A 56402-nucleotide genomic window follows, 5' to 3' on the forward strand; every position below is an offset into this window, starting at 1 on the left:
CCGCCGTTGTTGTGTGTGGCGGCTGCGCCAGCCAGCGTCGGTGATGTCATCGCGCGTCCTCAGCGCTGGGCCTGCCAGGGGCAGTAGCAGCCCACGGCAAGCAGTCCTTTCGGGCGCACGGTTTCCCCGCGCACCAGTTTGTCCAGCAACGGTTCGACGAAGCTGTTGGCCGAATTGCAGACCATGCCGATGCTGTAAGGGCCGGCATAGGCCAGGTGGCCCTGGCGGTCCCAGATCGCCACCGCCGGGCTGGCCGGAATGTTCCCGATGCCGTCGATGGTCGGCAGGGTGATCACCTTGCTGCGCAGCGGCTCAGGCAGTTCACCCTGGGTGCCGGGGCGGCGGATGGCATAGAAGTCGATGCCGGCGCGGCGATACATGCTGATCAGGTAGCTCAGGTGCGCACCGGTTTCGCGGTTGCACACGCTGCAGGCCGGGTCCCAGAAATGCACCACGCGGATGCGGCCGGTGTCGCCGGCCAGTTCCGCCGGCAACCGCAGCTGCGAGTCATCGAAGACGATGGCCTGTTCGGCGAACGTGGACTGCTCGCCATAGCCGAAGTACTGCCACAGTGCCGCCCCCACGCCGGCCATGAACAGGCAGGCGAGGGCGATCATCACCGGCAGCATCGAACGGCGTGGGCGCGGCGCGGCTGCGCCCATCAGGAGCCGTCCGCGCCGAACTTGTGCACGTACTGCTTGCGCATCTCGCGGCAGGAGTCGGCCTGGGCGCGGCGTTGAATCTCGCTGCGCGCCGCGTCCTCGCTGCGTTGCAGGCACTGTTCAATGGCGTGGCGCTCGGCGGCCTGCACATCCACGGTCTGTGGTTGCAGGCACACCCAGGCCAGGGCGGCCAGCATCAGCACGACGAACCCGCCGCAGCCGGCCATCACCAGGTGGAACTTCAGTTTGTCGGCGGCCATCTGCGGCACATCCTCCGTCCATACATTGCATACAAGATATCATCTTGTATGGGTATGGCTCACGGGATGGCTCAGACGATCGCCGAATGCCGCGCGTCGGGCGCCTCGGACAGGATCTCGTTCAGCTTGGCCAGCGCGCCGGCCAGTGCCTCCTGGTCCACCGCACCGCCCAGCGACAGGCGGATGGCGTTGCCCGGTGGCGGTTCCTCCACGCTGAAGGCGTCGGAGCTGGCAATGCCCAGGCCCTGTTCCTGTGCCGCCTGGATCAGCCGGTACTGGTCCAGCCGCGGCGGCAACGGCAGCCACACATGCAGGCCGGCCGGGTGGGCCTGGCGGCGGGCGGGCAGGTAGCGGGCAGCAATGGCCTGGCGCTCGCGCAGTTCCTGCTGGAAGCGCTGCACCATCGCCTGCGCCTGGCCGGTGCGGATCCAGTGCGAGGCCACGGCCACCATCGACTGGGTGGGCATCAGCGCGATCGCACGCAGGGCGTCCAGCACCGGCTCCATCGGCTCGCCGCCCGGCACTACCAGGTAGGCCGTGCGCAGGCCGGGGGCCAGGCACTTGGACAGGGTGGAGATGTAGTAGACCGGGCAGCCACCGTCGGCCAGCGCGGCCAGCGGCGGGGCGGCATCGCCGGCCAGCAGCCAGTAGGGATCGTCCTCGACCACGGTCAGTTCGTGCCGCCGTGCCACCGCCAGCAGGGCCTGCCGGCGCTGCGCCGACATCGTCGCCGTGGTCGGGTTCTGGATGGTCGGCACCAGATACAGCAGGCGCGGCCGGCGCTGCTGGCAGGCTTCGTCCAGGGCATCGGGCAGCATGCCCTCGGCGTCCATCGCCACCGGCACCACGCCCCGCTGCAGCACGCGCGCAGCGGCCAGCAGGCCCGGATAGGTCAGTTGCTCGGCGGCGATCAGTTCGCCCGGCTGGGTGCGGGCCAGGATCAGTGCGCACAGCGCAGTCTGCGCGCCGGGGCAGATCACCACCCGCTCGGCGCCCACCGGGCCGAGCACCGGCGCCAGCCATTGCACGGCCGCAGCGCGGTCGTCGCGGCTGCCGGCACCGACGTGGTAGCTCATCAGCTCGCCCTGGCCCAGCTGCTGGCCCAAGTGTTGGAAACCGGCCTCCATGCCCTGTGCGAACGGCGCGCTGCCCAGCAGCGGCGGGATGTTCATGCTCAGGTCGACCGAGGTGCTGCGGTTGCCGGCGGACATCGCAATGAAGGTGCCGCCCGCGCCCTGCGCGTCCAGCAGGCCGGCCTGGCGCAGTTCGGCGAAGGCGCGGGTGACCGTGGTCAGGTCCACCCCCACCTGCTGGGCCAGGTCGCGCTGCGGCGGCAGGCGATCGCCCGGGCGCAGCACGCCATCGTCCACCGCCTCACGCACCTGCTGGGCGATCTGCAGGTACAGCGGTCCTGCGCCCTCACGGAACGGGCGGACCCAGGTCCGGTTGGGGTGTTTCAGGCGGCGGCCGGCAGCAGGAGGCGTCATCGGTCGGATTTTTCCATACGTACAGATGCACAAGTCCATACAATGCTGTATCTTGTATGGGCTTGATTGGAGTGGCTCGCCTGTTTGTAGGCGACCTCGTACCCACAGTGTAGCCGCTCCACGCCCGGGCGCTGCGCGCAGGCGAGCCGGTCAAGCGCGCATCTTCAACAGGGTTGACCACCAATGAATATCTGCTGGAACCGCATCCGCCTGGCGCTGGTCGCCCTGGCCTGCATCGCCCTGACGGGCTGCGATTGGGTGCTGCTGGATTCGAAGGGCATGGTCGGGATCGCACAGCGCGACCTGATCCTGATCTGCATCGGCCTGATGCTGATCGTCGTCGTGCCGGCCATCGTGCTGACCTTCGTGTTCGCCTGGCGCTTCCGCGCCGGCAATACCAAGGCGAAGTACACGCCGGACTGGTCGCACTCCACGAAGGTGGAAGTGGTGGTCTGGGGCGTGCCGTTGCTGATCATCGCGGTGCTGGCGGTGATCGTGTGGAAGTCCACCCACGAGCTCGATCCGTACAAGCCGTTGGACGTGGCCGGCGAACCGCTGCACGTGGACGTGATCGCCACCGACTGGAAGTGGGTGTTCGTGTACCCGGACCTGGGGATCGCCACCGTCAACCAGCTCAACTTCCCGGCCAACCGCGCGCTGGCGTTCAACATCACCTCCAACTCGACGATGAACACCTTCTTCATCCCGCAGCTGGGTGGACAGATCTACGCGATGGCCGGCATGCGCACGCAGCTGCACCTGATCGCCAACGAGCCCGGCCAGTTCCGTGGCATGTCCGGAAACTACAGCGGCCATGGCTTCTCGAACATGAAGTTCATCGCCACCGCCAGCAGCAACGAAGACTTCGATCGCTGGGTGGCCGAGGTGCGCAGCGCGCCGGATGCGCTCAGCTTCGAGCAGTTCAAGGCGCTGGCCGCACCGTCGAAGAACGCGCCGGTGCAGCACTTCTCCAGCGTCGAACCGCTGCTGTTCAAGAAGGTCATCGACCAGTTCATCGGCGTCGGTGAGAACACCGCTGCTGCAACCCCGGCGGGCGCTGCCGGCGGTGCCCAGGTTTCCCAGGAGTAACGAACATGTTGGGTAAATTGACGTGGGAGGCCGTGCCGCTGCACGAGCCGATCGTCGTGGTCACGTTGGCGGCCATGGTGCTGGGCGGCCTCGCGCTGCTCGGCGCGGTGAGCTATTTCAAGCTGTGGGGCGTGCTCTGGCGCGACTGGTTCACCACGGTGGACCACAAGAAGATCGGCATCATGTACGTGGTCGTCGCGCTGGTCATGCTGGTGCGCGGCTTCGCCGATGCACTGATGATGCGCGCACAGCTGGCGGCGGCCGGGCCGGGCAGCGATGGCTTCCTGCCACCGGAACACTACGACCAGATCTTCACCGCGCACGGCGTGATCATGATCTTCTTCGTGGCCACCCCGTTCGTGGTCGGCCTGATGAACATCATCGTGCCGCTGCAGATCGGTGCGCGCGACATGGCGTTCCCGTTCCTCAACGCTTTCAGCTTCTGGATCTTCGTGGTCGGCGCTGCGCTGATGATGATCTCGCTGGGTGTAGGCGAATTCGCGATGACCGGCTGGGTCGCCTATCCGCCGCTGTCGGGCATCGAGTTCAGTCCCGGGGTCGGTGTCGATTACTACATCTGGGCGTTGCAGGCCTCCGGCATCGGTACCCTGCTGACCGGCGTCAACCTGTTCATCACCATCCTGCGCATGCGTGCGCCGGGCATGACCCTGATGAAGATGCCGGTGTTCACCTGGACCGTGCTGGTCACCAGCGTGATCATCATCGCCGCCTTCCCGATCCTGACCGTAGCCCTGGGTGCGCTCACCCTGGACCGCTACCTGGACTTCAACTTCTACACCAACACGTTGGGTGGCAACCCGATGATGTACGTGAACCTGGTGTGGGCCTGGGGCCACCCGGAGGTGTACATCCTGGTGCTGCCGGCGTTCGGCATCTTCTCTGAAGTGACCGCCACCTTCTCGCGCAAGAAGCTGTTCGGCTACAAGTCGATGGTCGGCGCCACCCTCGCGATCGGCATCCTGTCCTTCATCGTCTGGCTGCACCACTTCTTCACCATGGGCTCCGGTGCCAGCGTCAATGCCTTCTTCGGCATCATGACGATGATCATCGCCATCCCCACCGGCGTGAAGATCTTCACCTGGCTGTTCACCATGTACGGCGGCCGCGTGGAGTTCAGCGTGCCGATGCTGTGGACCATCGCCTTCCTGGTCACCTTCACCATCGGTGGCATGACCGGCGTGCTGCTGGCCATCCCGGGCGCGGACTTCCTGCTGCACAACAGCCTGTTCCTGGTCGCGCACTTCCACAACACCATCATCGGCGGTGCGCTGTTCGGCTACCTGGCCGGCTTCGTCTACTGGTTCCCGAAGGTGTTCGGCTTCACCCTCAACGAGCGCCTGGGCAAGTGGTCCTTCGCCTGCTGGGTGATCGGCTTCTACCTGGCCTTCATGCCGCTGTACATGCTGGGCTTCATGGGCATGACCCGGCGCATGAACCAGTACGACAACCCGGCGTGGACGCCGTACCTGATCGCCGCCTTCATCGGTGCGCTGTTCGTGTTCGCGGGCATCATCCTGATGCTGGTGCAGATCTACGTCAGCGTGCGCGACCGCAAGCGCAACCTCGACCTCACCGGCGACCCGTGGAATGCACGCACGCTGGAATGGGCCACGCCATCGCCGCCGCCGTTCTACAACTTCGCCGTGGTGCCCAAGGCCGATGAGCTGGACGCCTTCCACGAAGCGAAGAAGCGTGGCCTGCCGCCGCCGCCGAAGAAGTACGCGCCGATCCACATGCCGAAGAACACCGGTGTGCCGCTGATCCTCAACGTCTGGATCCTGGTGCTGTGCTTCGCCCTGGTGTGGCACATCTGGTGGATGGCCGGTGCCAGCTTCATCGCGATGATCGCCACCCTGATCGCGCGCTCCTACAACGAGGACGTGGATTACTACGTCAGCTCCGAAGAGGTGGCGCGTACCGAAGCGGCCAACCACGCCAAGCTGCAGGAGGCAGGCGCATGAATCTGTTGACCCGTCCGCAACTGGACAGCGATGCGCTGGTCCACGACGACCATCACGAGCACGATCACGCCCACGAACAGGGCGGCATGAAGGTGTTCGGCATGTGGGTATACCTCATGTCCGACCTGGTGCTGTTCGGCTCGCTGTTCGCCTCGTACGCGGTGCTCAGCACCGCCTACGCCGGCGGCCCGACCGGCAAGGAACTGTTCTCGCTGCCGTTCGTGATGGCCGAGACCTTCATCCTGCTGGTGTCCAGCATCACCTATGGCCAGGCCGTGCTGGCCATGCACCGCCTGGACAAGGCGGCGGTGCTGCGCTGGCTGGGCGTGACCTTCGTGCTCGGCGCCTCGTTCATCGGCATGGAGCTGTACGAGTTCTCGCACCTCATCCATGAAGGTGCCGGCCCCAGCACCAGTGCCTACCTGTCGGCGTTCTTCGCCCTGGTTGCCACCCACGGCCTGCACGTGGCCAGCGGCCTGATCTGGATGGCGGTGGTAATGCACCAGGTGTATCGCCGCGGCCTCACCCCGACCAACATCACCCGCGTGTCCTGCCTGAGCCTGTTCTGGCACTTCCTGGACCTGGTGTGGATCTGCGTCTTCACCTTCGTCTACCTGATCGGAGCCTTCTGACATGGCCCACGTCGAAACCTCGCGCGCCGGCAATGCGCACGGTTCCACCAAGTCCTACCTGATCGGCTTCGTGCTGTGCGCGCTGCTGACGGTGGTGCCGTTCGCGCTGGTGATGAACCCGGTGCTGTCACGGCCGGTCACGCTGTTCCTGCTGGTCGGCTTCGCGGTCGCGCAGATCCTGGTGCAGCTGGTGTACTTCCTGCACATGGACCGCAAGTCCGAAGGTGGCTGGAACCTCGCCAGCTTCGTGTTCACCCTGGTGATCCTGTTCATCGTGGTCGCGTTGTCGATCTGGATCATCTGGAGCATGCACTACCACATGATGATCAACTGACCGTGGCCGGGGCGATCGGCAAGGAGTGCGCGATCGCCCTGGCACCTCAGCCCTCTCTTCGCCCAGGGCAGGCCTGACCGAGACCGCGCCCACCTCGTGTTGGTGGTACCCGTGATGCGTGTTGCTTCCGTTGTTCGTTCCCTGCGCCTGCCGCTGCTTGCCGCAGGCCTCGCACTCGGCCTGCTGGCCGGCTGCAGCGCGCAGTCGCGCATGGATTTCTATTCCAAGGACATCGCCTGCGAGGAACTGGGCCAGCACTGGACCATGCCTGACAGCGCCGGCACCCTGCGTGGCCCGAAGGACCTGCAGGGGCAGGTGACCTACCTGTTCTTCGGCTTCACCAGCTGCCCGGACGTGTGCCCGACCACCATGGTCGAACTGAGCCAGGTCAAGCACCTGATGGGCAAGGATGCCGACCAGCTGCAGGTGGTGTTTGTCAGCGTCGATCCGGCGCGCGATACCCCCGAAGCCGCGCACACCTATGTGCACGCGTTCGACCCGAAGGCGATGGCACTGGTCGGTGACGAGGCACAGCTCTCGGCGATGGCCAGCGACTTCAAGGCGTTCTACGAGAAGGAGCCCGGGCAGCTGCCGGACACCTACACGATGAGCCATATCGCCGGCGGCTACGTGTTCGACCGCCAAGGTCGCTTGCGCCTGTTCGCGCCCTACGGCATGCCGGTGGAGCAGCTGTTCTCGGACGTACAGCGGTTGCTGCTGGAGCCGGAACATCCGGCCGCGGGCAGTGAAGCGTTGGCGGCGTGCAAGCTGCCGCACAGCGCGAGCGTCGCCGCACGCTGAACGACGCATCGCCCTGGTAGGTGTCGACCTTGGTCGACACGCGATGAATGAATCTGGCGGGTGCCGACATCCTGATTCTGGCGGGTGCCGACATTGGGAACCTGGTGCATGCCGACCATTGGGAATCTGGTGGATGCCATTGGATTGTGGTGGGTGCCATTGGATTGTGGTGGGTGCCGACCGTTGGTCGGCACGCCCTCCCGCTCGCCAATCCCCCGGCCGGCCAGGAGAGCCAACCGGCCGGGGGCACCACGCAACGCCCTAGATCACTTCTTCTCTTCCCACTGCACCACGTCCGGCTCGGCCGCGCGCACGCCCGCAGTCGACAGCAGCCGGGTGCTCGCATCCAGCGCCGCGTTCACCGACGGGTATTCCACGATGGCCAGACCGGCAGCCCTGGACACCTTCACCACGGTGCCGCCCGTGGCCTTTGCCGCGCGCTGTGCAGATGCCGCATCGGTAAAGAACACCTTCACCCGCGAGGTCGCCACCACTGGCGCACCATCGTTGGACACCGCAGCGGCGAACTTGCCGGCGCCGGCATCAGCGCCGGCTGCTGCCGCGCCATCCAGCGAACGCTTGCTGCGCGAACTGGTGGTGGCAGCTGCCTGCGGCGTGATCCGGAACTGGCCGCCCGCAGCCTGCTGCACCGTGGTCGACGGGGACAGCTGGAAACGCGTGCCGCCCACGTCGAACGAACGGCCGGTGGCCGAAGCTTTCAGTTCCTGTGCATCCACGGTGGACAGGCTCCGTGCCGGTGGGGTCTGCCCCGAGCTCTGTGCCCAGGCAGGGGAGGTCATCGCCGCGAAGGCGAGCGTGCTCAACAGAATGGTCGTTTTCATCATCAGTGCCCCAGAACGCGGATCTTGAAGAATTCGAGGTTGCCGCGCGATGCAGCATTCGCGGCCTGCCCCATGTCGGTCACTTCCAGCGTCCAGGTGCCGGTGGCACTTTCATCCAGGAAGGCATTGCTGGACAGCAGATCCCAGTTGGTGAAGTTGCGCTGCACGCCATTGGTACCGGAACCGATGGCGGTGAAGGCCGGCTGCACCACGCTGCGCGTACCACTGGGCGAAACAAGCACGAACTGCAGCTGGCGGGTATTGCTGTGGTTCACCCGGAAGCCCAGCTGCACCGACTCGATGTTGCGTGCGCCATTGGCCAGCTGGAAGGTCAACCGCGCGGCGGCGGCGGAGGTGTTGCCGATGGCCACCGTGCGCGTGGTGGTGCGCCAGCCCGTATCCAGCAGCGGGCCCAGCGACTGGAAGTTCTCGGCGACCTGCACGGCGCGCGCCGCGTTGACCACACCGAAGCCGTACCAGTTGCTGTAAGCGCGGTTGGCTGCATTCACCGTCCAACCCGGCACCAGCGTGCGGCCGTCGGCCAGCGTCACCGCCGGCTGGTTCGGATGGTTGCGGGTGGCCGTGGTGGCGAGGATGTACTTTACATCGCGGTAGGACAGGTTCGGGTTGGCCTCCAGCACCAGCGCCGCCACGCCCGACACCATCGGCGCCGACGCCGACGTACCGTTCATCTTCGCGGTGTAGTTGCAGGTGCTGTCGATCGCCGACAGGTTGCTGTCCAGCGTGTTCTGGCGGTTGGTGTTCTTGTTGCTGCCCTGCGTGCAGCCGGTCACGTCGGTGGTGACGATGGCCGGATCGTACGCACGTGCCACCAGGTTCGGGGCGTACTGCGCCTGCAGGCCGTACTCGCCACCAAAGGCCGACACCCACAGTGCCGAACCGGTGGACGAGTACGACGAACGCACGCCATCGGCGCGCACTGCACCCACGGTGATCACGTTGAACAGGTTGTTGCGGGGATCGCGGCCGGCCGGCACACAGCCGGTGTTGCGGTTCTTGGTATCGGTGGTGCAGACGTCCTGGGTCTGGCTGATCGAGGCGTTGTTGAAGTTGTTGCCGGCCGACTTCACGTAGATGCCGCCGCGGCCACCGCGCGTGCCCGACAGTGCCTGCTCGTACGAACTCACCGTGTTCTGGCTGTAGGCCACGGGCAGGTTGGGGTTGCCCGGGCCAGCGCCCCAGCTGTTGTTGAACACCTGCACATCGGCCGACTCGGCGCCATCCCACCAGGCGTATTCGATGTTGCTCTGCTGGTTGCCCTGCGCATTGGAGGCCAGCACGTTGAAGCCCTTCAGCGTTGCCGCCGGGGCCACGCCACGCACGCCCAGGTTGTTGGCGCCCACCGCACCGGCGATGCCGCCCACCATCGTGCCGTGGCTGTCAGCATCGGGATTGGACGGCGTGGGATTGTTGGAGCCGTTGGCGAAGTTCTTGCCCGCTACCGCCGCCACGTTCGCGGCCAGGTCCGGGTGGGCGATCTGCAGGCCGTCATCGACGATGCCGATCACCACGCCCTGGCCACGGATGCCATTGCGGAACAGGCCATCGACGTTGAGATCGTTGCCGGCCACCGGCAGCGTATCGGCCGGCACCGTCTGCCCGGTATTGAGCAGATGCCACTGGATACCCGCCAGTGGGTCGGCCTGTTGCGCCTGGGCGGTAACGGCCAGGCTGCCCAGTACCAGGGCAGTGGCCAGGGCCAGGCGCGCAGAGCGCGGTGGCGCGGAGCGTTGCGTGTGTCGCTTCATACACGAATCCTTCTGTTGTGAATCGGCATGGCAGGACGGCGGGGCGGATCTGCCCCATCGCAACGAGCCAAACGCGACACAACGAACAACCCCCTACCTCTTCACGCAGTCGATGTGCGGATGTGCCAAATACGTCACAAACACTTATGCCGCCTTGTAATGACGACTGCGCCGCTCTGGTCGGTGCCCCGGTAGGTGCCAACCTTGGTTGGCACAATCCACCCGCACCGGAACCCCACCGCCATGCCACCATGCCCAGGCTCCCCGGAGGACACCGGATGAAACGCCCCAATGCCCGCGCCCGCGCCGATCTGGCCCCACTCACCGTGGCCACCATCCGCAAGGTGGTGCTGTCGATGTATCACCATCGCCACGATTACTGGACCGATGCCGACATCGCCGAGCTGCTGCCGGAGCTCAGCGCCTTCAACATCACCACGGTGAAGCAGCTGCGCCTGCTGATGAAACGGCACCGCCGCGCGCTGCTGCGGGAGGAAAGCACAAAGATGCCCCGGGCGCAGACGCTGGATCTGCTGGCAGGGGGCGGTTGGCATGGCATCGATGTGCACGCCAATACCAGCTGGTTCGCCATTGGCGGCCTGGTCCGCATCAGCATGGAACACGAATTCGGCTTCGAAACCATGCTGCCATTCCATGAGATACGGGACGCTGCCATGGAGCTGGATGCGGAGGCGCAGACGTGAAGAACCTGGCGTGGCTGTTGGCGATGGCGGCCGTGTTTTACGTGGGGGGATGCTCGGCTACTTCCATCCTGGCCGAGCGCGGCATCGCTTCCCTGCAGCCCGGGGACCGTCGAGAGGCCGTCATCGATGCGCTGGGCGCACCCGATGTCACAGAGCCGCGTGGACAACGGTTTTCCCGCTATGCCAGCACCCCATGCAGTGGCACCTGCGTGGAACGGCTGTGGTACGAAAATCCATTCCTGCCCCATATCGAGGCGTGGTCGGTGGAGCTGGATGGCACTGGCCACGTCGTGCGGACTTCGCATTGGGCATCGCCATAGCGTCGAGGCCATCCGATGCCCAGATCATCGCACCCCCTCCCGCCCCCCTGTGCTACTACAGCCCGTGCACCCCTTCCCCGAACGGAGCACGACCATGGTCAACCCCGTCGCCCAGGCCCATCGCGGCCTCGGCACAACACTCTTCAGCCTGTTGAATCCGATACCGTTCGGCTTCTTCGTGGCCGGCCTCATTTTCGACATCCTCTACCTCAACACCGCTGAAGTGATGTGGGGCAAGTCGGCGGCGTGGCTGATCACCTTCGGCCTGCTGATCGCCATCCTGCCGCGGCTGATCAACCTGTTCGCGGTCTGGCGCCGCAACGGCACCGCCACCGGCACCGACCGCCTCGATTTCCTGCTCAACCTGGTCGCCATCGTGCTGGCCGTCTGGAACGCCTTCGTGCACAGCCGCGACGCCTATGCGGCGGCCGTGCCGGGCACCATCCTCTCCGCGCTGACGGTGGCACTGATCGCGCTCGGCTTCATCGTGCTTTCGCTGCAGCAGCCGGTGCTGCAAGGAGCCCGTCATGGCTAAGCGCATCCTGCCCGCCGTGGGCGTGCTCTCGTTGTCCCTGGCGTTGGTCGCCTGTGCCGGCAAGGCCGAATACCACCCGGCCGACCAGTCCGGCGCGCAACCGCCGTTGCCCAAACCCGAGAACTACCTGTTGCCGCCGATGCAGGTGCCCAAGGGCGTGGGCTGGGCCGAGGGCCAGGCACCGTCGGTGGCCGACGGCCTGAAGATCGAACGCATCGCTGCCAACCTGCAGCACCCGCGCCGGCTGCTGTCGCTGCCCAATGGTGATGTGCTGGTAGTGGAAGGCAACGGTCCCGGCGAAGAGCCGGTCACCACGCCCAAGCAGTGGATCGCCGGCAAGGTGAAGGCGCGCTCGGGCAAGGCCGGCAAGGGCGGCAACCGGGTCACGTTGCTGCGGCGCGCGCCGGGCACCGGCACCTGGACCCAGCACGTGTACATCGAAAACCTGCACTCGCCGTTCGGCATCCAGCTGATCGGTGACACGCTGTATGTGGCCAACACCGGCAACATCATGAAATACCACTACGTGCCGGGCGAAACCCGCATGTCCGACAAGGGCAGCGAGTTCACCGACCTGCCCAGCACCATCAACCACCACTGGACCAAGGAACTGCTGGCCAGCCGCGATGGCAGCAAGCTGTACGTGGGCGTGGGCTCCAACAGCAACATCACCGAGAACGGCCTGGCCGTCGAGTACCGCCGCGCGGTGGTGCTGGAAGTGGACGTGGCCACCAGCGGCAGCCGCATCTACGCCTCGGGCCTGCGCAACCCCACCGGCCTGGACTGGGAGCCGAGCACCGGCAAGCTGTGGGCGGTGGTGAACGAACGCGACGAGATCGGCGCCGACCTGGTGCCCGATTACCTCACCTCGGTGCAGGAGCACGGCTTCTACGGCTGGCCCTACAGCTACTACGGCCAGCATGTGGACGAGCGCGTGCAGCCGCAGCGGCCGGACCTGGTGGCCAAGGCAATCCGCCCGGACTTCGCCATCGGCTCGCACGTGGCACCGCTGGGCCTGTTGTTCTACACCGGCCAGGCACTGCCGGCGAAGTACCACGGCGGTGCCTTCATCGGCGAGCACGGCAGCTGGGACCGCTCGCCACTGAGCGGCTACGAAGTGGTGTACGTGCCGTTCAAGGACGGCAAGCCGGCCGGCCGCCCGGAAGCGGTGGTGAGCGGGTTCGCGTCCAAGGACGAGAAGACGCTGATGGGCGCGCCGGTGGGCATGGCCATCGATGCGGAGGGCGCGCTGCTGGTCGCCGATGATGTGGGCGACGTGGTGTGGCGGGTGTCGGCACGATGAAGGCCGCTGGCTGGCACCGGATGACCCGATGCCGGTCATTTCGTTACGATGCTCCCCATCGATAGGGAGCATCGTATGAAGTTGAATCATGAAACGTCCAATGTGGCCGCGTTCAGCCGGAACCTGGAACGCGAACTGGAGAACTTGGGGCATAGTGCCTACATAGCGCCAACCGACCATCAGGATGTTCGGCTGGGTGCGGACGTGCTTGCCTCAGATGGCCGGAACTTCTCGCTGATAGAGTTCAAGAATGAGAAGCGCGATGCAGCCACTGAAGCAAGAAAGCCGCGCAGGAAGAAGCTGTGCCGCCTGTTGAATGGGTGGTCTGACATCCATGCAAGCTGCCATCTGATCGGCTGGCGATTGACCGAGGGTGCCAGTATCGAGTTCCCCGTGAGGAGCTACGGTGCCTGTGTATGTATTCCACAGATCATCAAACTTCCTCAGGCTGATATCACCTTCAGCAGCTCCATCTCCATCCAGTGCGACACGGTTCAGGAGTTTGCAAAGGCGCTGGCGTCGCAGAAGGTCGGCGTCGAATTTCAGGACTTCAGGGACTACGTGCGGTGGCTGCTGTCACTGGAGGATGACACCGACGATAAAGGCGAAAGTGACGATGCCAACGACGTCGAACTGCTGATGTGCTGTGTCGTCGACAGTAAGCTGTACACCATGGAGTTCGCAAACCTCGCCGAACTCAAGCTCTGGATCGACAACGCGCCCGGCCCCAGCCCGCGTAGAACCCCTGGGATGTGACCTGCGTCCGCGTCCACTGCGTCGCGGACTTTCCCGTATGCCAGACCCTGCAGCCGAGTATCAGATTGCTTTGCCACGCAGCCCACTGAACACCGATTCGGCCGCAAAGCCCACGCCGCCCAGCAGCACACCGAAGTACACCACCGACGCCACTACGAAGCCGTAGCCGGCTGCCACCGCCGCGCCATCGCGCTGGATGAAGCCGATCGCAAAGGACATCAGCGCCAGCGCCGGCAGCGTGTTGCTGAAGGGAATCGGCCCGGCCGGCAGCATCAGCAGGATCGTGGCGAACACCAGCGCCAGGTTGTTCAAGCGCATCATCTTCTTCGAGCGCACCATCGCTGCCAGCCGCATCGGCCGGGACAACCGCTCCATGCGGTGCACCCATTTCAGGGCACGGCCCAGGTTGGCTTTCAGCTTGTCGGTGGCGATCTGCTTGTCGGCCAATCGCTGCGGCACCCACAACGGACGGTCGCGTACGCGGCTCAGGCCGATCAGCAGGATGGACGCACCGAACACCGTGCTCAGCCCGGGAATCGATACCGGAATCAGGAAGATCGCCGACAGCAGGATCACCACCAGCATCAGGCCTTCGTCGCCCAGCGCATGCAGCAGCGTGCCGACGCGGATATGGTCGCCGGGCAGGCCGTCGATCAGGTCTTCAATCTGCTGGGCGAGAGGGGCGGTGTCAGTGGCGTCGGGCGCTTGGTAGGTCATGCGTCGAAAGAGTGTCCAGGGAAGGGCGGTCGATAGGGCCGTCCTGCGGTGGGGGACGCACAGGCCCCACGAGTATCCCCGGCCAGCGCCCCGCAGAGGTGAACGATGCATGAGGCCGGCGTTGCCAGGCGGCCTGGCCTAAAATGGGCGTCCCCCGCACTGGTTGAAGATGATGGACATGGGTCGCAGGCAATCGACCATCGAACTGGTCGCCATCGATATGGATGGCACCCTGCTGGACCCCGCCCACAAGCTCACCGCGCGCGTGAAGCAGGCCATCGCCCAGGCGCGCGCGCTGGGCGTGCACATCGTGCTGACCAGCGGCCGCCCGGTTCCAGGGTTGGCGCCGTTCCTGCATGAGCTTGGCATCGATGGCGACGATGACTACTGCATCGCCTGCAACGGCGGCCTGGTGCAGCGCATCGGCCCGCGCGAAACCGTGGTCGAGTATCCGCTCAGCTTCGACGATTTCGTGTACTGCGAACAGGTCGCCCGCGAGATCGGCGTGCACTTCCAGGCACTGGATGCGCAGCGCATGTACACGCCCAACCAGGACATCAGCATCTACACCGTGGCCGACTCGCATCTTTCGCGCATGCCACTGTCGTACCGCCGCGTGGCCGACATGGACCCTGGCATGTCCTTCATCAAGCTGATGATGATCGACGAACCGGACGTGCTGGATGCCGCCATCGCGCGCCTGCCGGCCGCGCTGACCGAGCGTTTCGCGGTGCTGAAGAGCGCGCCGTTCTTCCTGGAAGTGTTCGACCACCGCGCCGGCAAGGGGCCCAGCCTGCAGAAGCTGGCCGAGCACCTGGGCATCGACCGCGCCAACGTGATGGCCATCGGCGACCAGGAGAACGACCTCACCATGCTGCAGTACGCCGGCACCAGCGTGGCGATGGGCAATGCCATCGATGCGGTGAAGGCCGTGGCGCGCTTCGAGACCGCCACCAACGCCGATGAAGGCGTGGCCAGGGCGATCGAGCGCTTCGTGCTGCAGTAAGAAGCCGGCAATACGAAGAAGGACGCCGCCACGCACGGTGGCGGCGTCCCACCAACGGTTTTACTGGCAGACGTACTCGTTGCCCGACTGGACACTCTCTACATCGAGCTCATGGTTCTGGATCTCGATCGTTTCCATGCGGGTCGAAACAACCACCGCACGGGCACCGACGTTGCAGCTGGCAGGCAGGCCGCCAGCGTAGACCTGCCCATTGATCGCATACGCCAGGCCGTAGCAGGCCGAGCCGAGCTTCTGCGAGTCGAAGTGGCAGGCATTGAGCTGGTTGTTGGCCGATGCGCTGGCGGCATTGTAGTTGGTCGTCCAGCCGCTGAACGGATCGTTGGCGCAGGTGCCCGGGAAGTCCTGGATCGGCGTGCCGCCGGTCGTGCAGGTGTGTTCCCATGCGCTGGAGAAGGGGCTTTGCTTGAAGTACGCAGTGCGGCCGCTGTCGACCCATTGCGCAGCGGCGGCATTTTCGGCGAAGGCAGACAGGCCGAGCAGGCAAAGTGCAGTTGCGGCGAGCGGTTTCAATCCATTCAACATGACGTTCGTCCTTTGAAGTGTCGAGTTAACGCGTCGGAGCCTTGCATGGCAGTGCGTGCGGAAGGCATCGCAGATATCCGCGCGGCCGCCGTCGACATGATCATTCAGCATCCAGGGCGGCGCAAGTCGAGCCAGGCACGAGTGGTCGAAAGGCTGACCGAGCGCACAGACATCACGCTGCAACGTGCAGATGATAGCGCGGCATCGAAAGCGATACCTGCGTATAGCCGCGCTTTCCCACGGTGCAATGGCGGATGTGGCGGTCCGATGCAACACTTCCGCACGTCGAAATCACGCCATCGAATCGTTCGGCAGCTGATCGTCTTCGTCTGCCGCTGACCGGCGCGCGCTGCGCCGTTCCCGCCTTCAACGCAATCGCGTCACCAGCCACTACATCGCCATCCGGCGCTGCATCGCGCTGGGCGTGCGCCTGCGTCCTCTTCTCCCTGCACCTTGGATCTGGCCATGAACACTCCACCTACGCTTCTTGCCCTGGCAATCGGCACCGCCCTCGTTGCACCGCTGCACGCTGCCGAATCCACCGACGCCGCGCACGACACCCCCACCACCTTGAACGCGCTGCAGGTCATCGCCACCCCACGCGGTGCTGCTGTCGCCCCTACCCAGGTGGTGGGCCCGAACCGCTACGTCATCAATGCCACCGACCTGGATGCGATGGTCTCGGGCAACAACGGCCTGTCGATGCTGAAGAACGTGCCGGGTGCCAGCTACACCGCCACCGACGGGCTGGGGCTGGATATTTCCGCCACCAGCCTGTTCGTGCGCGGTTTCCGCATGAATGAAATGGGCATCACCTTCGAAGGCGTGCCGCTGAACGACAACGGCTTCCTCTCGCTTACCGGCACCAGCGTGGTCAACGTCGGTGTGCCCGATGGCATCGGTTCGATCACGGTCAGCCCGGGCGGTGCACCGGTCAGTGTGTTCTCCAGCAGCGTCAATGGCGGCAGCCTCGAGTACCGCCTGCGCGACCTGCAGGACACCCCCAGCCTGCGCATCAAGCAGGGCGTGGGCAGCAACAACACGCGGGTCACCACGGTCTCGGGCCAGAGCGGCCAGCTGGGCGAGCACGGCCCGAAGCTGCTGGTCGACCTGCAGCGTGTGTCGGCCGACAAGTACCAGGGCGCCGGCACCCAGAAGTTCCTGCGCGGTGACCTGAAGGCCCAACAGGATGTCGCGTGGGGTGACTTCACCGTGTTCCTGTCCGACAGCAAGGCCGCAGTGTGGGGCTACAACAACATCTCCTTTGACATGATCCGCAAGCTGGGCTGGAAGGCCGACAGCTTCTATCCGGACTATGCGTGGGCGTACTACGTGGCCTCGCCGGAGAACGCCGACACGTCCTGCGGCGCCTACACCTGCGGCGAGCTGTCCGAGCTGATTCCCTACGACACCGGCCAGGTGACCCGCGACCGCGTCGCGTCGATCAACCATCGCTTCCAGATCACGCCCGCGCTCAGCGGCAACGTGCAGCTGTACAACGCCAACAGCCACACCCAGGCCACGTTGACCGACCCGACCGTGCCCTCGCCCAACGGCGCGCCTTTCTCCGAACAGGTACAGACGCCGCACCTCAATCGCCTCGGTGGCATGTTCAACCTGCAGTTCGAGACCGGTGCGCACACCCTCACCACCGGTTTCTGGCAGGAGAAGAGCAAGGCGGCCGCGAAGACCGAGTGGTACCAGCAGCCGCTGCTGGGGCAGGGCAAACCACTGAAGGCGACCGGGCCGTTCGATGTGTATGGGCCGGCGTTCCAGACCGACAACGCATCCAGCTGGGTGACCCGCTCGCGGCAGTTCTACCTGCATGACAATTACGCCGTCACCGACACGCTGGTGCTGGGGCTGGGCTTCAAGGCCGTGGACTTCACCACCACCGGTGGCGGCATCGGCGAAGCAGCGGAGCGGCCGGTGTCCGGCACGCTGCGCGCCAAGAGCAACTTCCTGCCGCACGTGTCGCTGTATTGGAGCCCGACCGAGCGGACCGATGCCTTCATCGACCTGGTCAACACCATGAACGGCTATCGCGTGGCCCAGCGCGGCAACATCGGCTACACCGCGTCGGCCTGGACCATCAGTGACCAGAAAGAGTTCGACCGCGTGGCCGGCACCCTGCGCCCAGAGAAGAACTGGAACCTGACCGTGGGGGCCAGCCACCGCTTCGACCGCCTGACCGTGACCGGTGATGTGTTCTACAACGACATCCGCAACCGCCTGCTGTCGGCGGCCATCGGCACACAATTCGCGCAGATCAACACGGTGCGCTTGATGCCGAAGATGCACGTGATCGGCGCCGATCTCGGCATCACCGCCGACCTGACCGACTACCTGCAGTTCTACCAGGGCATCGCGCTGGCGCGCTCGTACTACGACAGCGATTTCGTGGTGGGCGATACCGTGTACCCGATCAAGGGCAACGCGCAGCCGGGCTACCCGCAGCTGTCGCTGGTCAGCGACCTGTCCGCGCACTTCGGCGACTGGCGTTTCGGTGCCACCAGCACCTCATACCTGCGCCAGCCCTTCACCTATGAAAACGACATCCGCGTGCCGACGTTCTGGCAGGTCAACGCGTACACGGCCTACACCCTGGGCCCGGACAGCCTGCTGCCGGGGCTGGAGCTGCGGCTGGACGTGAGCAACCTGTTCAACCGCAACAACATCGGCACCGCCACCATCGCCGGCTCGTCGTTCTCGGGCGACTACCAGACCCTGCAGCGCAGCGCCCCCCGGCAGGTGATGTTCAGCACCTCGATAACCTTCTAAGTAGATCCACGCCATGCGTGGATGCACTTCGCGGCAGGCTGGGTAGCGCCGGGCCATGCCCGGCGAAATCCCTCCGGCGCCGACGCGCCTTGCCAACCAAGGTTGGCATCTACCCAAGCGGGCCCCCTCGCCGCACGCAATCTGGTAGCGCCGGGCTATGCCCGGCGGAATCGCTCCACCCAAACGGGCCATCCGCCGCACTTTGCACAATCAGCACTGATATTCCGGCACCAACGCAAGGTTCCCACAATGTTGCTGGGTCATCCTGTAGGCATGGCACAGCACAACCCCCGTTTCCCTCCGGTTCGCAGGCGCGCCCATGGACGTGCGCGTCCGGTGCCGTTCGCAGCACCGGCGGTCGACCTGCAGGCCGAATACCAGTTCTGGCAGGTCTATGACCGCGTAGTCCGCCCCCTGCCCGGAGGCAAGTTCCGCCTGGCCTGGCTGGTGCTGCAGGCCGTGTACCGGGCGCGGGCGCGCTATCCCGCCGACACCCACAAGGCGGCGCTGTCGCGGGTACTGTTCGGTACCAACATGACCGACGCGCGCGCGGCCGAACTGGAAGAACTCTACGGGCTGGTCAGCCGCAGGCTGGCGGCGGTGGCCGTGCGCACGCTGGCACCCGGCAGCACTGCCTAGCCCGCCTTGCAGGGCATGCAGATCCGTCCCACCCCGCCGGCACCGGCGCGCAGGTCAGGGTCGAAGAACTCTTCCTGGCTGCGGATCTGCCCACAGCGGCTGCAGACTTTCTTCTCCTTCGATTCCAGCCCCTGCACCTGCTCGATCACCTGATCGACCGCTGCCGAGCGGATCTCCGTGCCGGCCACTTCAATCAGGCGATAGAGGCGGTCGGACAGCGTCTGCACCGGGTCGCTGCCGAGGTTGAACCGGTTGATGCGCAGGAAGCGGTAGCCGTAGCTTTCCAGGGTCAGCTGGCGCTCGACATCAGCCTCCACCAGATAGCGCTCGTGGTTGCCCACATGCACCGGCTTGTCGCGGCGGAAATGGAATTCGAAGCCGTCGTACTCGATCACGATCTGCAGCGCGCCGCGCACGGTCTGCACGGTCACCAGGAAGTCCACCCGCCACGCCGGGTGCTGATAGGTCGGGTCGAGCTGGCGCAGGTAGTCACCCACCGGGAACTGCGGAATGATCTCGACCGCATCGCCATGGGCAAGCACGAACGGCGTCTGCTGCAGCCACTGCAGCACCTTCGATTCCATCGGGCTGCGCGCATCGGTCTGTGCGGCGTCGGGCGCGGGGCGGTCCAGCTGGCTGGCGTAGTAACGCAGCGCATGGCCAATCGCGCCGCGGAACGCATCCACCGGCATCGAATGGACGAACCAGATCGCCTCCTGCGCACGGGAGAAGCCGACATTCAGGCGCTGCACTTTCAGCTTGTCTTCCACCGCATCCACCGCGCCGCTCAGGCTGACCGGGAAGATGTAGTTCAGCGCATCCTGGCCGGCGGTCGCCACCATCGAATAGAAGATCAGCCCGCGTTCCTCACCCTGGCAGGAGTCGACCGTCATCACCTTCAGGCGAAGCCGCTCTTCGAACTCGCGGCCGCGCGGATGGTTGAACAGCGTCTTGGACAACAGCGTCTGCTGCTCGCGGAACGGCGTGATGATGCCGACCGTGGGCGGCGCGTCCGTATCCAGCAGTTCCACCAGGCGCTCGGCAATGAAGGCCGCTTCGGCGTCGTTGGTGCTGCGGCTGGTGCGGTGCCCGCTGGCATCGACCTGGCTGAAGCGGATCACCTCCTGCAGCGGCCGGCTGCGGATCTTCAGTGCCTGCAGCTGGTGGTTGTAGAAGGTGGAGGACGAGAACCCGATCAGTTCCGCATAGCTGCGGAAATGCTTGCGCAGCATCACCGAGTACGAGGCCGAGAGCGAGCAGAACTCCAGCACCGAGCGCTTCACATCGAACATGGCCAACCGTTCCAGCACGTCGGCCTGCTGGCTGACGTTGGTGCGGAAATAGTTGACCAGGTCCGAGCGGTACTTGTCGTTCAGCGCGATGCTGGCGTTGGCGGCCTTGACGTTGGAGAACTGCTTGGAATCGCCCAGTACCACCACCTTGCGCGCGCGCAGCAGCGCCGGCAGCGCCTGCGCCACCGAGACCTGCGAGCCTTCGTCGATCACCAGCACGTCGAACAGGTCCGGTGCCAGCGGCATGTATTCGCCGAACTCGCGGATGCTGGCGATCATCACCGGGAACGACTCGCGCACGCTCTCGAACTTGTCCACCGGGAATTTCTGCCGGTTGGCGATCACGCCCGCCAATGCCCGCGCATCGGCGCGGTGATGATCCATGAAGCTGATCAGGCGCCCATCTACATGGGCGTTCATCACCGAGGTGTTCAGGCGCTCCAGCTTGGTCTTGGTGCCCACATAGTCGTACTGCGGCGCGTCGACGAAGGCCTTGCGCGTGGCCATCCAGCCCTGCAGGAAGCGCAGGGTCAGCGCCCACAGTGCGGGATCGTCCTTCGGCTCGGCCAGCAGGGCCTCGACGATGGCCGGATTGAGCCGCGCCAGCAGGGTCATTGCCTGACGTGCAACCGCCGCACCCGGTCCCGGCGCGGCGCCGTGGGCAATCTGCCGGTAACTGGCCGGCAGCTGCGTGCCCAGGCCTTCGGCCTCCAGCTTCATGCGCAGCGCGTTTGCGCCCTGCACGATGTCCTGCAGGGCGGCTGCATCCTGCTTGAGCAGCAGCGGGCGGGTGGTGCCGAGCTGGTTGAGCTGAAGCTCCAGCCCGCGCACCGCATTGCCACGCAGCAGATAGCCCAGCAGCGGCATCTTCAGCTGCTGGTACTGCAGCAACAGCGTGCCCAGCAGCCGTATCTGCCCGGCATCCAACGACTCGAACAGCGCCCAGCCGTCAACCGGTCGGTCGGCGAGGAAGGCGGTGGTCACCGCATCGCGGCGGATACGTTCGTCCAGTGAGGCCGGCGTGTAGTCGGTGCTGCCGAACAGGTCGGCAAGATAAGCTTCCAGTGCATCCGCCTGCGCGGTCACCGCTTCCAGCTCGGACAGCACGTTGGCATCCATCACCGCGTGTACCTGCTGCAGCACCGCGGGGGCGCGCTCGCCCAGCGCCGCTTCCTGCTCGTGCATGGTCTTCACTGCAGCAAGCGATACACGCCCCAGCGTCTGCACGGTATTGGAGATGGCCTGCCGGAGCGTCTGTGCCGTGTCCTGGCGCTCGCTCTCAAGGGCGGGCTGGTTGGCCTTCATCGCCTTGGCGAAGGCCGAGATCTGGCTGATCGTGCCGGTGGAGGTCAAGCGCTTGAAGTTGGCCGCCTGCTGGCCGAGCCGCAGGATCGGGTTGGGGAAATCGCGATCATGGCGAACCCGGCTCATCGCATCGGACAGCTTGTCGTACACCACGTCCAGCGCTTCGGTCTTGTCCGACAGCACCAGGCAGCTCTTCTTGTTGAACGCGCAGTCCGCAGCGATGGCGGTGATGGTGTGCGACTTGCCGGTGCCGGGCGGGCCTTCGACCACCACGATGCGGCCCTGTGGTTCGCGCACCGCCAGCAGGATCTTGCGCTGTTCCTCGTTCAACGGAATGGGCGAATCGAACACCATGCGCTCCACCAGCGGCAGCGCATCCCAGGCCGATTCCACGCGTTCCCCGATGGGCTCGGGGTTGCGCATCAGCACGCCTTCCACCATGCCGTGGAACAGATCCACCAGCTTCGACCCCCCATTGCGGGCCTGGTCGATGATCTCCTCGAAATCATTCAGCAGCGCCTCGTCGGCGCGCTCGAACGCAGCCAGGTGCAGGGCAGGCGACAGCGTAACGGTGGCGGTGGATGCCTCGCTGGCAGACGAGGAAAGCGAGACTTCGCCGCCCAGATCCACCGCGTTGGCTACCTGCCGGAACAGCGACGCCGCCACTTCGAACAGGCTCTGCGCCGGGTCGAGGTACTGGATGCGCTCCTGGATCGGCGACACCCACTCGCGGGCCATGCCCACGGCCAGTTCCTGCAGCACGAAGTCGATCGCGCGGCGGTTGGCGAACAGACGGTTGCTGAGGGTCAGGGTGTAACCCGACCCATCCTTGGCCCGCACCACGTCCAGCGGCAGGTAGAACACCGGGTACTGCACGCCCGCGTACTTGAGCGTGCCCACGTAGAGATACAGCTGCAGGCCATCGCCGGTGGCGACATAGGTTTCCAGGTCGCGGAACTCATGGAAGGCGTCGGCCGCCACGAAGTTCTCGAAGAACGCCATCAGCGCGCTGATCGTGCCGTCGCGGGTCAGCTGATGCTCGCAGGCCTGCTGCAGCGGCAGCTCGTCACCGGTGGCCAGCAAGCGCGCCAGCACCTCCGGCAGGGTCTGGTACAGATCGACAACGGCACGGGTGACCAGGTCCGATTCAGCCGCGTGCAGCGAATCCATCACCCAGTACGCCTGGCCCTGCAGTGGGCCGGCCAGATGCGCGATCAGCGGCCGCACCACCTGCACGCACATCGCATCCACCAGGGTGCCCTGCACCGATTCCACCCAGGCTTCCGGGTCTTCCAGTGCACCGGCCATGCTGGCGTGCGCCTTGTCCAGCACGGCCACGCGCACCGTGGCGATGGCGGTCTCGGTGATGGCGTTCACTTGTTCTTCGACGATGCGGCGCAGCGTCGCGCTGATCGGCCGGGTATAGCTGCGCGGGCCGATGGTGAACGAAAGCTCCTCGCCGGAGGGCCGGCTGAGCAGCTTCCACAGCTCCTTGTCCAACGCCGGATACGGCGCGGTGCGCATGCCCGCGCGGAAGCCGGAATCGCTGGTAAGCACGATGCGGCGCCGCGGTGCCTGCGCGCGCTTGAAATCCGATTCAAGGAAATCGCGGAAGTACTGCGAGATCCGCACCGCGATTTCGCGCATCTTCGTTTCACCCAGAGGCCCGCCGCCGCCGGTTGCCGCAGGTGTCAGCGGGGTGGACGCATCGGAGGTCGGCAGGTGCGGCGGCTGGGGAGTGCTCATGTATGGCAGGGCGGGCACCTGGCAGGGCAGGCACCGCTAGGGACTGGGCCCTGCATGGTCGCACGCGTCGCCCACGGCGGGGAGGGGGCCAGTGCCCTCCAGTACCGACGGCAGGATCATGTGCGACGTCAGCGATCGCCAGAACAGCGACTCGTCGTAGCTGTCGAAGCCGGTCCGGACCAGAATCGGCGACGGCAGACCCTGCGCGCGCAGGCGCAGGCGGATACTGGCGACTTCCTCGCTCAGCCCCATGCCGAACAGCACCAGCTGCACCTTCGCATCGCGCAGCACGAACGATTCCTGCAGGCGCGTACCGAGGCCGGCCGCCAGGAACGTTCCCACCAGGTCGTAGTTGCGCCACTCCAGCACCGACAGGCCGCCGTCCACGCTGTAGATCGATTCCATGCGGATCAGGCCGCGCCGTCCTATCGTCCGTGATATCCGCTGACGGGCGGCCTCCTGCCCGCCCATGATGAGCATCCTGAGCAAACCGCGTCTCCTTGTGTATGGGCTCGCGGAAATGGTCAGGGCGCAGGTGGCATGGCAGATATCAGATGAATCTGATTCCTTCGTGCATGCAACAGAGTGCTATGCACCTGGTTTGCCCCGGTCCAGCTGCCGGTAGCCGATGGCCTCGGCCAAGTGCGCGGTCCGGATGGTCTCGCTTTCGGCCAGATCGGCAATGGTGCGTGCCACGCGCAGGATGCGATGCATCGCCCGCGCCGATAGCTGCAGGCGCTCGATGGCTTGTTCCAGCAGATCCTGGTCGGCTTCGCTCAAGCGCGTGCACGCGCGCAGGGCAGCAGGCGGCAGGTGCGCGTTGAGGCCACCGCGCGCCTGTTGCCGCGTATGTGCCGCTTCCACCCGCGAACGTACGCTGGCGCTGGGCTCGCCCAAGGGTGTGCTCTCGCGCAGCTCCACCGCATCCATGCGGCTCACGTTGATGTGCAGGTCGATGCGGTCCAGCAACGGGCCCGATACCCGTGCGCGGTAGCGGGTGATGCGCTCGTCGCTGCACAGGCAACGGTTGCTGCGGTCGCCGGCCCAGCCACAGGGACACGGGTTCATCGCCGCCACCAGTTGGAAGCGTGCCGGGTAGACCACGCTGCGCGCTGCGCGGGAGATGCGGATGTGGCCCGACTCCAGTGGCTCGCGCAGGGTTTCCAGCGCACTGCGGTTCCACTCCGGCAGTTCATCCAGGAACAGCACGCCGTGGTGCGCCAGCGAGATTTCGCCGGGGCAGGGCGGATTACCGCTGTCACTTCCAGCAGATGACTGGAACTACAGGGCTCAGAGGGCCGGTTAGAGCCCTTCACAGCAATGTATCCGGTATAGGCTCAACATAGAAGGATCGGACTGTCGACACCGATCCGCGAGACCGGATTGCAGAACACAGATGATGAATAGACTCGATTCAACCGGGCCTGTCCGAAAATTGAAAAATAGCCGCCGCGCCTTGACTGGGAAGGTCAATTTGGAGCCAGGCGGTGTTGCGGGCTTTGAGTCTTCTTTGGAGCGAGACCTTTTTCTGGTCTTGGACTTCGACCCGCAGGTGCTCAGCATTCGCGAGCAGCCCTTCACCCTGACCCATATTCACGACGGCCGGGTAAGGCCGTACACCCCGGATGCCCTGGCTGAATACGACCGTGAGCGCACGCCGACCGTGGTGTACGAGGTCAAGCCGCTGGAGGTCCTCCGCGCCGAGTGGCATGCCTTGCGCCCGCGCTTCAAAGCGGCGGTGGCCTACTGCAGCCAGCGGGACTGGCAGTTCAAGATCGTGACCGAGCGCCACATTCGCACCCCGTACCTGGACAATGCCAAGTTCCTACGCATCTACAGGGCAATGGAGCCTCTCCTGGTTCGCCAGGCGCAGCTCCGCTACACCGCGACGGCATTGGGCCCAACCACGCCGCAAGCCCTGCTGGCCGCAGCCTACTGGCCAAAGGACGAACAGGCGCTATCCATCCCTGCTCTTTGGCAGATGGTGGCTCGAGGAGACTTCATGATCGATCTCCAGAAGCCGTTGAGCATGTTCAGTCCTATCGAGCTGCGGGAGTAGAAGATGACCGCATCCAACTTCTTCGAGATCTCCCCTGGGATGGAGGTGATGGTCGGCCAGCGCCGCTACCGCATCACCCACTCTCTGGACTTGCACAGCGTACTGGCCGAGGACGTAGAGACCAGTCAGTCGACACGCCTGCGTGTTGAGACCATGTCCCGGGTGATTGAGGCAGAGGCCCCGGATGGCAGCCCGAATTACTCGGTCCACCACTACTCCGAAAAGGACTGGGCAGTAGCACAGCGCCGATTTGAGGCGATCAAGCCGCTGATCAACAACCCATATCGGACCAAGCGCGATGTGGCGGCGGCCGGGCTGCGAATCGGCGTCAAGACGTCCACTCTCTATAAGTGGATCGCCATCTATCTCGACCATCAGCACGTTGCGTCACTGGTTCCCCGTAAGCCCGGGCCCAACAAGGGCGGGCGCTACCTGTCAGCGGAACAGGAACTAGTGATCTCCTCAGCCATCGAGGATGAGTACCTGACCAAGCAGCGCCGCTCGCCGGCCGCGGTGGTACTGGAGGTGCTCAAGCGCTGCCGTGTGGCGAAAATTGATCCGCCGCACGAGAACACTATCCGAAATCGCATCGCTGACCTGAGGCCTGCGAGCGCCCTACGTCGCAGGGGCCAGAAGGACAAAGCGCGGGACAGTTTCGAGCCAATCATGGGCGCGTTTCCAGGTGCCGACTTCCCAATGGCCGTCGTCCAGATCGACCACACCCCACTGGATGTCATCGTCGTCGACGAGGTACATCGTAAGCCGATCGGACGTCCGTATCTGACCTTGGCCATCGACGTGTTCAGCCGGGCCGTCGTGGGTCTATATGTGACGCTCGATGCGCCATCGGCGACGTCGGTTGCAATGTGCATCTCCCATGGCATGAATACCAAAAGTGACTACCTGCGCGAACTAGGGGTTGAGGGAGACTGGCCGGTCTGGGGCCAAATTGGCACGCTGCACGCTGACAATGCGCGGGAGTTCAAGTGCAAAGCCGTCAACCGCGGTTGTCAGGCCAATCACATCGACATGCAGTGGCGACCGGTGAAGAAGCCTCATTACGGCGGCCACATCGAACGCTATATGGGCACGGTTGCCACGGAAATGAGGAACATCCCTGGCGCTACCTTCTCCAACACCCAGCAGCGCAAGGGCTATGACTCTGAGAAGGAATCGGCTCTGACCTTGAGGGAGGTAGAGCAGTACCTGGTCCGCTTTATCGTCAACATCTACCACCAGCGCGCCCATAGCCAGCTCAATGACTCGTCTCCCATGCGAGTTTGGGAAGAAGCCATCCTCGGCGGTGCCAAGCCCGGCATCGGACGCATGCTGCCGTCCAATCCCGATCGAATCCGTATGGATTTCCTTCCCTATTTTAGTAGCACCGTCCAGCGGTACGGTGTTCGCATCGACCACGTCTACTACTACGACCCGATCTTGGACAGTTACATCGGTGCGAAAGACCCTGATAATCCCGAACGAGCCAGGAGGTTCCTGTTTGCTCGGGATCCCAGGAACATCAGTGCCATCTACTTCCTGGACCCTGTGGTAGGGAACTACATCCCCGTTCCCTATCGCAACGTCGGGCTCCCGCCGGTGTCGGCCGGTGAACTGAGGGAAGCCACAAGACGGGTCCGCGCGGAAGGCAAGGCTGCAGTAGACGAAGACCTCATCTTCCAGAGCATTGAAGCCAACCGCCAGTTGATCGATGAATCTGTGGCCAAGACCAAAGCCGCACGGCGCCAGAGCGAAAAGCGTCCCAAGACCAAGCCGGAAACCAAGGCACCTGTGCAGTCCACTAAAGCGGCTGTGCCGTCGCGGCCGGCCCCGGATCGAAACATCTTCTCCCAGCCGGCCGAAGTGTTTGAGATCGGAGAAATTGACTGATGAGCACTTATGCCCACCTTCATGAGAAGGTCATTCCCTACATGCACGGCACGGTAGAAGAGCGAATCGCCGTATGCCGGGCTGATCGGTGGATTGCCTACACCAAAGCAAAGTCGGTGCTGGACGATCTTGATCAGCTTGTCGTCTATCCGATCACCCAACGCCCCCCCTGCCGACTCATCCTTGCTCGAGGTGACAACGGAAAGACGGCACTCCTGCGGCAGTTCCAGCTGCGTCACCAGATGAAGGCGCGCTCGGATGGCACGATGTGCGCCCCAGTGATCCGAATCGCCATGCCAGCGACCCCGGATCTGTCCCAGATCTGGTCAGAGATCCTCGCTCGGTGTGCGACCACGCATCGCAAGAGCGATCCGGCACATGTGAAGTACTCGATGGTCGTTGCTGTCCTGCGTTCCCGCGGCACCCGGGTTCTGGCAATTGACGAGTTCAACGACGTCGCGCTGGCCAGAAAGGGGGCGGCGGACATCCTGGCTGGCCTGCGCAAGCTGAGTAATGACCTCAATCTGAGCATCGCAGCAGCAGGCACCGAGGCTGCGCTTCATGCGCTGTCACACGACCCACAGATGCAGTCACGGTTTACGTCTGTGGCGATGCCGCGGTGGGACCTGGAAGTGCCGTATCGAAGCTTCCTCAACACTTACGAGTTGCTGCTGCCCTTGGCCAAACCTTCCAATCTGGCATCAGAGGGCCTGTCAGCGTTGCTGTTCGATCTTGGTGGCGTGGCCATCGGTGGCACGGTCAAGTTGCTTCGAGAAGCAGCAACGAACGCCATTAGGACAGGAGAGGAATGCATCACGGAGGAGACTATCCGTAGTGCAGTTAGTGCGACGGATAGCAAAGCGGTGGCCGCCGAGCTCTAGTCATGTGTGCCTCATGGAGTCGGCCAATTCCTGGCGAACTGCTGAGCAGCTACGTGATGCGCCAAGCGATCGCTCACGGCAGCTCCGCTGATAGGTTTACCAGGCTTGTCTTGCCCCATTCGTCTGTCTGGAACAGGGATCTGGATGTCTGTGCTGGCTCAGAGTTCATGAGCGCACTGTGTGCCTCCTCGGGACATCCACCCGAGCTGCTGGATGAGCTAACACTGTACCGCTGGGCCGAAGTGACCCGCAGGAGCGAGGTCCGGACGAAGGGTGTCTATCACTGGATCGGTTGTCTAGGCCTGTATCACCGCACGCGCAGGCTGCATGGCCAGGCCTTCTGTCCTGACTGCCTGGGCGAATACGGTGGATTCTTGCGGCAGTGGCGCCTCTCCTTCTGGACCGTGTGCCCCTTCCACCGTCGCCTGCTTATGGACGCGTGTCCTCATTGTGGCGCCGTGGTCCAGCCTCACCGTCAGGACTTTGACCTCCGGCTGTGCTGGAGCTGTAGTGGGGATCTGACTTCGTGCTCGCCGGTGTGCGCGGTGCCAACCGCCAGCCAAGGCTTGCTCTTCAATGCCCTGGTTGGACCGTCTGACTGGCTTGAACCTTGCAACTTTCGGTGTAGCGGCAGGCAGCTACTCTGGGGTGCAGACGTGTTGCTATCCGCCTTCTATGGGCACGGGAGGCAAGAGGAGCAGGCGAGTGATGAGCACTCCAGAGTGGAGAAAAGAAGAATTGAATTAAGGCACGCAGACATGGAGCTACTCGACTCCCTCTTGGCAGCGGATGCACGGACGATTGGACCTGTCGCCGCCGGCTATCACGTGACCCAGAGATGCTTCCGCCAGGAGATGCCGGGGTGGCTCCAGTCCCTGGTAGCTCTGCTGCCTACTGGTCGAGTTAACAAGGGCTTTGCAGCAGGTCGGAGGGAGATCAAGGCTGTCGTGGATGCGCAGAGGTCTCGAGCTCCGGGCTGGCAAGAGTTGAGGGCAGATCTGTTGTTTAAAATGATTGGAAGAAGAGCATGAGTACTGATAAGCAGGGGCGAAGGTCCTGCGACGGATTTGGTTGCGGTCGCCGCATCGAGAAGGCTCAGCGGGTACATAAGGGTCAGGACTATTGCGGTACCTGCTACAAGCGCCATTTCGTGAGGGCCCAGTGCCCCACCTGCTCGGGCTCGGTGGTCTATCACAAGTCAGAACTGCAGATCCCGTCCTGCGGGGAGTGCGATCGCTCTGAGCGCTCCTGCTCCAGATGCGGTAGGCCCGCACCTGATGCTCGCTTGGTCACGGTAGCCAGTCCTGGCCCCTGCGAGGACGTCATGGTGACTGAGACGGTAGTTACGTGCTTGTCCTGCTACCCCTATTTCATACCGGCGGTTCCTTGTGATATCTGCAAGGAGCCAAGCCAGCGGCTGTCCGGCGCTTCGCACCTGCCTGAGGGCACCAAAGCTTGTCCCAAGTGCCGCACCTCGGACACTCACGCAACCTGCTCTGGCTGTCGGAAGTCGAGAAAGGTCGCTCACACGACTCCTAAGGGCAAACCGCTATGCGCAGACTGTGTTGAGGACAGGGTTCACCTGTGCCCGGACTGCCAGTGTCCGGTGAAGGGTGCTGGCGCCGCACGCTGCGAGGGCTGCTCCATCAAGGCCAGGTTGCGTAAGAAGGTGAGCTTGAATACGGGCATGCTTGAGCGGCCGTGGCTGGCTGAACTCTATCGTGGCTATGGCGAGTGGTTGCTGTCCAAGAGCATTCCAACCGCCGCGTTGCCAGAAAAAGCGGCAGCTGCGGCCTCATTCTTCCGCAAGATTGACTTGGACGATGACGTTCGACAGCCTCTTATAGCGAGCGATCTGTTGCGCATATTCGATAGCGGAGAGTTGCGTAAGCACCTGAATGCACAGCGCTTCGTCTGCGAGCACTACGGTATTGAGATTGACCAATCCGCTCGAAGTCAGGCACGTGACCTGGCCCGCATTGAGCGTGGATTGAAGGAGGCAGCAGGCAAGCCTTGGGAGTCGTTGTTGCGGCAGTACCGGCAAGCTCTTGCAGGAAAGCCTGCGCGAACCACAGCTCAGTACCTCGCTGTGGCACAGGCATTTTGCGTGGACGGACAGATCTCTGGCCCCTTTGGCCAAGCCGAGATCGTAGCGTATCTATCCAAGGTTCCTGGTGCACGAGCAACGCTGAGCACCTGGGTCAGCTTCGTAAGAACGCATTACGGATGGCAGGTGTCCATGCCACCGAAGCACCCCGCGAAGGTGAGCATCAAACGTGATGCGCTCAAGCTGAATGACCTTCTTCAGCATGTTGCCAGTCCGCAGCTGGCATCGGACGAGGATCTGGTGGCCGTCCTGCACCTGGTGTATCAGTTCGATTCCACGCATCTGAAGCGACACATCACCTCTGTGGATCTGGAAGGGAACATCCAGACAAAGAACGGTGCGATCGCGGTGCAGAAAGAGATGAAGGGTCTCGTCCTGGAATGGGCTAAACGCAATCTCTGAGGGAGCGCAGGATCGAACTGGTAGCGAAGTGAACGGGTCGAGGCATCGACCCGTCCAAACGGCATGAAGCGTTGCAGTTCGTTAGCCACCAGGGCGGTGTTGGGGTGGCGACGTGGGCCGGTTGAGCCATTCAAGCGATGGATCTACCTGTTTCTGGGCGGCGGTTGGCACGCCAATCCTCCGGTACGATTGGCCGTTCCTGGCGGCCCATCCAGGTGTCAATCCTGCGCATTTCAAGATCTCGATCTCGGGATGTGCCAGCGCTCCGTGTCGCGACAGGGCAGCGGAAACGAGTGGGCCGAAGGTCTGGAACCGGCCCGCCTCAAACGCTTGCGAGGCAACTTTCTTGGCGAGGCCGAGGGCCTTCCCACTTCCTGAGGAACTGGCCTGCACCAGTAGGCTCACGCTATCTGCACCAGTAGGCTCACGGCAGAGGCGTACCAGCAGGCTCACGGCAGAGGCGTACCAGTAGGCTCACGCGATAGACAGTCACGCAGAGAAGGCGCAAGGTGGGTTGCACCGCCGACAGGAGGCGACCTCATGAAGCCGACTATCTTGGCCTTGGACTTGGAAGGAACGCTCATCTCCAATGCCATCAGTCAGATCCCAAGACCCGGGCTGCACCAGTTTCTAGAGGAGGTGCACTCGTGTTTCGAGCAGCTGGTGGTGTTTACAACGGTTCCTGAAGATCGCTTCAGGCGCATTGCCTCGCTACTGGTATCCGAAGGTAGTGTCCCTGGTTGGTTCGCGCTCCTACGTTACATAGAGTGGTCAGGGAAAACGAAGGATCTCAGCCTGGTTTCACCATTGCCTGGAAAGGCCTTACTGCTCGATGACCATGGCGCTTACGTCCATCCAGGGCAGGATGATGCGTGGATCGAGATTCCGCTTTTCGGCTCTCCCTATCCAGGCAATGACGAAGGGTTGAAGCTTGCGTTGGTCCGTCTCCGTGAGCGGATCAATGCGGCCGCCTAGCCCGGTCCAACGTTTTCTCCGAATAGAGAGCTGTAGCGATGCGAATTCTTGTCCTATCGGATCTGCACCTTGAGCTATGGCGCAATGCGCCCAAGCAAGCCAAAGAGCTTCTTGAGGGCCTGCAGACCAATCTGGATGCTTGCCGGCCGGATCTTGTGATCCTTGCAGGCGACATCGACGTAGGCGATCGAGCGGTGGCATGGGCGCATCAGTCCTTCCCACACTTCCGGTCATTTATGTTCACGGAAACCATGAGGGCTACGGCCAGAAGATCGATACGCTGAAAGAGAAGCTAGCGGCTGCTTGCTCCTAGACGGGACACATTCATTTCCTGGACAAGGGGGCGTTGGTCGTGGGCGGCGTCCGATTTCTCGGCACAACGTTGTGGACGGACTTTCAGTTGCTCGGCCCAGATAGCATCCAAGAGGCCATGCAATCTGCGGCCATCGGGTTGAATGACTATCGCAAGATCAGACTCGCCAGAGGCGGTTACCGCAAGATCAAACCTCTGGATGTCGCCCAGTGGCACTGGGAGGATCGAACCTGGCTTCAGGAGCGGCTGGATGAGCCCTTTGACGGATTGATGGTCGTTGTGACGCACATGGCGCCGTGATCACGGTCAATCCCCGAGAGGTATTGAGGCCAGTTGTTGTCGGCGGCATTTGCGTCTGACCTGGATGCAATGGTCTCCAAGGCCGACCTATGGGTCCACGGTCATATCCACGATTCGATGGACTATCGGTTGGGCAAGGCCAGGGTGGTCTGCAACTAGCGAGGCTCGCCCATCACAATCTATGCCATGACCGAAACACGACTGCTACCAGCGAAGACACAGCGCTTCATTGAGTTCCTGCAGGATCGCCTTCGTCATCTGGCCGCTGTAAGTGAGCACTAACCGATCTAGGCAGTTAGGTACCGAGGACTAGTCCCCGGCAAGAGCACGAGCGACCTGGAGCCTACCGTAGTGCCAGAGCGTTGCGTCCAACTCTGAAAATTGTCATGCGCTAAGTGGCCCGGCTCATTGTTCGGCGCCGTGACCGCACCTTTTGCTTTGGCTCTTATTGCGCGTGCGACGCGCCGGCAGGCCGGTAGCCGCATCATCGTCCGCATGGTCTCAAGTCCACCCGGTTTGAGGGCAACACCACTTATCCACAGAACTTTCCATGGCGCAGCCCAATTGTTTAGGTAAAGTGACGGCATATCTAAAGGGCTGAGCATCGTGGGACTTACCAACCACCCCAAACCGGGCGAGATCTTCATGTGCGAGTTCCCCACGGAGTACATGCATGGGGAGATGATCAAGAAGCGGCCGGTTATTGTTCTAAACAACAAGATCGCCACACGGCCGAGGCTTGTGAACATCGTGCCGATCAGCATGACGGCCCCCAACACCGTCTGCGCCCATCATGTAGACATCAACCGCATGTACCTACCCAAAGGCTTGCGTGACCAGGCGGGGGCTCGTTGGGCTAAGTGCGACATGGTCTACACCATGTCCATTGAGCGTCTGGAACTGGTACGCGCTCACAGAGGGCGGGACGGTAAGCGGGTATACGACAAGGGGACACTGCCGCCCGCTGTTTTGTTGGCTGTTCGCATTGCCGCAGCTAAGTGCCTGGGTGTCCATGCAGGGTCTTTCACAAAAGTGAACGGTGTGCCGGATAAGCTTGTACCGGCGGGGCAGGAATTGGCGGCCGTGCCTGTGGAGGGCATGCCTGAATTGGCGGCTAACACGGGCAGCATTCCGGGGCAGGATGAGCAAGCAATTGCTTGACACCCACTTATAGGTACCGTAACTTTGCCCCTGTCGGGAACAATCGACTCTCAAGACTGCATGTGATTCCTCGGTACCTAGCGTACCTGTAGGCGCTAGCTGCAGCAGGCGGGATGGGCAATGACACGTCCTCCGTAAGCCTTAGAATTTGCCCTCGGTAGCTTGCTACCGGGGGCTTTGTCTTTTGGGGGGACGGGGTGGCGAGACTACCTGCACCCAGCTTTGCATGACCGGCCAATGGGCCGTACATCAAGCGTTTCGGGGGACCGAGCAGGAGAAGTTCTGCCGTTCGTTGGTCCCAGCGGCTTCGCCCCAATCGTCGTTGCTGGTGTGCAGATGACCCGCAGATGCAGATGCAGGTGCGGATCAGCTCAGCCCTAGCCCTTCGATTTCCAAGTGCCGGCGAACAGCCGCCAAGTCCTCCAAGCGGCCGCCGCACATGAGCTGCAGAGCACTGTCCCCTTTGAACAGGACCCCCTTGTTTGGTCGCCGGACCCAGCTGTCCGCCTGCTGCGGATTGCTAAAGATCGTGTGCAGCAATTGATAGATCCCAATCAGGTAACTCACCCGCGTCAATGTCTCTTGCCAACGGTCGTCACCCCCCTCTGCCGCCGCCGGGGTGAAGGCGGTCGATACGGGTTGGGCCAGGAGTGCTGATTGCTCCACAACCGTCAGTGACCAGGCGTCAGCGATCTTCGTGAACGCCATCAGGGCCGGTCCCGCAAGCCTCGGGTCGTCATTAGAGAAGGGCTGGGTCATGAGGGCATGCTCTTGCAGCGCACGCTCGATGCTACGCCCACCTGCGCTCACGTGCCGAACCAACGCCGGTTGGGACTATGAGCCCCGGCCTGAGGGCACCGACCAACAAGGTGGAAGCTCCTGGGATCCAGCTGGAGGCAATGAATTGCCCCAGAGGGATCTTATGGGGCTCTCCTTTTCATGCCGGCGGCGTCGGATAGCTTCCAGGCGGAATGTGAGGTTGATTGTGCCGCGTTGGACGAGACGAAGGACAAGCTGATCAGCGTGCGCGGCTACGTGATCGCTTCGCCTTCAGCATGGCCATCGGGCTGACTAGCGGGGATGGTGCTAGCTGGTTGAGTTGGTGATCCAAACCCAGTGCCTTGAACACGCTGACTAGCGTGTGCAAGGTTGATCCTTGACCGCTTTCGAGCTGCACCAAGGCACGACGGGAGATGCCCGCCTTGTCTGCCAAAGCAGACTGCGAGACGTTTGCCGCGAGCCGACGTGCTTTGACACGCTGGCCCAGCGCCTCAACGATCTCGCCAGGTGACTGGAATGGCATCGGCTCCATTTGCGCGCAAATCTGCTCGTTACGACCAATGATGCTAGTTATGCGCAGAAATGTGCGCATCCAGACGAGGGAGCAAGGGGCCAGCTAAGCCGCGTGCCTTGGGTCAAGTGTAGTACGCATTGGAATGCGCAGTTGGTAGCTAACAGGCCCCGGTCTGCCCCGGGGGCACAGGTCGGCTGGGCACGCTGACATACCTCCGTTTGCGCCATTCGGGAAAGGGTGGAAGCTCGCACGGATCGTAGGGGGCGCTTGCAGTGACTGTGGCAGTGACGCTCCTGCACGAAGGCTGGTGCTTGCTATGAGCGGGTGCAAGAATCCATCGCTGTATCCACGTACGCATCCAGGAGCCCGCATGTCTCACCAGCCCAAGCACGTCTTTGTCGACGCAAATGTGTGGATTGGGATGGGGCAAGGCTTCAAGAAGGCAGAGGCTTCCACGCTGGAGGAGCTCGTGGAGCACGGTTTGATCAAGATCCTGTCTACCGACCTGACCATCAGCGAAGTTACCAAGCATTTCCGGAACTCTGACGTGGAGCGACTGGAGCCCCTGACGAAAGGGGAGCTGAGCAAAGCGGCCAAGCAGCTCATGGGCATCGACATCCCAGTGCTGGACAGGGAGGCCCTTCGATCAACCTTCTTTGCACGTCACAAGAAGCTTGTGTCGTTGCAGATGATCACTCGTATGAAGGCTGAGATACGTAGCATCGATAGCGTAAAGCCCAACCATGTGCTTTCGCAGTACACGGACGGGACCGGCCTTTTTGGCGCTTCGGCAAAGAAGAATCAATTCCCTGATGCCTTTGTCTTTGCTGCAATCAGTTCCGATGTGAGCGCAGAGAAGCCGCTGATCATCTGGTCGCTTGACGGTGACTTCACGCAGGCATGCGAGCAGCACCCGCACATCGCGCAGGTAAAGACCATGCCTAAGCTCCTCAATGCATTGGGGATCGAACCTGAGGGGGAGAGCATGATCCAATTGCTTGAGCAGCGACCTGACCTCTTTGAGGTGCCCTTGGAAGACGCGATCATCGGGGAATCGGTAGAGGCGCGAGACGTGGACGATGCTGACGTAGAAGTCCTGGGGATCGAGAGGGTTCGCGCTGTTACCGTCACCTCGCTCTACCGCGTCAACGGAGAGGCCGATCAATACATTGGGTTTGGGAGGTGTGAGCCCGAGGCCTTGGTTCATTTCACCGCGCCCGATTGGGACACCGCTATCTACGACAGCGAGGACAAGGTACGCATTCCCCTGGAGTCTGTTGAAGGTGAGGTGGAGGTTGAGCTTGACGAGTTTGGGTTCAGCTTCTTGGCGATCATCAAGGACAATCAAGTTGAGAGCGTCCAGAACCTGCAGGTGAGTGATCTCTCGGTCCTTTCGACCATGATGGCCAGCGAGGATTATCGCTAGGGATCGTTGGTTCGTAGCCAAGGCCATCGGACTTCGGCGTGTCCGCCGTCTATTCGGAGTGACCTACAGGGCGGCTACTTCCCTAGCGCTCGGCGTGGATCCCTCTCTCTTGCGATGAATGCACCGTCATCGTGCATCCCAGCGAAATGGTTGCCTTGCACGTGTTCGGGCCAGAGCTGACCTGGCAGGCCTACAAACTCCAAAGGTAGATCAACTTCATCGGCTGGGCCGGCGCCGGCGTATCTGTCGAAGTTCTGCGGCTGCCATTTGTCAAAGAGGAAGTCCTTCCTCCACGCCATGGCGAACGCTACGGGGTAGCTCTTGAGGATGTACATGGCGGTCGCCTGCCTGGTACCGAAGTTCCCCATCGCCAGGTCGCGAATCACAGTGCGTCCAGAGTAGGGGTACACCCAATAGCTCAGTCGAGCTTCGCCAAGAAGATCTGAGCTAGGATCAAAGAGGTGCTTGCTGAGCTTTTCGTCATACCTGCCAAGCCCTACCGAGCACATATGACCAAGGATCCCTCGTGCGACTTGCTGGGGACGCACCTTGATGGATTGATAGTAGGTGAGCTTTCGGCGATCAGACAGGAGACTGGATATCTGATCGGTCATGGAGATCAGTGCCCTGTCGTAGGGCGCCATGATCGCTCCATTGCATGTCTTGCATAGGGAGCGGAAGCAGACGCCATCGGGCATCTTGTAAGAAGGCGGCCGCTTATCCCCTGAGATTGAGTCAGCAACGCTGGAGACGCGCAGGGCAATTCCTTTGGCCCAGGCCTTCGGTGGCACGTGATTAACGGTTAGATCGCTGTGTTTGCCGCAGATGTTGCACAGCCCTGTGGCTGGCCCGACGGGAAACTTGAACGTCATGGCAACCCCCGAGGTGTGACTAGTTGGTCAGTCCGGACAGGTAAGGCGAACAGTACTTGCCGGCAGTGTTGACCTGCAGCTCCTTGAGATAGCTCTGCAGCCCCTCTGAGATAGCTGCCTCAGGGGCAGCAGCTGATCTGCCGAAGATGTTGGAAATTGCAACGTTCACATCGGGCCGCTCACGGACTCGCTCGGATACGTACATCCAGCCGAAGTGGCCGATCAGCAGTGCAATTGCCTCTTCAAGGCAAAGAATCTGGGCCCAGCTGAAACTCTCCTGGATAGGGCCCTCGACCTTGCAGAGGGCGACCAGGGAGCGCTTGTCCCCCGTGATCAGGCCTGCAGCGTTGTCATCGCACATGGCGGCAAACAGGGCCAACTCACCGCCATCGATATCAGGGGTGCCTTCAAGCAGAGCATAGTTCGCCGAATCAAGTAACACGACCACTTCGCTCGCATTGGCCACCAGCTCGCCGGCCTGGTCGAACGCCAGTTTGCTACCGAGCTTCTTGAGCGCCTTAGCAGGATTGGCCAGATGGAGTTGGTACCGCAGCTGGGCGAGGATGGAGAAGTCGCTCAGTGTGAGCCCCAACGCGGTCGCCAGGTCCTCCATCAGACCGTACTGGCAGAGCGCTTTGGCTGCATCGCTGTCAATAAGATAGTGGTCCGCGCTCATCAGAAGCCCTGCATGCTGAGCAAATAAGCCCGGTTGTCATCCGACAGCCGGCCGACGTCGCAGTGCGTCATGAATTGCTGCTTGATCTTGTCCGTTGCGTTGGCCTGATCCGGGAAGTACGCCAAGGCCATGTTGGCCAACATCCAATCATCATGCTCGCGGGCATAACTGAGGATGATGTGGCCGGGGTCGATTCCCAGTTCCCGGCCCTTGGCCACAGCCAGATTAGCCAGCTCAGCGGCAGACACTCCGCCGCGGGCAAGGGGGAGCTGGACATGCCCGTTGCGAAGCAGCCGCAGTGCAAATTGGTCGGCTTGGCGTTCTTCTGCGTCAGCTGGACGGCCCGCCTCTCGTTCGATCGCATCAGTAATGGCTTCCATTCCCTCATCGACCAGTACCCCAGTCTCATCAACATGTCCCAAGCAGATATGGGCGAGTTCATGTGCCAAGACGAAGAGCTGTCTGGCGTTTTGACTGGATTGGTATCCAAGTACGATCACGGGGTTCCCCTCGATCTGCAGCGCCATTCCCGTGATGCGCTTGCTACCGCGGGGAAGCTCTTTCAGGAACAGCACTGGCACTCCCATGCCCCAGCAGAATTCCAGCAGCGCTGAGAAGGTGACTGCCGGCGCGTCGGTCTTGGCGAGGATCTGTTTGGCGAGCTTGAGCGGATCTTTTGGAAGCGGGGCGCTTGGACGCTCCATGCAGAATCGGGCGAGCTTGCCCAAGGCCATGCCGAGGTTGGCGCATACGCGCAGCTCAGACTCCTGCGTGGCGGCTCGTTTTTTGTAGCGTGCAGGACGGTTCGGCACGAGAACCTCCAGCTCGCCGCTATCGGCGAACCGCACGTCCAGGCCAAGGCGTTGCTTGAGGATCGAGGCAAACTCGATCGCACCGGTACTGGTCTTGAATAGTGCGTTGTCCCACCACTCCGGTAGCAGGCGTGAGACAAAGCTTTTGGGGAAGCCGGCCGCACTGAGCGCGTCGTACGCACTCTTCACCGACACCGTTGGGAAATTCTTGTTCATCCTTGGCCTCCGTTGGGCCGCGGCCGATTGTTACATGTGCGCCTGCTGGTGGGCAAAGAGCAGCTTGGCCAGGCGCCGGGCATGCACGTCGCTGCCATCCCACACAGTGGCCAGTGCCTCCATCAGCACCTTCGACTCGCTGGGATCTGCGGTGCCCTCGTATGCATCGACGTGCGCATATTTGCATAGCTCGCGCATGGTCCGGCTAACCTTCTTGGGCCGTCCAAACAGGTTGCGATAGACCTGCGGCTGGCCAAGGTTCGCCGCTCGTGCGATAGCGGAGCTGCCAGCCAAGCCTTCCAGCGCGAGCTTGTCCCGCAACTCTTCGGCCAATGCCTGTGGCTGCTTAAGCTTTCTCATGCAAATGCCGCTTGTTAAAGTGCATATAAGCATAACCGTGTTATGCTCCGGCTGTACAATCCGCCCAGAAATCCCATGAGAGAGCTTCAGATCAAGCAGGCCTTGGCCGGTCACCTGGCCAATCAAGCCCAAGCTCATCAGGTGTCCCTGATCGAGGAGCTGCGCCTGCATGGCGGTGAGGTTCGGGCTGATCTGGTTCTGGTTGAGCAGATGCACTGCTTTGAGATCAAGAGCGAGGCGGACAGCTTGGCTCGCTTGATCAACCAAGGTTCTCGCTATGGCTGGGTCTTTGATCGGGTCACCTTGGTAATGGCCCCGTGCCATGTCGCAAAGGCGATGGACCTTCTGCCTCCCTGGTGGGGAGCAATGGTGGTGGATTCCCAGACCGGCACCTTCCAGTGCATTCGGGAAGCAGGTCTGAACGTCCGCCACAAGGCTGCTTCTCTGGCCTCGATCCTCAACAAGGAAGAGGCGCTAGAGGTGCTGCGCAAAGAAGGTCACATCAAGGGGTGGCGTAGCAAGAGCCTGTACTTGATTCAGCAGCACATCGCGCAGGCTTTGGATCTTGACGAAATCAAGGAGCACATCCGCGCTGCGCTGCTCGCGCGAGCGAGCAGCGCAACAGCAATGCATTAGTACTGCTTTTGCAGCACGTAGCTGATGTGGTGCGTCCAGTACTCGGTGATGTGCAGAAGTCCACCTTTCTTTTTCTTCAGTGGAACAGCTGGATCTACGCGATCCGCGATGAGCTTGTCACCGAAGGAGAAGGTTGGCCCCTGATACTCGTGCGGGTACATGTTGACCAGGATCAGTGAGATGGCGACCGACTCCTGCTTGGTCGCGTTGGTCCCCCGAACAATCCGCCACTTGTCATCCAGGGCATATCGGATGGTTACACGACTTCCTCGGCGCTGAAGGATCTCCTCTGTCCAGTCAGGATTGAGGGGGCCGTAATCGGAGAAGCCGACCAATGCGAGCGGCGCCAAGGCCTGTACGCTATGCCACAATTTCCAATCCTTCCGCTCAATCTCACCAGTGCCGACAATATTGGCCAGCGAGCCAGGGAACGATCCGGAGGAAAGGTGGAGGTGGGCAAAGCCGAGGCCTTTCAAAGTCTGCAAGGCAGCTGCCAAAGCTGCTAGGTCGCTCGGATCGGTTCTCGGGGTTTTGCCGAGATCAACGATCAGTCGCTCTGCTCTCTCGGCCAAGCCAGGCACAATGAGAGCATTTCTAACCAAGGCGATGCCAAGCCCAATGCCTGGCAGGTCCACGCGCAGGCGAAGGGCAACCTTCCTCCCGCCGAGATTGGCTGCAATGGCCGGGAAATCCTGAGCTGCGGTCGCTGGATTCAGCACCGGCGTAGCCTGCCGGCCTGACCCGTCGACGAGCTTAAGGAACTGATTGAGCTCCTTCTGACGCGTTTTTGTCAGTACCCCTTCCGGATTGGCGTAGTCGATCAGGGCCGGGTACTTCCAGACTTTGGCGTAGCAGTCCAGCATGGACGCGTGCTGCTTGGAGTCACGGACCTCCACACATGGAAGTGCCCTAGGTCCAACTGCAGCGGCGAGCTCCATCAAGGCTCGCTGCTCGTACTGCTGCCATTTGATGATTGGCACGTACTGCGGGTACATCGGAAACATCGCCATGGCCCCCTCCTTGGCGTTTATGGTCTCCAGGCAAGCGGTATCGCCCGGTTGTGGCTCCTGAAGGAAACCCCCTCCATGGAGTCCTTTCGATACTGGTAGGGATCTGGCGTGGAGTCAAATGGGCCGCCCACGACTTTAGTCGGACGGACCAAGGTCTCCACTGCTGTCATTGCTAATCGGAAGGTCACCGAAGCACTGGTCTGGCCAGGGGGAGGGGCTGCTGCTCAGTTGGGGCGGGGAGGCGGAGGGACTTGCTTCAGTCCTTCTTGGCGCTTTCGGTGTCTCCAGTAATGCCTTTGAAGAAAGCGATCAGTGGTCCCATGCTCCACGTCTTCTTCGTCGAAGTGCCAGCCTTCTTCGCGGCTGCTGCGGCCTCAGCGGGTTGTGCGTCCAGAGCTTCAACCCCGGGGTTTGGGTTTTCATCAGGAGCCACCGGTTGTCCTGCAGCTACCGCCGCTTCCAACCCCCCTGGTATGGCTTGGCTGTCCTCCCGCTTTTCCATGTAATGGGGGTGGCAGTGGCAGACCTTCTTCTTTGCCCGGAAGTGCTTGGAAAGCGACACTCCCCTGGCTTGGCAGATGACGTCCAGGCCGTCCTTGACTGCCTTACGGATGTCGCCGCTCTCATGCATTACCAGCGCAGACGTGTAGCTCTCTGCCTCTTTGGTTTCGATCTCAAACCAGATCCCGGTCTTTCCATTGGGTAGGTCCACGCGCAGCACGAGAGCTGCACGCTCCAATGCCTTGTAGGGCGAGCCTCCCGACACGATGTACTGCCAGCACCGAGTGGGCCAATAGGGCTCATCCGATCGCCCCATGTCGTACGTCTCCAGCGCCAAGCGCTGGGCTTCGCTGAGAAAATTCCAGCATTCGTGGCCACCGGCCATGACCCGTTCTTCATGGTTGGTGGGGTCGATGGGTGACGCATTCTTGATCAGCCCTTCCGCCTTAAGCGCCGCCATGGCCTCGATCAGCGCCGCGAACAGCGGGTATGGGGCACGCTTCTCAAGCTCTGCCTCATGAGCGCTTTGCGACTCTCCGTTTCCGTTCGCGTTGCCGCTGGATCCTTGTGGGCTCGGCTGCTCATTGTTGCGCTTCTTCCGGCCGGTCCGAGTCGTGCTCTTGTCCTTGATCAGCGCGAAGCTCTCTGGTTGCGGAATGATCAGGAAGTTGGACGAAGGAAGCTTGAAGCCGGGCATTCTAGTCGAAGCATCGTGAGTGTCCACGTTGGGCATCTTCCCAGGGCGCTTCTTGTTCTTAGGCTTGCTCGGCCACGTCTGTGGGACGTCAATCTCCTCCTGCTCAAGGCCAGGATCATTGTTATTGACCAGGATGTGCCCAATTGGAGGCAGTCCGTGTGGGAAGTTGAGGCTATGAATCGCGCGAACCAGGAAAACCTTGCCCCGGAAGCTGCCATCGCGCCGAGGGTCAAGAAAGTAGCCAGAAACGGTGCCGGTGTAGGGGCCCCGGGTTGGATCCAGCGGTAGACGCGCGTTCGTGTACCAATGGACGTCGGCGCCGCCGTTGAGTTGGACTCGCTCCATCGCCTGCGTCATCGGGTTGCTCAGGCGGTTCGCCTGAGCCTTTCCATACTCATCAAAGTACAGAAGCGCCGTCTGATGGGCGTCGTCTTCGCTCATGCCCAAGGCCAGCACGATGTGCCAGGCGCCCGTCTCCAGGTTCACCTCGGTCTTGTTGCCTGCGAAATCGCCTTTGAACACAGCCTCGGAGTCCACGTCGCTCCACTGTCCTTGAGTGAAGAGGTTGGCCATCTTGGTGTTGAAGCCGTAATAGGTCCGGTAGATGACTACGCGTGGAATCACGAACTCAATATGGTTGCTAGGATCGGGATCGCTGTCGTCTCTGACGACCAGGAACTCGCTGTGGCGGCGAGCATCACTGGAAAGGTGAAGCTGCTCCTCAGTGAGGACGATGACGGGATGACCCCTCTTTGTGCGATCAACCTCGGTGCTGGCATGAACCGCCCGACTGGCTGCAGACTCGCGGTCGTAGCCATGTAGGTCTGAGGCCTCGGCCTCCTGCAGCGCGCTACTGAGTGACAGATCCACCGCCGGCAGGGATCCAACGTAGGCACCCTGCCTAAAAACGAGGCCAATCAGCATTGATGGGATCGCGCCGACCAGGATCGTTGTGATGATGGTCTCTGGATTGCGGCGACCGAACAGGTGGGCCACTTTCGAGGGGCTGAGCTGAGAAGGCTCCTCCGTCCATTCCTCGGGGATCGGTGCCAGCTCACACCGAACGGAAGCCGAGGTGGTTCCCAAGTGTGGTTTGACGAAGCCATCAATGTGGCGGATGAACCAGTTTCGATCGTCAGCAGGGTAGAGCGTGAAGTCGGTCATTCAAGAGCATCATGGAGTGCGGCTCCTTCGGTAGCGGCACCGTGTCTCCCAAATTTAGACTGAGTACTGCGGGCACTGGTGCTGCCAGATTGTGAGGCTCGCCTCCGTGCGCCCATCCATTGAGGACGAACGCCAACCCTATCTGTCTGTCCGCAACTCGGCAGCAGTTGATCCACATTGTTAATTGGTCGTAAGAAATCTCCTGACGGTCGATCTCAACCTTACAGTGAGATACTTCCTCCACTCTAGTTGACGCCTAGTACCCAACGTATGCACATTAGACGCAATTGTTGATAGTGCATTGACGGAGTTGATATGCGCATTGGCTGACAACACCGTCGGCTTGCCAATGGTTGATGGATCACTCAGCGTCGATCGGGTGCTGCTAACCCGGGACTGACACATAAGGACATGCACGTGATGAATGGCACTTCCCAATTCTTCAAAAAGTATCAGCTTGGCGAGCATGCGCTGCTGCATAAAAAGGCAAAAACACTCGTTAAGCAGCTTCCGCTTTTGCGGATGCCGATCAACGCAAGCCCTGAGGAGCTGCCCTCCCCAATGGCAGAAGAGATGGCTGATGATGGGATAGATCCGCGCCATATCATCGAGCTCGTGCATCTTTCCAATGATCCTGGCATTGACGGCTTCGACACCCGGTACTACTGCACTTGGGCTGACTGTTTGGCGGCAGAGTTGGAGCATGCACGTCGCATTACCGCTGACAGGACTTATAACCCCTTTTGTGCCCTCTACGTGATCAGGGTCTACGCGCCCAATTGGCCTATGCCTGATGAGCGCGTCACCCCGGTAGTCATGAAGCCTACAAATGCCCCCACAGCGCGGGAGTGCAACCTGGCCTTTGAAGTTTCACGAGGACAATTTGGCGTAATTCCGATAACGCTAAACAAGACAACGCAGATGCTGGAGCCATAGCACCCTTCGTCGTAAACGGTACAGGCATTCGGTAGGTTCGTGCGGGACAACGCGAAGATAGTATGATGCTTGATTGATGATGTGGCTCAACCAGCTACCTGCCAGCAGTCAGGGGTTTGACTACAGAGGCGCCCGCCCTTCTGCGGCGCGATCGCGAGCGCCTCTTCCAGGGCCGCAATACGTCGGCTTGTCTCTACCCAAGCGGTAGCTCGATCTCTTATTACTAGTATGGAAGGATCAAAAGCACTATGGCGAGATGGTTCACTGCGGAATGCGTAGATAACGAGGGCAATTTCGAGGTGGAGGTCAGCAGGCGCGCAGGCTCGATCTACATGTGGAAATCTGGGAAAGGTGAGTTCATATGTCCCCCGCAGGTGAAATCACAAGACCAAGTGAAGTATGAGGTGGAATTGAGATACGAATGCACCGTTGTGAGGATTCGATAGGCAGCACGGTCACAGCGATCGACCGCGTTGCCCGCGCGGATCGGCTGGAGGCTGGCGAAGAAACCGCTCAACGCGAGGCAGGCGCTACCATCATTCAACAGTCTGACTCCGCCCGACATAGGAGTCGTATCGTCTTGTTTCTCGGATTGGCGTGGTTACGGCCCTCCCGGTGCTGCCGCGGCCTAAGTAGCACCGCTGCACCTGGGCGTCCTTAACACTCGATAGGCTTCGACGTGGACGACTTCAGCGCGTGCCGCAATAGACGCGGTGATCGCAATCACCGCGTACGAGTGCTTGCGGACCAACAGGCATTGGGCGCTCTCGGCCAGAGGCGTATAAAAACGACGCTCGAGGGGCTCCGGTAAGGCGGGTCTGATCGCGTGCCGTCAGGAAAGAGCCGGCGTTCGGCAACTGCGTGCTTCAACGCCAAACCGGACCCGAAGCTAATGTCTCCTACCGGCCAGAAGCGGTCCTTCCTGACATCCGAGGTGCTATCGGCTCTCGCCAGTGAATGAGGCGATGGAAGAATAGCGCCTGCTTAGCTATGGTCCGAAGTTCCATGAGTCAGGTTCTTCAAATTGCCATTCAATTGACGCGGACACTTTGATGGTGACAAGCTCGAAGAAGGAAGAAGCCTGGGTTTGCATCGGCTAACAATTCATGGGGGGAGCTATGACGAACAATCCTGCCGGGTCGACATGGAAAAAGTGGGACTTGCACGTCCACACGCCTTCGTCGCTGGTGCACCACTACCCCGGCGCCAGCCAAGACGAAGCCTGGGAAGCATTCCTGACCGACCTTGAAGCCCTGCCGCCTGAGTTCAAGGTCATCGGCATCAACGACTACATCTTCATTGAAGGCTATGAGCGCGCGCGTAAGGCAAAGCTCGAACAAGGTCGCCTCAAAAACATTGATCTGCTGCTACCTGTCATCGAGCTGCGGCTAGACAAGTTTGGCGGTGTCGTTAAGAGGGCTAAAGACGGCAGCTACTCCCAGTCCGACTGGACCCGCATCAATTTGCACGTCATCTTCGACGCTCTGGAGCCTGAGATCATCCGCCAGCAGTTCTTAGGTTCACTATTCGCCAGCTATGACTTGATCCCCGACTCCGCAGATCTAAAAGGTAAATGGAGAGGTGCCATCACCAGAGATAGCCTCGGGGAGCTTGGACAGATGATCATCGATGCGGCGCCTGCCGATAAAAAGGCCGACTTCGCTTCGCCTCTCGAGGAAGGATTTAACAACTTGTGCGTGAGCTTGGAGAAAGTAACCGAGGCTCTCAACAAGCACCATTTGATCGGGAAGCATTTACTTGCCATTGGGAAGACTGAATGGGCCAACCTGAAATGGGATGGGCAGTCGATCGCAGAAAAGCGAAACATCATTAACAGGGCAGACTTGGTTTTCACTGCTGCAGCAAATCCCGCAGATTATGCAACGGCGAGAAGATCGCTCACTGAGTCCAACGTATTGGATAAGTTGCTCGACTGCTCCGACGCCCATGCCCTTAGCAACTCACCCAACAAAGACAGGATTGGCAACTGCTTCACTTGGATTAAGGCGGACCCAACCTTCAAGGGTCTTGTGCAAGCGATCACCGAATTTGAGGATCGAGTATTTATCGGCGACACGCCGCCCAAACGGCTTTTGGTCGATGCCAACCGCACCAAATACGCCTCAAAAATACGCATCAGCCGTAGGGCCGGTTCCACGCTAGCCGATCCTTGGTTTAGCGTCGACATGCCGCTGAGCCATGACTTGGTCGCCATCATCGGCAACAAGGGGAGCGGCAAGAGCGCCATGGCCGACATCGCCGCGCTGGCCGGCGACACCAAGAACTTCAAGAGCTTTTCTTTTCTCAAGGACACGCGGTTTCGCAACCCGAGGAACAAGCTCGCGCAGCACTTCCTCGGCGCGCTCGGCTGGCACGACGGCACCGAGTCCGAGCGCCAGCTAGACCAAGACCCGTCGGAGACAAGCGTCGAGCGGGTGAAGTATCTGCCGCAGAGCTACCTCGAGACGCTGTGCAACGAGCTCGGCGACGGCGGCTCGGCAACGTTCGACACCGAGCTGCGCAAGATCATCTACACGCACGTTCCGGAGGACGCCCGGCTGGGCTACACGTCTATGGACGAGCTGCTCGACTTCAAGGTCGCGGAGATCGACAGCGCGAGCGAACAGGTCGTCAAGGAAATCTCCAAGGCCAACGCGGAGATTCTGCAAACCGAACGTAGGCTGACGCCGGAGTTCAGGCAGTCGCTGCAAGAGCAGCTTGATGCCAAGGTCGCTGAGTTCAACTCCCTGGTGGCATCGAAGCCCGCTCAGGTGGAAGACCCCACGGCATCGGGAGCGGCCCAGGAGGAGTCGAAGGCGGCCACCGAGAAGATTCAAACTCTCGAAGACGAGCTCAATAGGCTGGGCGATGAAGAGAAGCGTCTCCGCGACAAGAAGGTCGCCGAGGCGAAGCGTCAAGCCGTCCTTAGCCGCATCGTCCAAGCTATCGCGAACCACAAGAAAGCTCACGATCAGTTCGTCGTGGAGTTGGCCCCCATGCTCGTAGAAGCTGGCGCGGACGTGAAGGCGTCCGACGTGGTCGAGCTGAGGATCGACACCTCGTGGATTGACGCGCTCGTCAAGACAACCAAGGAATCCATCGCGTTCATCGACGCGGCCCTCGCCAATCAAGAACCCACAGGCCTGTCTAAGCGGCGCGAGGCGGCCGAGGTGGCGATGGCTGACATCAAGAGCAAGCTCGGCGAGAAGCAGCGCCTGTTTATCCTCTTCAAGGATCAGGTCGCCAAGTGGGAGCGCGCCCAAGCGGAGCTCACCGGCAGCAAGGACAAGCCGCAGTCCATTGAATGGTTCAAGGCCGAGATTGACTCGCTGGCCGCCCTGCCCGCCAAGCTGGAGGAGCTGCGGGCGCGCCGCGTGGAACTGGCCAAGACGGTCCACGAGCAACTGGGCAAGACGGTCGAGGAATACCGCCGCCTGTATGGGCCGGTGCAGGAATTCGTCAAATCGGCTGCGCAGATGGACATGCACCTGCCGCTGGATTTTGCGGTGCGGATCGAAGAGTCGGACTTCCAAGACCAATTCTTTCCTCGAATCAATCGGCAGGCGCGCGGAAGTTTTGCCGGCGTTGACGAGAGCGGTCAGCTCATGCGTGGTCTGCTCAAAGAGGTCAACTTCGGAGACGTGGAGTCGACGCTTCATTTCCTCGAGACTATCGACGACATGCTGCGCTTTGACCGGCGTGAGTCCGGCGGCGGCCGCGAGACCAGGATCGCCGACCAACTCCGAAAAGGCGGAGATCCCCAGGACATCCTCGACTATCTCTATGGCATGAGCTATCTCGAACCTCGCTATTCGCTCACGTTCGACGGCCAAGAGATCAGCCAGCTTTCGCCGGGCGAGCGCGGCCTACTCTTGCTGGTCTTCTACCTGTTGGTGGACAAGGACGACATTCCGATCATCATCGACCAGCCCGAGGAGAACCTGGACAACCAGACCATCTATAAGGTACTGGTCAAGTGCATCAAGGCGGCCAAGCAGCGGCGCCAGGTCATCATGGTGACGCACAACCCCAACTTGGCGGTGGTGTGCGATGCAGAGCAGATCATCTGCGCGACCTGCGACAAGGCGACCAACACGTTCAACTACGTCTCGGGCGGGATTGAGTCGCCGGAAATCAAGGCCATTGTCGTTGAAATTCTCGAGGGCACCGAGCCTGCCTTCAAGAATCGGAAGCACAAGTACGGTCTTTAATAGCGGGTTCCCCCGCTTTCACGGGCACTGATGAGAAGCCTGAACAAGGCTCGTGCAGTTGCCTGTGGCTCTGCACGACTGGCAGCTTTGGGTCGAAGGCGGACGTTACCACCGGGCTAGCCGCCAGGCCGTCCAAATGTCTACTTCTGGCCAGAACCGGACATCGTCACTTCACCTTAAGGCCTAGAAGAGCATCCCTACTGAGGCCTCAATGCGCTGGCCGGCGACCCAACGATTACTCCCGCCAGCAGGATTGCCACGGCCTTGCCGATGTCGTCGGGGCGACCCGGGCGCCACATTGCCGTGTGTTGTGCCACGTGCTGGTTCACAGCCGCATCGTCGCGCACAGCACCGCCGAAGAAGTCGGTTTCGGTGGCGCCAGGGGACACAGAGCTCACCGCGACTCCCCTCGGCGCTAGCTTCAGCGCGAGATAGCGGGTTGCGGTTTCCAGCGCGCCCTTCATAGCCGCATACGCTGGGCAGTGACTATGTGGCTGTACAAAAGTAGTTATGAATCAAAGGTGTACATTCCATCCGGCCGCTGTCACTGCCGCGCGGGATTCCAGTAAACCAATGTTGAGTCTCGCTATCCGTTGTGGATGACAACCGCCCCCCACCAAAGCCGCAGCGCTCGCACTGTGGTGCGGCGCCCGGAACGGCCGCTGTCGCCAACGCTTCGGGTCCAGCCCTTCGCCGCTGACCGAGGTAATGGCCGCCAACTGCAGGGCATCGATCTCTTCGGAATCCGGCAGCAGGCTGGGCAGGCGCGAGGCCAGCAGGGTCTTGCCGCAGCCGGGGCTGCCGATCAGCAACAGATGGTGACCACCGGCCGCGGCCACCTCCAACGCTCGGCGTGCGAGCGCCTGCCCGCGTACGTCGGCCAGATCCGGCAATGGCAGCGGCGTGGTGTCCACGCGTTCCACCTGCGGTAGCAAACGCGGGTTGCCCAGCCCGGCGCAGCATTCCAGCAGCGTGCGCGCCACTCGCACATCGGCGTGCTGGGCGAGGGCGGCTTCAGCGGCATTGGCCGGGGGCACGATCAGGATGCGTCCGGCTTCGGCGGCGGCAATGGCGGCCGGCAGTGCACCGGACACCGCGCGCAGCTCGCCGGTCAGGCCAAGTTCGCCGAGGAACTCGTACTGCAGCAGCGACTGTGGGTCTACCTGACCGCTGGCCGCGAGGATGCCCAGCGCGATGGCCAGATCGTAGCGACCACCTTCTTTCGGCAGGTCCGCGGGGGCCAGGTTCAAGGTGATGCGCCGCTGCGGGAAGTCGAAGCGCGCGCAGAGCAGGGCGGCACGCACGCGCTCGCGTGATTCGCGCACGCTGGTCTCGGCCAGGCCGACAATCTGGGTGACCGGCAGGCCGCCGGAGAGATGCACTTCGATCCGCACCAGCGGGGCATCGACCCCGGCGCGGGCACGGCTGTGGACCAGCGCCAAGCTCATGTGTGGATTCCTGCGGAGGGGCGCTTGATGGTGAGGGGGCGGTGCGCCGATCACCATCGGACTACTCCGGCGGGGTATATAGGATTTGTCCGGCCAGCCACTACGTGTGGTTCAGTCGTCGGGACGACGTCAGATATGGCGTTCGGCAGACCTCATCAACTCAACAATGTTGTCGAGGAGGGAGATCGGCAGGTTGCGCGATGCCGTCAACATGTGGGCTTCCATCTGCAGGCGCATTCCTTCTGGCTTGCCACCATCCGCGATGGTGTCCCCCGTAATCAGCCAAGATACGCTCACGCACGTGACCCTGCTCAGCGCATGCAGATGGTCGATAGACGGCACGAAGCCTAGTTCGCGTTCCCAGTGGCCCACCGTCGCCCGGTTTACGTTCAGGGCTTTGGCGAGATCGGTTTGAGATAGCCCGTTGCTGATACGCGCAACGCGGATCCGGGCGGACAGTGAATCAGTGCGGAACTCCATGAATACTCCCCTTCCTATGCTGCCTTGCACAGGGCGTGCGGGGAAGTGTGTGAGCGCCAATACAGATCGTCAATTCTGTAGCAGGCCTACATATGTCGGTTCTCGCACGAATCTCTTCTTGAATGCGCTGAGGACGCTGCTTCTGACACGTGGCGATGCGGGATGAACGCCGCGTCCTCCCTATCCTTGGCCAAGACGTTAGCGACAGTGACGTCCTTTCAGGGCCAGCACGCAAGCGCAAATGCAAGCGCTCGACCCGTGATGGTTGCCCTCTGCACGCAGTGAAAGCTGGGGCGCAACCGCCCAAGCGCGGCGGAAGCTGTGCGCGGCACAGCAGCGAGGTTGCAGCTGGATGCCGGCGGGCCGTTGAATCAAGTTGAGCCACAACGCTGATCACGTTCGCAGCTCAGAAGATCAAATGCCCACCATTACATGGAGTAAAGAAAAATGACCCAACGCACTGCTGTGAAGACTCTCTCGTCCCTCACGCTGATCATTGCGGGTGTCGCGGCCGCAGGTTCGGCTTCTGCTGCTGCATCGAACGGAACTTTCGCCAATGACATTGCGGCGTCGACGTCCATCCAGGCGGATATGCAGTCTCTGAGCATCAGTGAGTTCAGAGACGAGAAATCTGCGCTTCTCGCAGATGGGCACCATCACTCCGATTCTTTCGGATCCCATCACCATCATGACACGGCGAGCAAGCAGATGGCATTTGCTTCGCGCATCGCCGCGGATTCCCGATTCGACGTCTGAAGAGAGAGGGGCGGGGATCTCTCCGCCCCTTGCACGTGAATCACTGTCATGCAGAGCCTATGGAGGCCGGAGGTGGTTTTTTATATTGGGCCTCAAAGTGGATTTGAAGGGTGGATAAGAGCGGCCAGGAGCAAGTGGCGAGGACGGCGATCACCACATGGAGTAGGAGAATGAGTTCGATGGCCCAGGCGCAGCCGCCAGATGTAAAGAACCCGATCTGCCTGATGGAAATCGCAGATACAACAGAAAGCATGGAGCCGGTCGTCGAGGGCATCCTCTGGTCAAGACTCCGCAGGATGAGAGCGCGACTTCAGGAAGTGCTTGCCGACCAGCAGTACGGGGCCATGGCTCGTGCCATGCACCAGATGTACCAGTCAATCAGTGCCGATCGCCAAGCTCGCGTACTGCTCAGTTCCGAGTTCTGCGAGCAGTATCTGTGCCTGGAGTCCGCGCGGAAGGGCAGGCTGGAGGCCGGAGCTGACGAGCAGGAGAGGGCAGAGGAACAGGCCCGCGCGCTTGGCGCGCTGCACGACATCATCGCTCGGGAGAAGTCGATCGCCGAGCTGGCGCAGGGGCGGACCGGCAGATATCTGAGAGAGGCGCGGCAGTGGCAGCTCTACAGCCCGGTTGGAGACTGCGTTGCGGAAAAGGATGCCACGGGCGTGTGGACCCTTCGGCAGTTGCCGAAGCTGGGTGACTGTATCGCGCTGGACCTCGAGAGCCCGCCAGCGCGGCACCATGAGCCGCGTTCTGGGGTGCTCAGCCAACCGTGCCTGCCGCTGACCGATGTGGAGTGCGAGCATGTCTCGCGAAAGCTGGCAGAGGCGCTGGCGGCGATTGATCGGTCAGAACCCATGTACGGCCTTCTCATCCGCAACTTCGTCCGGCGGATCACCGTGCGCAAGTCGGCAGAAGTCACGTCCGATGAAGCCGGCCGCTACGGCTCCGAGCATGTGCCGAGGCAGCCGGGTTCCATTCGGCTGCTGAACACGCATAACCCTGAGCTTCTGGTTGAGGCGTGCATGGAGAGCATCATGCATGAAAGCACGCACAACTATCTGGCCGCGTGGGAGCTTGCCAACGGGTTCTTCGTTGCCAATGACTACCAGCACCGTGTCGTGTCTCCGTGGTCCGGCAATCCCATTCCCAACTCCTCCTACATCCACGCGGTCTTCGTCTATTACGTGTGTCATCGCCTGCTCAAGCGTCATCTTGAGATCTCTCCGGGCCTGGGTGAAGCCGCCAAGCGCCACGTCCAGCGCAGGTTGGCCGTCTGCGCCGCCGGCTTCCTGATCGAGCAGGATCTGAGCGGTCGGTTGATGACCAAGGACGCCATCAATGGCGAGGTCGGGCAGATGATCGATCAGATGCAGGCCGAGATGAAGCGTCAGTATCGCTACGGGGAGTGGCAGCAATGAGCAGAACAGTCGTCATCCACGCGGATCACCTTGACCCGGTCGCGCTGCGGGCGCTGGCCACGGGTGTCCCCGCCATACACATTGATGAGCTGATACCAGTAATGGAGGGTCAACCCTGGCCTGAGGTTCTCCGGCTGAGCCCAGGTGCGCATCTTGAGAGTCTGTTCCGCGGAACCAAAGTGGTGAACCGGGTCTTCTCCCTGGAAGGAACGCAGGTCGAACGGTTCCTGGCCGAGCACGGAGTGGACGCCCGCTGGTTCCATATCCGCCTGCAGCCGCTTCTGGCGCTGGGGGGGAGCCTCTGTCACGACACCGGCACGCGCGGCGTATCCCGGTGTCTGGCCCCGCTGAATGTGCAGTGGTTTGAACTCGAACGCGCTCTTCCCGAGGCGAATACGCCTGACTTCGCCTATAGCTTTGGCTACGAAGAACCAGACCTGTCCCGCATCGAGGACCCCATGCAGAAGTCGGTCTGGTCGCTTTTTGACTGGCGACAGGAACGGCAGCTTGATGACGAAGAGCGCCGCAGGCATCAGTTCCACGTGTCCAGGCCGAAGGGCGTCCCCGTGATCGCCTGGTTCCTTGGGCGGGACTACAACGGAATCCACTTTCCCCGTGGAAGCGTTGAGGTCGATGATGCTGTGTGCGGGCAGCTGACGCGAGCGGCCGCACACGCCTTCCGATCCGAAGCGGGAGAGATGCTCCTGTATGTGACGGACGAGGCGGTCACCTTCCATGCATTCTCGCCTTACCTTCGTTCCGTCGCCGCCGACGCGGCAGCGCAGGATGCGTTGGATGCGTGGTTGCTTGCCGGCAACGCCGGAGGTGTGAATGCTGCTTGAGAAGCTGAGCTCGCTGCGCGAGTCCATGGGCTGGGTCTACGGAAGCGAGGACCTGTGCGTACTGTTGTACAGCCTGGTCAAGCGGACCCGCCCGCGCATCGTGGTCGAACTGGGCACCGGCTTTGGCGTCACTGCGGCCTGGATGGCCGGTGCATTGCGGGAGAACGGCAGCGGTGTCATTCACACCTACGATAATGGCTCGCACTTCTCCAGTGAGCCAGGCATCAGGTTTGTCGAGGGCCTGCAGGGGCCGCTTGCCGATTCACTGCGGGAGATGGGGCAGGACTATCCCGCTTTCCTGCAGCACGTATTCCAGTGGGCCGGGGTCGAGAATCACGTTGTCGCCAATTGGCAGGAGATCGGCTTTGCCGAAATTGCCCAGGCCCCCGCCTTTGACGGCGGAATAGACATGGTCTTCTCCGACTTCAACCACTCCCAGGACAGCATCCAAGCCTTGCTGGCGGCGTTTCTGCCGCGCATGGCGGAAAGCGCTTCGATCTTCATCGACAGTGCCTCCACCCAGCGGCTCAGCTACCTGACCCTGGAGGCCGTTGTGGACGCCCTGAATCAGAATAAGATACCCAGGGCGTTCATCAAGGATCGCAGCGAGCAGGACATTGACGCGCTGCTGCGTATGGTCCAACGCTCGCGCTTCCGGCTGATGCATCTGCTGGAAGCCTGCGATAGGGCGCAGAACAGCACAGCGTGGATCTCGATTGAACCGGTGGACGTGATTCCGACTGCGGCCACCTTCCTGCATTAGAGAGATGTATATGTTCGGCTATTACTTTGCGCTGGCCCGCACCAGGCTTATGGAAACCAAGGGGATGAGCGCAGCGCTGATCCTGGCGCTGGGGTTGGGCATCGGCGCGAGCATGACGATGTTGACCGTCGTGCGGACAATGACGTGGGATCCACTGCCGGGGCGGAGCGAGCATCTCTATCACCCCTTCATTGACGCGCTTCCCACGTCCTACGACGTCAGGCCGGGCATGGACCCGCGCGTGGCTCTCACCTGGGTGGATGCGCAGAACCTGCTTCGGCAGGCCCCCGCCTCCCATCAGACCGCGCTGGCGTCTGCCCGTCTGCTGGTGGATGCGCAGCGCAGCGTGCAGATTCCATTCTTCACGCAGGGGCAGTATGTCACTGCAGATGCGTTTGCCATGTTCGGCATCCCAGTGGTGCAGGGCAGGGCCTGGACGCGTGAAGATGATGCTGCCCACGCCCGGGTTGTCGTGCTGGGTCAGGATCTGGCTGCTCGTCTGGGCGGTGAAGGCCTGGTGGGTACAACCGTTCGGCTGGGTGGCCAAGCATTCACGGTGGTGGGTGTTGCCGGTCCGTGGAGCCCACGCCCCAGGTTCTATACGGACCTTCAGCAGGACGTGTTCAAGGGGCGCGAAGACTTCTTCATACCGATAGGTGCCGCGGCAGAGATGCAGATGACGGTGTCCAACAGCGTCTTTTCATGGAGTGGTGACAAATCACCCAATCGCCTGCAGGACGCTCGGACGTCGTGGATCCAGTTCTGGGCCGAGTTGCCTGACGCGGCCAGTGTCGAGCAGTACGAGCGCTTCCTGGGCAACTACGCGCGTACACAGCAGCAGGCCGGAAGGTTTGACAGGACAACCGCGCCGCGGATGGTGTCCCTGAAGGACTTCCTGGTCGAGCATCGCATCATCCCCAACGAGGTGAAGCTGCAGCTGGCGCTGTGCCTGGGGTTCCTGATCGTTTGCCTGCTGAACATGAGTGCCTTGATCTTCGCCCGCTTCATCCGCCGGTCCCATGAAATATCGGTCCGTCGGGCGCTGGGTGCGCGTCGGCAGGACGTCATCTATCAGCTCTGCACTGAAGCACTGATCATCGGCGGCTTGGGCGGGGCGGTAGGGTTGATCGTTGCAGAGGCCGGCCTCTACCTTGTGCGGATGCAGCCGGAAGACTACGCCTCGTTGGCCAACATGGATCTGAGCATGGCCGCCCTCACCGTGGGCCTGGCGTGTGTCTCCAGTGTCATCGCTGCGTTCTTCCCTGCGCTGCGCGCTACCTCAGGCCGTCTGGCCATGCAGATCAAGGCGTCAGAATGAGCATTGCAGAAGTCCCCCTTATCGTCCGCGCGCTCACCCGCAACCGCGTCATCGCGTCCATTCTCCTGGTGCAGGTGCTGGTTGCCACGGCGTGCGTGACGAACCTTGCGTTTCTGCTGTCCGAGCGGCTGGGAACCCTCACCTACAAGACGGGCCTGGAAGAGGCGAACCTGGGCGTCATCGAGACCGAATACCTGGGGCCTGCAGCAGCCAACCCTGCAGCCTCGATCAGGACCGACCTGGAGGCCATCCGCCAGCAACCAGGCGTCGAACAGGTAATCGCAGCAGAGTCGCTTCCCCTCTCCCAGCGCAGCTGGTCGGTGGGATTCACCAACAAGGTGCTTGAAGGAAATGATATCTCCGGCATCGTCGAGGCAGAGCCGACTGTCTACACGGCATCTTCGCCAGCAGTCCAGGTGTTGGGCCTGACCCTTGTTGCCGGCCGTGACCTGTCTGCGGGAGCGTTCGTGCCGATGGAGGCCGGCGCCGACTATGTCGGGCTCTACAAGGCAAGCGAGGCCGTTGTCTCGCAGGCACTGGCAGACAAGCTGTTTCCGGAGGGCGGCGCAGTCGGCAAGTTCCTGTATGCCGATGCGCAGCACCCCATCCAGGTGGTCGGCATCGTCAAGACGCTTTCCCGGCCTGTTCTGAAGACCGATGCAGACAATGACATGTCACTCATTCTGCCGCTGATTCCGGACGGGCCTCGCGTGATGTTCGCCATCCGTGCCGCGGATGGGCGAGTGGCGGATGTGATTGCGTCCAGTGAGGCGACCTTGTCGCAGCGCGACGCAAACCGCACCATCGCCCGCAGCACCTCGTTCCGGGAACTGCGCGCCGACTACTTCCGCCACGATCAGACCATGGCGATCATGTTCCTGAGCTCTGGGTTGGCGCTGTTGGTGGTAACGGCTACTGGCGTGTACGGACTGGCCAGCTTCTGGGTTCGCAAGCGGTATCGTCAGATCGGTATCCG

General features: G+C 62.1%; 53 protein-coding genes and 2 pseudogenes (2 of these 55 only partly in view). 33 read left to right on the forward strand and 22 right to left on the reverse strand.

Annotated features, from left to right (window positions below; genetic code table 11):
- From ABIA73_RS09000 to ABIA73_RS09015, 4 genes are all read right to left on the reverse strand, one after another.
- On the reverse strand, nt 1–50 hold the beginning of the coding sequence (locus tag ABIA73_RS09000; RefSeq protein ID WP_354275663.1) for an aminotransferase-like domain-containing protein. It extends 1480 nt beyond the left edge of the window; the window shows 50 of its 1530 coding nt (coding positions 1–50); it begins with the start codon at nt 48–50; its stop codon lies off the left edge, out of view.
- 9 nt (nt 51–59) lie between these two features.
- The gene (locus ABIA73_RS09005; protein ID WP_354275664.1) at nt 60–662 is read right to left on the reverse strand and encodes a DUF6436 domain-containing protein; all 603 of its coding nucleotides are present in this window, start codon (nt 660–662) and stop codon (nt 60–62) included.
- Entirely contained in the window at nt 662–922 is a 261-nt protein-coding gene (locus tag ABIA73_RS09010) for a hypothetical protein (protein WP_025877432.1), read from the reverse strand. Before ABIA73_RS09010 ends, ABIA73_RS09005 begins: the two co-directional genes overlap by 1 nt.
- 71 nt (nt 923–993) lie before the next feature.
- A complete protein-coding gene (locus tag ABIA73_RS09015; RefSeq protein WP_025877430.1) occupies nt 994–2409 on the reverse strand; it encodes an aminotransferase-like domain-containing protein in 1416 nt (471 codons plus the stop codon).
- 183 nt (nt 2410–2592) lie between these two features.
- Between ABIA73_RS09015 and cyoA the strand changes: the two genes are divergently transcribed.
- From cyoA to ABIA73_RS09040, 5 genes are all read left to right on the forward strand, one after another.
- Entirely contained in the window at nt 2593–3498 is a 906-nt protein-coding gene (cyoA, locus tag ABIA73_RS09020) for a ubiquinol oxidase subunit II (protein ID WP_025877429.1), read from the forward strand.
- 5 nt (nt 3499–3503) lie between these two features.
- Nucleotides 3504–5480 (forward strand): cytochrome o ubiquinol oxidase subunit I, encoded by a 1977-nt coding sequence (gene cyoB, locus ABIA73_RS09025; RefSeq protein WP_025877427.1) that lies wholly within the window; start codon nt 3504–3506, stop codon nt 5478–5480.
- Nucleotides 5477–6112 (forward strand): cytochrome o ubiquinol oxidase subunit III, encoded by a 636-nt coding sequence (gene cyoC / locus ABIA73_RS09030; RefSeq protein WP_080149637.1) that lies wholly within the window; start codon nt 5477–5479, stop codon nt 6110–6112. The genes cyoB and cyoC overlap by 4 nt, the downstream gene beginning before the upstream one ends.
- A 1-nt stretch (nt 6113) precedes the next feature.
- Complete coding sequence (gene cyoD / locus ABIA73_RS09035) at nt 6114–6446, forward strand: cytochrome o ubiquinol oxidase subunit IV (protein ID WP_025877422.1); 333 nt, start codon at nt 6114–6116, stop codon at nt 6444–6446.
- A gap of 114 nt (nt 6447–6560) precedes the next feature.
- The gene (locus ABIA73_RS09040) at nt 6561–7247 is read left to right on the forward strand and encodes an SCO family protein (protein WP_354275665.1); all 687 of its coding nucleotides are present in this window, start codon (nt 6561–6563) and stop codon (nt 7245–7247) included.
- Nucleotides 7248–7513: 266 nt separating this feature from the next.
- Here the strand turns inward: ABIA73_RS09040 and ABIA73_RS09045 are convergent, their stop codons facing one another.
- Both ABIA73_RS09045 and ABIA73_RS09050 read right to left on the reverse strand, forming a co-directional pair.
- Nucleotides 7514–8092: a S8 family serine peptidase gene (locus tag ABIA73_RS09045; protein ID WP_032976910.1), complete on the reverse strand. Its 579-nt coding sequence runs from the start codon at nt 8090–8092 to the stop codon at nt 7514–7516.
- Nucleotides 8092–9858, reverse strand: coding sequence for a S8 family serine peptidase (locus tag ABIA73_RS09050; RefSeq protein WP_354275666.1), 1767 nt, complete (start codon nt 9856–9858; stop codon nt 8092–8094). Before ABIA73_RS09050 ends, ABIA73_RS09045 begins: the two co-directional genes overlap by 1 nt.
- A gap of 278 nt (nt 9859–10136) precedes the next feature.
- Here ABIA73_RS09050 and ABIA73_RS09055 point away from each other — a divergent pair, with 278 nt between their 5' ends.
- The 5 genes from ABIA73_RS09055 (at nt 10137) to ABIA73_RS09075 (ending at nt 13476) form a co-directional block, all read left to right on the forward strand.
- A complete protein-coding gene (locus ABIA73_RS09055; RefSeq protein WP_354275667.1) occupies nt 10137–10562 on the forward strand; it encodes a hypothetical protein in 426 nt (141 codons plus the stop codon).
- Nucleotides 10559–10882 carry a hypothetical protein gene (locus tag ABIA73_RS09060; protein WP_080149642.1) on the forward strand — a complete coding sequence of 108 codons (324 nt, stop codon included), beginning with the start codon at nt 10559–10561 and terminating at the stop codon, nt 10880–10882. The genes ABIA73_RS09055 and ABIA73_RS09060 overlap by 4 nt, the downstream gene beginning before the upstream one ends.
- A 94-nt stretch (nt 10883–10976) precedes the next feature.
- Nucleotides 10977–11417 (forward strand): DUF2231 domain-containing protein, encoded by a 441-nt coding sequence (locus tag ABIA73_RS09065; protein ID WP_025877408.1) that lies wholly within the window; start codon nt 10977–10979, stop codon nt 11415–11417.
- Entirely contained in the window at nt 11410–12720 is a 1311-nt protein-coding gene (locus ABIA73_RS09070; RefSeq protein ID WP_154881198.1) for a PQQ-dependent sugar dehydrogenase, read from the forward strand. The genes ABIA73_RS09065 and ABIA73_RS09070 overlap by 8 nt, the downstream gene beginning before the upstream one ends.
- A 75-nt stretch (nt 12721–12795) precedes the next feature.
- Nucleotides 12796–13476 (forward strand): hypothetical protein, encoded by a 681-nt coding sequence (locus ABIA73_RS09075; protein WP_218788141.1) that lies wholly within the window; start codon nt 12796–12798, stop codon nt 13474–13476.
- A 60-nt stretch (nt 13477–13536) separates the two neighbouring features.
- Here the strand turns inward: ABIA73_RS09075 and ABIA73_RS09080 are convergent, their stop codons facing one another.
- Entirely contained in the window at nt 13537–14193 is a 657-nt protein-coding gene (locus ABIA73_RS09080) for an exopolysaccharide biosynthesis protein (protein ID WP_218788139.1), read from the reverse strand.
- 172 nt (nt 14194–14365) lie between these two features.
- On the opposite strand from ABIA73_RS09080, the gene yidA reads away from it, so the two are divergent.
- Complete coding sequence (gene yidA, locus ABIA73_RS09085) at nt 14366–15199, forward strand: sugar-phosphatase (RefSeq protein WP_059065441.1); 834 nt, start codon at nt 14366–14368, stop codon at nt 15197–15199.
- A 60-nt stretch (nt 15200–15259) separates the two neighbouring features.
- Here the strand turns inward: yidA and ABIA73_RS09090 are convergent, their stop codons facing one another.
- Nucleotides 15260–15742: a hypothetical protein gene (locus tag ABIA73_RS09090; RefSeq protein WP_032976916.1), complete on the reverse strand. Its 483-nt coding sequence runs from the start codon at nt 15740–15742 to the stop codon at nt 15260–15262.
- 45 nt (nt 15743–15787) lie between these two features.
- Here ABIA73_RS09090 and ABIA73_RS09095 point away from each other — a divergent pair, with 45 nt between their 5' ends.
- The 3 genes from ABIA73_RS09095 to ABIA73_RS09105 all read left to right on the forward strand — a co-directional run bounded on the left by ABIA73_RS09095 (nt 15788) and on the right by ABIA73_RS09105 (nt 19162).
- Nucleotides 15788–16081: a hypothetical protein gene (locus ABIA73_RS09095; protein ID WP_354275668.1), complete on the forward strand. Its 294-nt coding sequence runs from the start codon at nt 15788–15790 to the stop codon at nt 16079–16081.
- A 126-nt stretch (nt 16082–16207) separates the two neighbouring features.
- Nucleotides 16208–18523 carry a TonB-dependent receptor gene (locus tag ABIA73_RS09100; RefSeq protein WP_354275669.1) on the forward strand — a complete coding sequence of 772 codons (2316 nt, stop codon included), beginning with the start codon at nt 16208–16210 and terminating at the stop codon, nt 18521–18523.
- Between the two features lie 336 nt (nt 18524–18859).
- Complete coding sequence (locus tag ABIA73_RS09105; protein WP_354275670.1) at nt 18860–19162, forward strand: hypothetical protein; 303 nt, start codon at nt 18860–18862, stop codon at nt 19160–19162.
- On the opposite strand, the gene ABIA73_RS09110 is transcribed toward ABIA73_RS09105, so the two are convergent.
- From ABIA73_RS09110 to ABIA73_RS09120, 3 genes and pseudogenes are all read right to left on the reverse strand, one after another.
- On the reverse strand, nt 19159–23505 hold the full coding sequence (locus ABIA73_RS09110; RefSeq protein WP_354275671.1) for an AAA domain-containing protein: 4347 nt from the start codon (nt 23503–23505) through the stop codon (nt 19159–19161). The genes ABIA73_RS09105 and ABIA73_RS09110 overlap by 4 nt on opposite strands.
- A gap of 36 nt (nt 23506–23541) precedes the next feature.
- Nucleotides 23542–23910 carry a hypothetical protein gene (locus ABIA73_RS09115; RefSeq protein WP_354275672.1) on the reverse strand — a complete coding sequence of 123 codons (369 nt, stop codon included), beginning with the start codon at nt 23908–23910 and terminating at the stop codon, nt 23542–23544.
- A 183-nt stretch (nt 23911–24093) separates the two neighbouring features.
- Nucleotides 24094–24759, reverse strand: a pseudogene (locus tag ABIA73_RS09120) (ATP-binding protein); the annotation flags it as partial.
- Between the two features lie 145 nt (nt 24760–24904).
- On the opposite strand from ABIA73_RS09120, the gene ABIA73_RS09125 reads away from it, so the two are divergent.
- From ABIA73_RS09125 to ABIA73_RS09165, 9 genes are all read left to right on the forward strand, one after another.
- Nucleotides 24905–25564 carry a TnsA endonuclease N-terminal domain-containing protein gene (locus ABIA73_RS09125; RefSeq protein WP_354275673.1) on the forward strand — a complete coding sequence of 220 codons (660 nt, stop codon included), beginning with the start codon at nt 24905–24907 and terminating at the stop codon, nt 25562–25564.
- Nucleotides 25565–25567: 3 nt separating this feature from the next.
- Nucleotides 25568–27451: a TnsB C-terminal domain-containing protein gene (locus ABIA73_RS09130; protein WP_354275674.1), complete on the forward strand. Its 1884-nt coding sequence runs from the start codon at nt 25568–25570 to the stop codon at nt 27449–27451.
- The gene (locus tag ABIA73_RS09135; protein WP_072167967.1) at nt 27451–28332 is read left to right on the forward strand and encodes a TniB family NTP-binding protein; all 882 of its coding nucleotides are present in this window, start codon (nt 27451–27453) and stop codon (nt 28330–28332) included. Before ABIA73_RS09130 ends, ABIA73_RS09135 begins: the two co-directional genes overlap by 1 nt.
- 2 nt (nt 28333–28334) lie before the next feature.
- Nucleotides 28335–29363 (forward strand): TniQ family protein, encoded by a 1029-nt coding sequence (locus tag ABIA73_RS09140; RefSeq protein ID WP_354275675.1) that lies wholly within the window; start codon nt 28335–28337, stop codon nt 29361–29363.
- Nucleotides 29364–30007: 644 nt separating this feature from the next.
- Entirely contained in the window at nt 30008–30841 is an 834-nt protein-coding gene (locus tag ABIA73_RS09145; protein WP_354275676.1) for a hypothetical protein, read from the forward strand.
- 540 nt (nt 30842–31381) lie between these two features.
- Nucleotides 31382–31816, forward strand: coding sequence for an NIF family HAD-type phosphatase (locus ABIA73_RS09150; protein WP_354275677.1), 435 nt, complete (start codon nt 31382–31384; stop codon nt 31814–31816).
- Nucleotides 31817–31854: 38 nt separating this feature from the next.
- Nucleotides 31855–32100: a metallophosphoesterase gene (locus tag ABIA73_RS09155; protein ID WP_218054203.1), complete on the forward strand. Its 246-nt coding sequence runs from the start codon at nt 31855–31857 to the stop codon at nt 32098–32100.
- Nucleotides 32101–32246: 146 nt separating this feature from the next.
- Nucleotides 32247–32429 (forward strand): hypothetical protein, encoded by a 183-nt coding sequence (locus ABIA73_RS09160; RefSeq protein WP_354275678.1) that lies wholly within the window; start codon nt 32247–32249, stop codon nt 32427–32429.
- Between the two features lie 606 nt (nt 32430–33035).
- Entirely contained in the window at nt 33036–33590 is a 555-nt protein-coding gene (locus ABIA73_RS09165; protein ID WP_255299159.1) for a type II toxin-antitoxin system PemK/MazF family toxin, read from the forward strand.
- Nucleotides 33591–33956: 366 nt separating this feature from the next.
- Here the strand turns inward: ABIA73_RS09165 and ABIA73_RS09170 are convergent, their stop codons facing one another.
- Complete coding sequence (locus ABIA73_RS09170; protein ID WP_354275679.1) at nt 33957–34349, reverse strand: antitoxin Xre/MbcA/ParS toxin-binding domain-containing protein; 393 nt, start codon at nt 34347–34349, stop codon at nt 33957–33959.
- Between the two features lie 259 nt (nt 34350–34608).
- Complete coding sequence (locus ABIA73_RS09175; protein WP_354275680.1) at nt 34609–34962, reverse strand: helix-turn-helix domain-containing protein; 354 nt, start codon at nt 34960–34962, stop codon at nt 34609–34611.
- Between the two features lie 292 nt (nt 34963–35254).
- On the opposite strand from ABIA73_RS09175, the gene ABIA73_RS09180 reads away from it, so the two are divergent.
- Complete coding sequence (locus tag ABIA73_RS09180; protein WP_354275681.1) at nt 35255–36310, forward strand: PIN domain-containing protein; 1056 nt, start codon at nt 35255–35257, stop codon at nt 36308–36310.
- Nucleotides 36311–36384: 74 nt separating this feature from the next.
- On the opposite strand, the gene ABIA73_RS09185 is transcribed toward ABIA73_RS09180, so the two are convergent.
- The 4 genes from ABIA73_RS09185 to ABIA73_RS09200 form a co-directional block, all read right to left on the reverse strand.
- Nucleotides 36385–36954 (reverse strand): hypothetical protein, encoded by a 570-nt coding sequence (locus ABIA73_RS09185; protein WP_354275682.1) that lies wholly within the window; start codon nt 36952–36954, stop codon nt 36385–36387.
- Nucleotides 36955–37201: 247 nt separating this feature from the next.
- Nucleotides 37202–37858 carry a hypothetical protein gene (locus ABIA73_RS09190; protein WP_072167952.1) on the reverse strand — a complete coding sequence of 219 codons (657 nt, stop codon included), beginning with the start codon at nt 37856–37858 and terminating at the stop codon, nt 37202–37204.
- Nucleotides 37858–38886: an ImmA/IrrE family metallo-endopeptidase gene (locus ABIA73_RS09195; protein WP_354275683.1), complete on the reverse strand. Its 1029-nt coding sequence runs from the start codon at nt 38884–38886 to the stop codon at nt 37858–37860. Before ABIA73_RS09195 ends, ABIA73_RS09190 begins: the two co-directional genes overlap by 1 nt.
- A gap of 30 nt (nt 38887–38916) precedes the next feature.
- Nucleotides 38917–39246: a hypothetical protein gene (locus tag ABIA73_RS09200; RefSeq protein WP_354275684.1), complete on the reverse strand. Its 330-nt coding sequence runs from the start codon at nt 39244–39246 to the stop codon at nt 38917–38919.
- A gap of 75 nt (nt 39247–39321) precedes the next feature.
- Between ABIA73_RS09200 and ABIA73_RS09205 the strand changes: the two genes are divergently transcribed.
- Complete coding sequence (locus ABIA73_RS09205; RefSeq protein WP_354275685.1) at nt 39322–39882, forward strand: sce7726 family protein; 561 nt, start codon at nt 39322–39324, stop codon at nt 39880–39882.
- Here ABIA73_RS09205 and ABIA73_RS09210 read toward each other — a convergent pair.
- Together ABIA73_RS09210 and ABIA73_RS09215 are read right to left on the reverse strand one after the other, a co-directional pair.
- Nucleotides 39879–40892: a beta family protein gene (locus ABIA73_RS09210; protein ID WP_354275686.1), complete on the reverse strand. Its 1014-nt coding sequence runs from the start codon at nt 40890–40892 to the stop codon at nt 39879–39881. The two genes, ABIA73_RS09205 and ABIA73_RS09210, sit on opposite strands and share 4 nt — an antisense overlap.
- A 256-nt stretch (nt 40893–41148) precedes the next feature.
- Nucleotides 41149–43254 carry a hypothetical protein gene (locus ABIA73_RS09215; protein ID WP_354275687.1) on the reverse strand — a complete coding sequence of 702 codons (2106 nt, stop codon included), beginning with the start codon at nt 43252–43254 and terminating at the stop codon, nt 41149–41151.
- Between the two features lie 420 nt (nt 43255–43674).
- On the opposite strand from ABIA73_RS09215, the gene ABIA73_RS09220 reads away from it, so the two are divergent.
- Nucleotides 43675–44190 (forward strand): hypothetical protein, encoded by a 516-nt coding sequence (locus ABIA73_RS09220; RefSeq protein WP_354275688.1) that lies wholly within the window; start codon nt 43675–43677, stop codon nt 44188–44190.
- A gap of 1118 nt (nt 44191–45308) precedes the next feature.
- A complete protein-coding gene (locus ABIA73_RS09225; protein ID WP_354275689.1) occupies nt 45309–48401 on the forward strand; it encodes a TrlF family AAA-like ATPase in 3093 nt (1030 codons plus the stop codon).
- A gap of 197 nt (nt 48402–48598) precedes the next feature.
- Here the strand turns inward: ABIA73_RS09225 and ABIA73_RS09230 are convergent, their stop codons facing one another.
- From ABIA73_RS09230 to ABIA73_RS09240, 3 genes and pseudogenes are all read right to left on the reverse strand, one after another.
- Nucleotides 48599–48865 carry an SDR family oxidoreductase gene (locus ABIA73_RS09230; RefSeq protein WP_354275690.1) on the reverse strand — a complete coding sequence of 89 codons (267 nt, stop codon included), beginning with the start codon at nt 48863–48865 and terminating at the stop codon, nt 48599–48601.
- 132 nt (nt 48866–48997) lie between these two features.
- Nucleotides 48998–49849, reverse strand: a pseudogene (locus ABIA73_RS09235) (magnesium chelatase domain-containing protein); the annotation flags it as partial.
- 129 nt (nt 49850–49978) lie between these two features.
- Complete coding sequence (locus tag ABIA73_RS09240; protein WP_025874546.1) at nt 49979–50329, reverse strand: helix-turn-helix domain-containing protein; 351 nt, start codon at nt 50327–50329, stop codon at nt 49979–49981.
- Between the two features lie 447 nt (nt 50330–50776).
- Here ABIA73_RS09240 and ABIA73_RS09245 point away from each other — a divergent pair, with 447 nt between their 5' ends.
- From ABIA73_RS09245 to ABIA73_RS09270, 6 genes are all read left to right on the forward strand, one after another.
- Nucleotides 50777–51085, forward strand: coding sequence for a hypothetical protein (locus ABIA73_RS09245; RefSeq protein WP_059065428.1), 309 nt, complete (start codon nt 50777–50779; stop codon nt 51083–51085).
- 170 nt (nt 51086–51255) lie between these two features.
- Complete coding sequence (locus tag ABIA73_RS09250) at nt 51256–52503, forward strand: hypothetical protein (RefSeq protein ID WP_354275691.1); 1248 nt, start codon at nt 51256–51258, stop codon at nt 52501–52503.
- Nucleotides 52500–53345 carry a hypothetical protein gene (locus ABIA73_RS09255; protein ID WP_354275692.1) on the forward strand — a complete coding sequence of 282 codons (846 nt, stop codon included), beginning with the start codon at nt 52500–52502 and terminating at the stop codon, nt 53343–53345. Before ABIA73_RS09250 ends, ABIA73_RS09255 begins: the two co-directional genes overlap by 4 nt.
- Complete coding sequence (locus tag ABIA73_RS09260) at nt 53335–54108, forward strand: class I SAM-dependent methyltransferase (RefSeq protein WP_099843985.1); 774 nt, start codon at nt 53335–53337, stop codon at nt 54106–54108. The genes ABIA73_RS09255 and ABIA73_RS09260 overlap by 11 nt, the downstream gene beginning before the upstream one ends.
- Before the next feature lie 4 nt (nt 54109–54112).
- A complete protein-coding gene (locus ABIA73_RS09265) occupies nt 54113–55426 on the forward strand; it encodes an ABC transporter permease (protein ID WP_354275693.1) in 1314 nt (437 codons plus the stop codon).
- Nucleotides 55423–56402: the 5' portion of an ABC transporter permease gene (locus tag ABIA73_RS09270; protein ID WP_354275694.1), read on the forward strand. Its footprint extends 268 nt past the window's final position; the window shows 980 of its 1248 coding nt (coding positions 1–980); the start codon lies at nt 55423–55425; the stop codon falls past the right edge of the window. Before ABIA73_RS09265 ends, ABIA73_RS09270 begins: the two co-directional genes overlap by 4 nt.

Source organism: Stenotrophomonas sp. 2694 (genome assembly GCF_040548715.1).
GTDB classification, from domain to species: domain Bacteria; phylum Pseudomonadota; class Gammaproteobacteria; order Xanthomonadales; family Xanthomonadaceae; genus Stenotrophomonas; species Stenotrophomonas indicatrix.

Coding starts and splice junctions, on each gene's coding strand:
- ABIA73_RS09005 (WP_354275664.1), bottom strand. CDS start 662: ATGGGCGCAGCCGCGCCGCGCCCACGCCGTTCGATGCTGCCGGTGATG.
- ABIA73_RS09010 (WP_025877432.1), bottom strand. CDS start 922: ATGGCCGCCGACAAACTGAAGTTCCACCTGGTGATGGCCGGCTGCGGC.
- ABIA73_RS09015 (WP_025877430.1), bottom strand. CDS start 2,409: ATGACGCCTCCTGCTGCCGGCCGCCGCCTGAAACACCCCAACCGGACC.
- cyoA (WP_025877429.1), top strand. CDS start 2,593: ATGAATATCTGCTGGAACCGCATCCGCCTGGCGCTGGTCGCCCTGGCC.
- cyoB (WP_025877427.1), top strand. CDS start 3,504: ATGTTGGGTAAATTGACGTGGGAGGCCGTGCCGCTGCACGAGCCGATC.
- cyoC (WP_080149637.1), top strand. CDS start 5,477: ATGAATCTGTTGACCCGTCCGCAACTGGACAGCGATGCGCTGGTCCAC.
- cyoD (WP_025877422.1), top strand. CDS start 6,114: ATGGCCCACGTCGAAACCTCGCGCGCCGGCAATGCGCACGGTTCCACC.
- ABIA73_RS09040 (WP_354275665.1), top strand. CDS start 6,561: ATGCGTGTTGCTTCCGTTGTTCGTTCCCTGCGCCTGCCGCTGCTTGCC.
- ABIA73_RS09045 (WP_032976910.1), bottom strand. CDS start 8,092: ATGATGAAAACGACCATTCTGTTGAGCACGCTCGCCTTCGCGGCGATG.
- ABIA73_RS09050 (WP_354275666.1), bottom strand. CDS start 9,858: ATGAAGCGACACACGCAACGCTCCGCGCCACCGCGCTCTGCGCGCCTG.
- ABIA73_RS09055 (WP_354275667.1), top strand. CDS start 10,137: ATGAAACGCCCCAATGCCCGCGCCCGCGCCGATCTGGCCCCACTCACC.
- ABIA73_RS09065 (WP_025877408.1), top strand. CDS start 10,977: ATGGTCAACCCCGTCGCCCAGGCCCATCGCGGCCTCGGCACAACACTC.
- ABIA73_RS09070 (WP_154881198.1), top strand. CDS start 11,410: ATGGCTAAGCGCATCCTGCCCGCCGTGGGCGTGCTCTCGTTGTCCCTG.
- ABIA73_RS09075 (WP_218788141.1), top strand. CDS start 12,796: ATGAAGTTGAATCATGAAACGTCCAATGTGGCCGCGTTCAGCCGGAAC.
- ABIA73_RS09080 (WP_218788139.1), bottom strand. CDS start 14,193: ATGACCTACCAAGCGCCCGACGCCACTGACACCGCCCCTCTCGCCCAG.
- yidA (WP_059065441.1), top strand. CDS start 14,366: ATGGACATGGGTCGCAGGCAATCGACCATCGAACTGGTCGCCATCGAT.
- ABIA73_RS09090 (WP_032976916.1), bottom strand. CDS start 15,742: ATGTTGAATGGATTGAAACCGCTCGCCGCAACTGCACTTTGCCTGCTC.
- ABIA73_RS09095 (WP_354275668.1), top strand. CDS start 15,788: ATGGCAGTGCGTGCGGAAGGCATCGCAGATATCCGCGCGGCCGCCGTC.
- ABIA73_RS09100 (WP_354275669.1), top strand. CDS start 16,208: ATGAACACTCCACCTACGCTTCTTGCCCTGGCAATCGGCACCGCCCTC.
- ABIA73_RS09110 (WP_354275671.1), bottom strand. CDS start 23,505: ATGAGCACTCCCCAGCCGCCGCACCTGCCGACCTCCGATGCGTCCACC.
- ABIA73_RS09115 (WP_354275672.1), bottom strand. CDS start 23,910: ATGGAATCGATCTACAGCGTGGACGGCGGCCTGTCGGTGCTGGAGTGG.
- ABIA73_RS09125 (WP_354275673.1), top strand. CDS start 24,905: ATGAATAGACTCGATTCAACCGGGCCTGTCCGAAAATTGAAAAATAGC.
- ABIA73_RS09130 (WP_354275674.1), top strand. CDS start 25,568: ATGACCGCATCCAACTTCTTCGAGATCTCCCCTGGGATGGAGGTGATG.
- ABIA73_RS09135 (WP_072167967.1), top strand. CDS start 27,451: ATGAGCACTTATGCCCACCTTCATGAGAAGGTCATTCCCTACATGCAC.
- ABIA73_RS09140 (WP_354275675.1), top strand. CDS start 28,335: ATGTGTGCCTCATGGAGTCGGCCAATTCCTGGCGAACTGCTGAGCAGC.
- ABIA73_RS09150 (WP_354275677.1), top strand. CDS start 31,382: ATGAAGCCGACTATCTTGGCCTTGGACTTGGAAGGAACGCTCATCTCC.
- ABIA73_RS09155 (WP_218054203.1), top strand. CDS start 31,855: ATGCGAATTCTTGTCCTATCGGATCTGCACCTTGAGCTATGGCGCAAT.
- ABIA73_RS09160 (WP_354275678.1), top strand. CDS start 32,247: ATGCAATCTGCGGCCATCGGGTTGAATGACTATCGCAAGATCAGACTC.
- ABIA73_RS09170 (WP_354275679.1), bottom strand. CDS start 34,349: ATGACCCAGCCCTTCTCTAATGACGACCCGAGGCTTGCGGGACCGGCC.
- ABIA73_RS09175 (WP_354275680.1), bottom strand. CDS start 34,962: ATGCGCACATTTCTGCGCATAACTAGCATCATTGGTCGTAACGAGCAG.
- ABIA73_RS09180 (WP_354275681.1), top strand. CDS start 35,255: ATGTCTCACCAGCCCAAGCACGTCTTTGTCGACGCAAATGTGTGGATT.
- ABIA73_RS09185 (WP_354275682.1), bottom strand. CDS start 36,954: ATGGCGCCCTACGACAGGGCACTGATCTCCATGACCGATCAGATATCC.
- ABIA73_RS09190 (WP_072167952.1), bottom strand. CDS start 37,858: ATGAGCGCGGACCACTATCTTATTGACAGCGATGCAGCCAAAGCGCTC.
- ABIA73_RS09195 (WP_354275683.1), bottom strand. CDS start 38,886: ATGAACAAGAATTTCCCAACGGTGTCGGTGAAGAGTGCGTACGACGCG.
- ABIA73_RS09200 (WP_354275684.1), bottom strand. CDS start 39,246: ATGAGAAAGCTTAAGCAGCCACAGGCATTGGCCGAAGAGTTGCGGGAC.
- ABIA73_RS09205 (WP_354275685.1), top strand. CDS start 39,322: ATGAGAGAGCTTCAGATCAAGCAGGCCTTGGCCGGTCACCTGGCCAAT.
- ABIA73_RS09210 (WP_354275686.1), bottom strand. CDS start 40,892: ATGGCGATGTTTCCGATGTACCCGCAGTACGTGCCAATCATCAAATGG.
- ABIA73_RS09215 (WP_354275687.1), bottom strand. CDS start 43,254: ATGACCGACTTCACGCTCTACCCTGCTGACGATCGAAACTGGTTCATC.
- ABIA73_RS09220 (WP_354275688.1), top strand. CDS start 43,675: ATGAATGGCACTTCCCAATTCTTCAAAAAGTATCAGCTTGGCGAGCAT.
- ABIA73_RS09225 (WP_354275689.1), top strand. CDS start 45,309: ATGACGAACAATCCTGCCGGGTCGACATGGAAAAAGTGGGACTTGCAC.
- ABIA73_RS09230 (WP_354275690.1), bottom strand. CDS start 48,865: ATGAAGGGCGCGCTGGAAACCGCAACCCGCTATCTCGCGCTGAAGCTA.
- ABIA73_RS09240 (WP_025874546.1), bottom strand. CDS start 50,329: ATGGAGTTCCGCACTGATTCACTGTCCGCCCGGATCCGCGTTGCGCGT.
- ABIA73_RS09245 (WP_059065428.1), top strand. CDS start 50,777: ATGACCCAACGCACTGCTGTGAAGACTCTCTCGTCCCTCACGCTGATC.
- ABIA73_RS09250 (WP_354275691.1), top strand. CDS start 51,256: ATGAGTTCGATGGCCCAGGCGCAGCCGCCAGATGTAAAGAACCCGATC.
- ABIA73_RS09255 (WP_354275692.1), top strand. CDS start 52,500: ATGAGCAGAACAGTCGTCATCCACGCGGATCACCTTGACCCGGTCGCG.
- ABIA73_RS09260 (WP_099843985.1), top strand. CDS start 53,335: ATGCTGCTTGAGAAGCTGAGCTCGCTGCGCGAGTCCATGGGCTGGGTC.
- ABIA73_RS09265 (WP_354275693.1), top strand. CDS start 54,113: ATGTATATGTTCGGCTATTACTTTGCGCTGGCCCGCACCAGGCTTATG.